Annotated in this window: 44 protein-coding genes, 2 tRNA genes and 1 pseudogene (1 of these 47 running past the window's edge); 16 read left to right on the top strand and 31 right to left on the bottom strand. The window is 36.4% G+C overall.

Annotation, left to right across the window (positions count from 1 at the left end; all coding sequences use genetic code 11):
• From BUC21_RS07755 to BUC21_RS07715, 9 genes are all read right to left on the bottom strand, one after another.
• The coding region (locus BUC21_RS07755) for a glycoside hydrolase family 3 protein (protein WP_139261330.1) at positions 1–1,232 on the bottom strand (1,232 nt) is incomplete at its 3' end.
• Positions 1,233–1,260: 28 nt separating this feature from the next.
• The gene (locus tag BUC21_RS07750; protein WP_073400927.1) at positions 1,261–2,502 is read right to left on the bottom strand and encodes a glycoside hydrolase family 5 protein; all 1,242 of its coding nucleotides are present in this window, start codon (positions 2,500–2,502) and stop codon (positions 1,261–1,263) included.
• A 1-nt stretch (position 2,503) separates the two neighbouring features.
• On the bottom strand, positions 2,504–4,750 hold the full coding sequence (gene bglX / locus BUC21_RS07745; RefSeq protein ID WP_073400926.1) for a beta-glucosidase BglX: 2,247 nt from the start codon (positions 4,748–4,750) through the stop codon (positions 2,504–2,506).
• An 11-nt stretch (positions 4,751–4,761) separates the two neighbouring features.
• Positions 4,762–5,841 (bottom strand): family 16 glycosylhydrolase, encoded by a 1,080-nt coding sequence (locus BUC21_RS07740; RefSeq protein WP_073400925.1) that lies wholly within the window; start codon positions 5,839–5,841, stop codon positions 4,762–4,764.
• A gap of 65 nt (positions 5,842–5,906) precedes the next feature.
• Complete coding sequence (locus tag BUC21_RS07735) at positions 5,907–7,358, bottom strand: PKD domain-containing protein (RefSeq protein WP_073400924.1); 1,452 nt, start codon at positions 7,356–7,358, stop codon at positions 5,907–5,909.
• A gap of 18 nt (positions 7,359–7,376) precedes the next feature.
• Positions 7,377–8,897 carry a RagB/SusD family nutrient uptake outer membrane protein gene (locus tag BUC21_RS07730; RefSeq protein ID WP_073400923.1) on the bottom strand — a complete coding sequence of 507 codons (1,521 nt, stop codon included), beginning with the start codon at positions 8,895–8,897 and terminating at the stop codon, positions 7,377–7,379.
• A gap of 23 nt (positions 8,898–8,920) precedes the next feature.
• Positions 8,921–12,130 (bottom strand): SusC/RagA family TonB-linked outer membrane protein, encoded by a 3,210-nt coding sequence (locus BUC21_RS07725; protein WP_073400922.1) that lies wholly within the window; start codon positions 12,128–12,130, stop codon positions 8,921–8,923.
• A 259-nt stretch (positions 12,131–12,389) separates the two neighbouring features.
• Complete coding sequence (locus tag BUC21_RS07720) at positions 12,390–15,290, bottom strand: ligand-binding sensor domain-containing protein (protein WP_073400921.1); 2,901 nt, start codon at positions 15,288–15,290, stop codon at positions 12,390–12,392.
• A gap of 96 nt (positions 15,291–15,386) precedes the next feature.
• The gene (locus tag BUC21_RS07715; protein ID WP_073400920.1) at positions 15,387–16,562 is read right to left on the bottom strand and encodes an MFS transporter; all 1,176 of its coding nucleotides are present in this window, start codon (positions 16,560–16,562) and stop codon (positions 15,387–15,389) included.
• 106 nt (positions 16,563–16,668) lie between these two features.
• Here BUC21_RS07715 and BUC21_RS07710 point away from each other — a divergent pair, with 106 nt between their 5' ends.
• Positions 16,669–17,250, top strand: a complete 582-nt coding sequence (locus BUC21_RS07710) for a sugar O-acetyltransferase (protein ID WP_073400919.1) — start codon at positions 16,669–16,671, stop codon at positions 17,248–17,250.
• Between the two features lie 21 nt (positions 17,251–17,271).
• On the opposite strand, the gene BUC21_RS07705 is transcribed toward BUC21_RS07710, so the two are convergent.
• Positions 17,272–17,344, bottom strand: a tRNA-Pro gene (locus tag BUC21_RS07705).
• Between the two features lie 123 nt (positions 17,345–17,467).
• On the opposite strand from BUC21_RS07705, the gene BUC21_RS07700 reads away from it, so the two are divergent.
• The 5 genes and pseudogenes from BUC21_RS07700 to BUC21_RS07680 all read left to right on the top strand — a co-directional run bounded on the left by BUC21_RS07700 (position 17,468) and on the right by BUC21_RS07680 (position 21,053).
• Positions 17,468–17,540, top strand: a tRNA-Phe gene (locus tag BUC21_RS07700).
• Between the two features lie 170 nt (positions 17,541–17,710).
• Positions 17,711–19,102 (top strand): annotated as a pseudogene (locus BUC21_RS07695) (RNA-binding domain-containing protein).
• A 158-nt stretch (positions 19,103–19,260) separates the two neighbouring features.
• Positions 19,261–19,839, top strand: a complete 579-nt coding sequence (locus BUC21_RS07690; protein WP_073400918.1) for a type 1 glutamine amidotransferase family protein — start codon at positions 19,261–19,263, stop codon at positions 19,837–19,839.
• Positions 19,840–20,264: 425 nt separating this feature from the next.
• On the top strand, positions 20,265–20,723 hold the full coding sequence (locus tag BUC21_RS07685) for a cold shock domain-containing protein (protein WP_073400917.1): 459 nt from the start codon (positions 20,265–20,267) through the stop codon (positions 20,721–20,723).
• A gap of 18 nt (positions 20,724–20,741) precedes the next feature.
• Positions 20,742–21,053, top strand: a complete 312-nt coding sequence (locus BUC21_RS07680) for an RNA recognition motif domain-containing protein (protein WP_073400916.1) — start codon at positions 20,742–20,744, stop codon at positions 21,051–21,053.
• A 366-nt stretch (positions 21,054–21,419) separates the two neighbouring features.
• Here BUC21_RS07680 and BUC21_RS07675 read toward each other — a convergent pair whose 3' ends face one another.
• From BUC21_RS07675 to BUC21_RS07655, 5 genes are all read right to left on the bottom strand, one after another.
• Positions 21,420–22,019, bottom strand: coding sequence for a hypothetical protein (locus tag BUC21_RS07675; RefSeq protein ID WP_073400915.1), 600 nt, complete (start codon positions 22,017–22,019; stop codon positions 21,420–21,422).
• 277 nt (positions 22,020–22,296) lie between these two features.
• Positions 22,297–22,773, bottom strand: coding sequence for a DinB family protein (locus BUC21_RS07670; RefSeq protein ID WP_073400914.1), 477 nt, complete (start codon positions 22,771–22,773; stop codon positions 22,297–22,299).
• A 129-nt stretch (positions 22,774–22,902) separates the two neighbouring features.
• Positions 22,903–23,727, bottom strand: coding sequence for a helix-turn-helix domain-containing protein (locus tag BUC21_RS07665; protein ID WP_073400911.1), 825 nt, complete (start codon positions 23,725–23,727; stop codon positions 22,903–22,905).
• A 16-nt stretch (positions 23,728–23,743) separates the two neighbouring features.
• Positions 23,744–24,040 carry a hypothetical protein gene (locus tag BUC21_RS07660; protein WP_175550495.1) on the bottom strand — a complete coding sequence of 99 codons (297 nt, stop codon included), beginning with the start codon at positions 24,038–24,040 and terminating at the stop codon, positions 23,744–23,746.
• 86 nt (positions 24,041–24,126) lie between these two features.
• A complete protein-coding gene (locus BUC21_RS07655) occupies positions 24,127–24,705 on the bottom strand; it encodes a DNA-3-methyladenine glycosylase I (RefSeq protein WP_073400907.1) in 579 nt (192 codons plus the stop codon).
• 167 nt (positions 24,706–24,872) lie between these two features.
• Between BUC21_RS07655 and BUC21_RS07650 the strand changes: the two genes are divergently transcribed.
• A complete protein-coding gene (locus BUC21_RS07650) occupies positions 24,873–25,679 on the top strand; it encodes a tRNA threonylcarbamoyladenosine dehydratase (RefSeq protein ID WP_073400905.1) in 807 nt (268 codons plus the stop codon).
• A gap of 336 nt (positions 25,680–26,015) precedes the next feature.
• Positions 26,016–27,392: a tryptophanase TnaA gene (locus BUC21_RS07645; RefSeq protein ID WP_073400872.1), complete on the top strand. Its 1,377-nt coding sequence runs from the start codon at positions 26,016–26,018 to the stop codon at positions 27,390–27,392.
• Positions 27,393–27,519: 127 nt separating this feature from the next.
• On the opposite strand, the gene BUC21_RS07640 is transcribed toward BUC21_RS07645, so the two are convergent.
• Positions 27,520–28,977 (bottom strand): glycoside hydrolase family 28 protein, encoded by a 1,458-nt coding sequence (locus tag BUC21_RS07640; protein ID WP_073400867.1) that lies wholly within the window; start codon positions 28,975–28,977, stop codon positions 27,520–27,522.
• Positions 28,978–29,234: 257 nt separating this feature from the next.
• Here BUC21_RS07640 and BUC21_RS07635 point away from each other — a divergent pair, with 257 nt between their 5' ends.
• The 7 genes from BUC21_RS07635 (at position 29,235) to BUC21_RS07605 (ending at position 37,044) form a co-directional block, all read left to right on the top strand.
• Positions 29,235–29,852 (top strand): Crp/Fnr family transcriptional regulator, encoded by a 618-nt coding sequence (locus BUC21_RS07635; RefSeq protein WP_073400865.1) that lies wholly within the window; start codon positions 29,235–29,237, stop codon positions 29,850–29,852.
• Between the two features lie 92 nt (positions 29,853–29,944).
• Positions 29,945–30,610, top strand: coding sequence for a hypothetical protein (locus BUC21_RS07630; protein ID WP_245797077.1), 666 nt, complete (start codon positions 29,945–29,947; stop codon positions 30,608–30,610).
• Positions 30,611–31,143: 533 nt separating this feature from the next.
• Positions 31,144–32,565: a Gfo/Idh/MocA family protein gene (locus BUC21_RS07625; protein ID WP_083547639.1), complete on the top strand. Its 1,422-nt coding sequence runs from the start codon at positions 31,144–31,146 to the stop codon at positions 32,563–32,565.
• Between the two features lie 420 nt (positions 32,566–32,985).
• Entirely contained in the window at positions 32,986–33,648 is a 663-nt protein-coding gene (locus tag BUC21_RS07620; RefSeq protein ID WP_073400864.1) for a DUF47 domain-containing protein, read from the top strand.
• Positions 33,649–33,663: 15 nt separating this feature from the next.
• Positions 33,664–34,668 (top strand): inorganic phosphate transporter, encoded by a 1,005-nt coding sequence (locus BUC21_RS07615; protein ID WP_073400861.1) that lies wholly within the window; start codon positions 33,664–33,666, stop codon positions 34,666–34,668.
• A 14-nt stretch (positions 34,669–34,682) separates the two neighbouring features.
• Positions 34,683–35,522 carry a CvfB family protein gene (locus tag BUC21_RS07610; protein ID WP_073400858.1) on the top strand — a complete coding sequence of 280 codons (840 nt, stop codon included), beginning with the start codon at positions 34,683–34,685 and terminating at the stop codon, positions 35,520–35,522.
• Between the two features lie 106 nt (positions 35,523–35,628).
• Positions 35,629–37,044 (top strand): hypothetical protein, encoded by a 1,416-nt coding sequence (locus tag BUC21_RS07605; RefSeq protein ID WP_073400856.1) that lies wholly within the window; start codon positions 35,629–35,631, stop codon positions 37,042–37,044.
• 132 nt (positions 37,045–37,176) lie between these two features.
• Here the strand turns inward: BUC21_RS07605 and BUC21_RS07600 are convergent, their stop codons facing one another.
• From BUC21_RS07600 to BUC21_RS07570, 7 genes are all read right to left on the bottom strand, one after another.
• Complete coding sequence (locus BUC21_RS07600; protein WP_073400854.1) at positions 37,177–39,123, bottom strand: biosynthetic peptidoglycan transglycosylase; 1,947 nt, start codon at positions 39,121–39,123, stop codon at positions 37,177–37,179.
• Positions 39,124–39,412: 289 nt separating this feature from the next.
• Positions 39,413–41,035 (bottom strand): ExeM/NucH family extracellular endonuclease, encoded by a 1,623-nt coding sequence (locus tag BUC21_RS16305; RefSeq protein ID WP_073400852.1) that lies wholly within the window; start codon positions 41,033–41,035, stop codon positions 39,413–39,415.
• A 49-nt stretch (positions 41,036–41,084) separates the two neighbouring features.
• Entirely contained in the window at positions 41,085–42,401 is a 1,317-nt protein-coding gene (locus BUC21_RS07590; RefSeq protein WP_073400946.1) for a TolC family protein, read from the bottom strand.
• 4 nt (positions 42,402–42,405) lie between these two features.
• The gene (locus tag BUC21_RS07585; RefSeq protein WP_073400849.1) at positions 42,406–43,533 is read right to left on the bottom strand and encodes an efflux RND transporter periplasmic adaptor subunit; all 1,128 of its coding nucleotides are present in this window, start codon (positions 43,531–43,533) and stop codon (positions 42,406–42,408) included.
• Positions 43,534–43,566: 33 nt separating this feature from the next.
• On the bottom strand, positions 43,567–44,811 hold the full coding sequence (locus tag BUC21_RS07580) for an ABC transporter permease (RefSeq protein WP_073400847.1): 1,245 nt from the start codon (positions 44,809–44,811) through the stop codon (positions 43,567–43,569).
• A gap of 2 nt (positions 44,812–44,813) precedes the next feature.
• Complete coding sequence (locus tag BUC21_RS07575; protein ID WP_073400845.1) at positions 44,814–46,082, bottom strand: ABC transporter permease; 1,269 nt, start codon at positions 46,080–46,082, stop codon at positions 44,814–44,816.
• A gap of 3 nt (positions 46,083–46,085) precedes the next feature.
• A complete protein-coding gene (locus BUC21_RS07570) occupies positions 46,086–46,802 on the bottom strand; it encodes an ABC transporter ATP-binding protein (protein ID WP_073400843.1) in 717 nt (238 codons plus the stop codon).
• 154 nt (positions 46,803–46,956) lie between these two features.
• Here BUC21_RS07570 and BUC21_RS07565 point away from each other — a divergent pair, with 154 nt between their 5' ends.
• A complete protein-coding gene (locus BUC21_RS07565; RefSeq protein WP_073400840.1) occupies positions 46,957–47,937 on the top strand; it encodes an ROK family protein in 981 nt (326 codons plus the stop codon).
• Positions 47,938–48,019: 82 nt separating this feature from the next.
• On the opposite strand, the gene BUC21_RS07560 is transcribed toward BUC21_RS07565, so the two are convergent.
• The 8 genes from BUC21_RS07560 to BUC21_RS07525 form a co-directional block, all read right to left on the bottom strand.
• Positions 48,020–49,222, bottom strand: coding sequence for an acetate kinase (locus BUC21_RS07560; protein ID WP_073400838.1), 1,203 nt, complete (start codon positions 49,220–49,222; stop codon positions 48,020–48,022).
• 11 nt (positions 49,223–49,233) lie between these two features.
• Entirely contained in the window at positions 49,234–50,199 is a 966-nt protein-coding gene (locus BUC21_RS07555; RefSeq protein ID WP_073400836.1) for a 3-hydroxyacyl-CoA dehydrogenase family protein, read from the bottom strand.
• A 12-nt stretch (positions 50,200–50,211) separates the two neighbouring features.
• Positions 50,212–51,225: a phosphate acetyltransferase gene (pta, locus tag BUC21_RS07550; protein ID WP_073400834.1), complete on the bottom strand. Its 1,014-nt coding sequence runs from the start codon at positions 51,223–51,225 to the stop codon at positions 50,212–50,214.
• A gap of 167 nt (positions 51,226–51,392) precedes the next feature.
• Positions 51,393–52,265: a VIT1/CCC1 transporter family protein gene (locus BUC21_RS07545; protein WP_073400832.1), complete on the bottom strand. Its 873-nt coding sequence runs from the start codon at positions 52,263–52,265 to the stop codon at positions 51,393–51,395.
• Between the two features lie 858 nt (positions 52,266–53,123).
• The gene (locus tag BUC21_RS07540) at positions 53,124–54,764 is read right to left on the bottom strand and encodes a tetratricopeptide repeat protein (RefSeq protein ID WP_073400830.1); all 1,641 of its coding nucleotides are present in this window, start codon (positions 54,762–54,764) and stop codon (positions 53,124–53,126) included.
• A gap of 81 nt (positions 54,765–54,845) precedes the next feature.
• Positions 54,846–55,316 carry a T9SS type A sorting domain-containing protein gene (locus BUC21_RS07535; RefSeq protein ID WP_175550494.1) on the bottom strand — a complete coding sequence of 157 codons (471 nt, stop codon included), beginning with the start codon at positions 55,314–55,316 and terminating at the stop codon, positions 54,846–54,848.
• A gap of 67 nt (positions 55,317–55,383) precedes the next feature.
• Positions 55,384–55,761 carry a DUF3244 domain-containing protein gene (locus BUC21_RS07530; protein WP_073400826.1) on the bottom strand — a complete coding sequence of 126 codons (378 nt, stop codon included), beginning with the start codon at positions 55,759–55,761 and terminating at the stop codon, positions 55,384–55,386.
• Positions 55,762–55,963: 202 nt separating this feature from the next.
• Positions 55,964–56,046 carry the final stretch of a tetratricopeptide repeat protein gene (locus tag BUC21_RS07525; RefSeq protein ID WP_139261326.1) on the bottom strand. It continues 1,474 nt past the right edge of the window, so the window shows 83 of its 1,557 coding nt (coding positions 1,475–1,557); its start codon lies beyond the right edge, outside the window — the gene reads right to left on this strand; it ends in the stop codon at positions 55,964–55,966.

Raw genomic sequence — 56,046 nt, 5'->3', positions numbered from 1 at the left:
TGCTCATATTTAACTTTCAGGGAAGAGCTTCCGCCGCCGATGGTCATTCTCTTAACGGCATTCTCACCAATAACGGCAATTCTCTTTACCTTTGCAAGGTCAACCGGCAAAACGTTCTTTTTGTTCTGCAGCAAAACAATGCCTTCCTGAGCAATTTTTCGTCCTGCCAAAGCATGTTCCTCTGTTCCAAACGATCCGAATGGACGGTTTCTATTCATGGTAGTACGGAAAATCATCCGAAGGATGTTCCGCACTTTCTTGTCCACCTCTTCTTCTTTGACTTCGCCCGAACGAAGCAACTTCAAGAACGGCATGGCAAGATAATAATTATCGTATGCATTGCTGGCACTCCAGGTCAGTCCGTTGGTCCAGCTTCCGAATTCCATATCCAATCCGTTGTAAATTGCCTGTTTCGTATCATGCACACCTCCCCAGTCGGAAACTACCACACCATCAAAGCCCCATTCCTTGCGAAGAATGTCATTGAGTAAATACTGATTGTGACAGCAATGTTCTCCTTTGTACTTATTGTATGAACCCATTATAGCCCATGCTCCACCTTTTTGAACAGCAGCTTTGAAAGCAGGAAGGTAGATTTCATAGAGTGCACGGTCGCTGACATTTACGTTGATATGGTCTCGGTCTACTTCTTGATTGTTTAATGCGAAGTGTTTTACACAAGCTGCCACTCCATTCTTCTGAACTTCCTGAATATAAGGCACTACCATGGTGGATGACAAATAGGGATCTTCTCCCATATACTCAAAATTTCTTCCATTCAGAGGAGTGCGATATATGTTTACTCCCGGTCCCAATAACACATTTTTATTGCGGTAACGAGCTTCTTCACCAATAGATTTGCCGTAAAGTGCAGACATTTCGGGATTCCAGGTAGCAGCCAGACAAGTAAGAGCCGGGAAAGCTATGCAGGAATCGTTTGTCCATCCTGCAGTATTCCACTCATCCCAGAACACTTCGGCACGAATACCGTGCGGACCATCACTGCACCACACCTCAGGTATTCCTAAACGTGGTACACCTGCCGAGCTAAACTTTGACTGTGCATGACACATAGCTACCTTCTCTTCCAGTGTCATGCGTGAAAGAGCATCCTCAATTCTTTCTTCTATCGGTTTTTTATCGTCTAAATAAACAGCCCCCTTAGGCTGTGCAAAAAGCGGAACTGATAAAAGAGTGAGACTTAAAACAACTAATTCCTTTATTTTATTCATGGCTAATGATATATAATCTATTTTATAATCATGGTTTCATTCCCAAAGCTTTAATATATCCTTCATTCTTTGTACAAGACTTGAACCTGCAGTTTTCAATAAATTGGGCTAAGGCTTTCTTTACTAATTCCTGATCAGGCCGGGCTTCTCTTATCTGTTTAAAGTTTCCACGAGGTTGTTCTGTATATTTAATAATCATATCCCAGTTTTCCGGTTCTTTAATCTTCACCATACAACTGCTGGTTTTTAGTTTTTTGTAAGGCCAGAAATGCCATCCCATGTTGTTTTTTTCCATCAAACTACGAAAAGCATTAACCCAAGCATCAGTATTTTCTCCAGTCTCTCCCATGTAAAGCGGAAGATTTACCTTATTGCGAAAGTCAATTAAATCCTGCAGATTCGTTTGAAGGGTATCACACCAGTAACGGTGACAGGTATACATCATATTCGAATCAAACTTTGAGTCATTAAATACTTTAAAGTTTCCGTTCCACTGTGCACCACCCAATAACACAACATGATTTTTATCAACTTCGCGTATTGCCTTTACTGCTAGTTTATAGAGAGGTTCTAGTTGCGCATTTAACTCGTCCATATTATTAAAATAAGGAGCAAGCGGTTCATTCAACAAATCATAGCCTAAGATTACCGGTTCATTTTTATATCTGGCAGCTATCTTTTTCCATATTTCACAAAACAGTTGCTGACTTTCTTTGCTGGAGAAAAGCCATGGATAGCCATAACTATCATCAATATTATCACCCGTTTGTCCGCCCGGAGCATCATGCATATCAAGAATAATATATAAACCGGCATCTCTACACCAACTTATCAAGGAATCTATTCTTGCAAATCCATCCTGATTCTTACTTAATCCCATATAATCTTCATCAGTAAACAACTTATAATGGAACGGTAAACGAATAGAATTTATCCCAGTTTCCTTGATATAATTAATATCCTCTCGGGTTACATAATTGTCTTTAAAATCTTTCCAAAATTGATTAACAACATCCGGCCCTACCATTTCACGAAGAGCCTGATCAATTAACCTTGCAGAGCTAACTTCTTTAAAGGAAAACATATATCCTTCGGGATTCAACCAATTACCAAGATTTATTCCCTTAATAAGAAATTTATCTCCATTTGGTTTCTTTAGATTCTGTCCATCAACTTTAATAAAAGAATTAGAAGAAAGATCATGCATTGTTTTGGGTTGACAACCAACCAATACAAACAACAAAAAGAAAAAAGAAACTATATTTTTCATTTTATTCTACTACTTTAAAATCGGCAGAAATACCTTCCTGACTATTTGTTCCCACCCAAAGAGTAAAATCACCGGGTTCAACTACCTTTTTCATATCTATATTCCAAAAAGCAAGTTCTTCAACAGGAAGCATAAAAGAGATATTCTTGGTCTCTCCTGGTTTAAGTGTAACACGGGTAAAACGCTTTAATTCCTTCACCGGACGAGTTACCGAACCCACTTTATCCCGAACATATAGCTGAGCCACTTCTGTTCCTTCATATTTCCCGGTATTCTTTAAATCGAAAGTGACCTCTATCTGACCTTTAGGAGTAAATTCCGTTGCAGAAAGTTTTAGATTATTATACTTATAAGTGGTATATGAAAGACCATATCCGAATGGAAATAAAGGATCGAAACCTGCATCCATGTAGAAAGATGTACAGCCCAAAGATGTCTGTCCGGCTCCAACTTCAATATTATCAAGTAATGTTTCTTTTTTTGTTGCAGGACGACCCGTATTGTTATGATTGTAATACAGCGGTATTTGTCCCACTTCTTTAGGGAAAGTTACAGGAGTTTTTCCACTAGGAACAGATTTACCGAAAAGAAGATCAGCAATAGCCGGTCCGCCCATTGTTCCCGGGTGAAAAGAATAAAGAACAGAATTAGACATTTCAACTTCTTTTCCAATAGTAAGAGGCCTTCCAGCCATTACAACAGTAACCAACGGTTTGCCTGTTTCAGCCAAAGCTTTAATCAAATCACTCTGAGCACCTAGAAGGTGAAGATCGGCCAAACAATGGGCCTCGCCGGAAAGTATTGCTTCTTCGCCAACAAAGGCCAGTACTATATCGGCTTTTTTAGCTGCATTGACCGCTTTTGAAATGTTTTCTGTATTTTTATCACGAGTATATGATAAAGCAGGTTCATAAATAATCTGCACTTTGTCTCCATACAACTGTTTCAAAGATTGAAGTGGAGTCTGCGTTTTTGCCTTTTCTCCATCAAAAGCCCATGTTCCCATCTGTTCGTAAGGAGCATCAGCCATAGGGCCTACAACAGCTATTGTTTTTACAGATGAATTAATTGGCAATGTATTATCATTTTTCAGTAATATAGCCGACTGAGTAGCGGCAGCTTTTGCTGCAGCCAAATTCTCTGGAGAATACATTACAGAAGGAGCTTTTCCATTAATATAAGGATTATCAAACAATCCCATACGAAATTTTATGCGGAGAATATTACGAACAGCGTCGTCAATTGTTTTTTCTGTCACTTTATTCTCTTTAATCAGTTCTTTCAGGTGATTCATATATGTATAGCTCACCATCTCCATGTCAACGCCAGCATTTACAGCTTTCATTGCAGACTCTTTATCGTTTGCACAAAATCCGTGATTTACCATTTCCTTAATGGAAGCCCAGTCAGAAACAACAAATCCATCAAAACCCCATTCATTTCGTAAAACAGTTTTCAGTATAAACGGATTTGCAGAAGAAGGAACGCCATCATTATCATTAAATGAACTCATAAATGTAGCAGCACCTTGCTTTGTTGCAGCCTCAAAAGGAGGTAAATAATCATTTCTGAGTTGACGTTCAGTAAGATGTGTCGAGTTGTAATCTCGTCCACCTTCAACAGCTCCATAACCTACAAAATGTTTTGCACAAGCAAGAATGGAAGTAGGATCATTTAAGGAATTTCCCTGAAAGCCTTTAACCATGGCAGCACCCATTACAGAAGTAAGATAAGTATCTTCTCCACAACTTTCGGCTATTCTCCCCCATCGTGCATCACGTGAAATATCAATCATTGGAGCAAATGTCCATCGGATACCCACTGATGAAGCTTCTTTAGCCGCAACCCGTGCACCATCTTCTACAATCTGTGGATTAAAAGAAGCTGCCTGTCCTAGAGGAATAGGGAAAATAGTCTTAAAACCATGAATCACATCGCGGGCTATCAGTAAAGGAATGCCCAATCTCGATTCCTCCACAGCCAACCGTTGCAATGCATTCACACGAACAGGATCTATTTCATTTAATATTGAGCCAACCTCTCCTTTCTTTATCAACCTACTCATTTCTTCAAGATTACCGGATGAACTGATTTGATTCATCTGCCCAATCTTTTCCTCAAGCGTCATTTTTGATAACAAATCTTCTACCTTTTTTTCTATTTGCCCGCCTTTCAGATTTTTCGCATCAGTACAACCTACTGAAGAGATAAAAAACAGGCAAATAGAAAACACTAATATTCTTTTCATAATGTCATGCTTTAATATTTTAGAAATTTCTGGGTAAACAAGCTTTTCCCACTGTTTGCAGAAACCAGATAGAAGCCTTTCGGCCAACCTGAACAATCAATTTCAGATACAAGATCTGTAGTTTCTATTTTCTTTATTATTCTGCCTTTTATATCAGTAACCGATAAACGATGAATACCTTCTTCTTTAAAGTTTACCTGCAGCAGGTTACTGACGTTATTAAAATTTGAATCGATTAATTTTTCTTCTTTGGTATCATTTATGGCTGTTGTGTTTTGGTATACCCTCACATAATCTATTTCGTAAGTTGCAGGAAATATATTAGTGTCAACCCCCATCAATCCACCCCAATTTCCACCTACGGCAAGATTAAGTTTTAGATAGAAAGGAACGTTAAACGGCCAGGTGTCTTTATTATTCGTACCATCATTACTAAATGTAAAATAGTTATAGCCATCTACATAAATGCGGATTTTTTCCTCAGTCCAAAGCAAAGCGTAGGTATGAAATTCCGTTTCTGCATTTTGAATTATTTTATTACTAGTGCGCTGTGTTCCAATACTATGATTATAGCTCATGGTATGTATAGAGCCGTGCACTCTGTTAGGATCATATCCCACATATTCCATGATGTCTATCTCTCCATCAAGAGGCCAGCTTTGAAAATTCTTGGGCAACATCCAGAAAGCAGGCCAAGTTCCTTTTCCTGAAGGCATTTTAGCTCGCATCTCAAAATAACCATATTTCCAGCTTTGTGCAGTATTCATACGAATAGATGCATATTGTGAGGTACCAATATTTTTTTGAATAGCTTTTATTTTTAGAGTTCCGTTACTAATAGCAGCTAATGTATCGCTGCCATTTATACCCGCAACATAATATTGCAATTCATTATTTCCCCAACCACCATTTCCGGTTTCGTACCACCACGAATCATTATTGGCCCTAACGATTGGTTTGCCATCAACCGCAGGATCATTAAATTCATCGGCCCATACAATATTGTATCCGCTAGGAACCTGAGCCAAAGTATTTAACAGGCAGAAACCGTAAAATAAGGAAAACAAATAATACTTTATTCTTTTATTCATAAATTGAAGAATTAAATAGGGGCAGCAATAAAGCTCGCCCCTATTCATACTAAAACAACGGATTATTATTCACTAAATGAAAAGTCATCAAAGAAGAATATACCAGGAGCAGCATGTCCTTCAGCGCCAAACTGGATTACAATCTTATCGTAATCAGTTCTGTCCTTCACTGTGCTAAAATCAAACTCAAGGCTCAGCCATTTATCTTTTGCCAGATTTGCTTTCACAATTTCTGTCTGAGTTGTATATGCATTACCTCCCAATCCATTATTCTGAAGTTTAACGGCAACCTGTGATTGCAACTGATTTATCGTCACCCAATCTCCGGCTGTAGCAAAAGTATCATCATAATTATTATAAGAAGGAATAAATACTTTCATTCGAACTTTATTAACCTTTGACAGATCAAATTTATATCCTGATACAGTATATGAAAGATTTGAGTAAAATGCACTACTCTTTTCGTACAAATATACTTTAGAAGATGTATTTAGTCCCATTGGTGAAGGATTTGAATAATTGGCAGAGGTATGTGTTCCCATATCCTGAGGTACAAAAGCAAGCGTATTTGTAGCTGATTCGAAATTATCGTTCAATGCTATTGCCTTTAATGGAACTACAGGTTTTACATTTTTTTCTTTAGGAACCAAACGATACCACCATCCATTGCCAGACTCAACAGTACTAACACATTTTATATACATCACATCATCTGTGAGAGTTATAATCTTATAAGTAGAAGTTCCGGCGTAATGGCCAAAGAAAGCACCATCACTCAATGTTATTGTTTTATCAGCTTCGTTCAAGTTAAATGTATAACTTGCTTTTGGCTGGTATACTACATCATAATCACCTACTGTTGGATTTAAAACAGCATTACCATATCCTAAAGCTTTCAGTCCGGCAGCACCATTAGCATTAGTATATACCGAGCCATTGTTTTTCCAGGTCATCTTAACGCCAACCTGAGTAAAAGTAAATTCCTGAGTATAAAGGCTTGAACCATCTTTTCCACCTGCAGGGCAACTCCACCAGGAAGGACTATCACCACCGGCGGGCCCTACACCAAAGTGTCCATCATTATATTGGTCAAAGACCCAGGTCTTTCCCTGAAGGTTACTTGCTCCACCTGTTAGCGCATTATACATTGGAGTATTTAATAATGAGAAATCATTTTTCGCAATTGTAATTGCTTTAGAAATCGTAGCCGACCCACCACTTGTATATAATGTCATTGTTACTGTATAAGTTCCGGCCATAGGATATTTAGAAGAAGCAGCTTCTCCCTTCGCGTTACTTCCGTTGCCTAAATTCCAGACTGCAACACCGTTGATTTCTGAAGTATTTGCAAAGTCTATTATATTAGAATTTGAAGTAGAAGGAGTTGCCGTAAATGACAGCTGATTTTCTGTAGGAGTTTCTCCCAAAGCATAATCGGTGCTTTCCTGAGGATCGCAAGAAGTAAGAGCAAAAACTGTCACTATTGCCCATAAACTATATTTAATTATATTTTTCATATCTCTAAATGATTAAAATTAATATCCGGGATTCTGTACCAAAGCAAAATCGCTTCCTGCAGTTTTATCCATTTCAGCTTGAGGAATAGGCAGGTATTTCTTGTTATCATTCCATGTACGTGTACTAAGCGCTGTTGATTCTGTCAGCAAGCTTGTATCGCCCCAACGAACAATATCCCAGAAACGAAGTCCTTCGCCCAAGAATTCACGACGACGTTCTAACTTAATATTTGCAGCTGTAGCAGGTATTGAACTATCTTTCCCAAATGCACGTTTTCTTATCTTATCAAGACAAGATTGAGCCGTAACTCCACCCACAGCAGCCTGGCCATTCATTACAATCATTTCCGCATAGTTTAGAAGTGCTTCTGAATAACGGAAAATGCGGAAGTTATTACAATAGTTCAAGTCAGTATCACCTTGTGGATTATATCCTACGCGAGCTGCATATTTTGCCTGGAATAGACCTGTATTTTGGAAACGAGCAGAATATTTATCAGATTCCCATTTATTAATAGAACCTTCGCGACGAGTATCGCCATCTTCATACATGTTCCATGCAGCCTGACGAACAGGACCAAATCCCCAACCACCTTTAAAATCACCAGTTTTTGAACCTGCAGATAAATTGTTAGGAGATATAAAAGCTGGTAGATTAGTTCCATAACCACTCCAGCCACTACTCCAGGTTTTACCTTCCGGCAACTGATTACTTTCAAAAATAGACTCTTTACAGAATTCATTTTCATCTAACCACATTGATGCAAAATCTGTCATCAAATCGTATTTACCACTATTGATAATCTCTGCCATATCTTTAGTTACATCTCCATAACGTGATGTATCCTTTTGATACATTACTACACGAGCTTTCAACATCATTGCAGCAGCCTTTGTAACACGTCCCAGATTTGCACCGGAAACAGCCATCGGAAGTTTATTATCAGCGATTGCAAAATCTAAATCAGCAATTATTTTATTGTAAATTTCATTTGCTGAATATTGCTTTGCCATATAAGGAGCTTCTAGCGGTTGTTCAAAATAAGGAATGTTTCCCCAGAACTTCCAAAGCCAATGCATATAATAAGCACGAAGGAAATGAGCTTCGGCTTTGTATTGATTCAAGTTGGCTTCAGGTACACTTACTGCATTTTCACATGCAATAATAGCATTATTACAACGGGCAAGACCGCTATAGAATATAGACCAAAGTCCATCAAGATCTTCTGCTGGAGTAGAAGTAAACAAAGAGAGCAAATACAATTGATGTTGATCACTTGCATCACCACCACCTTTATAAATATCGTCTGAGCGTAAATCAGACATTAATGGAATACTGTTATAATTGTTATTTGCATAACTATCAAACAATAGTATTTGGTAACAAGATGCCAGATTTGATTTTATAGCCCCTTCAGTAGCTGCACCACCAGCTTGTTGAGATTCTGTTGGATAAACAGTTAAGAAGTCATCACCACAAGAGGTTAGAATAAAAACTCCAAGGATGAGTAATAATGATGACAATTTATACTTTTTCATAATTATATATAGTTTTTCGAAGGTTAAAATGTAATATTAGCACCTAAAGAAATTGTTCTGGCTTGTGGATAAATACCACGATCCACACCAATATTGGTATAATTAGACGCAGCAACTTCAGGGTCAAAGCCATCATATCCTGTAAAGGTTAACAAATTCTCTGCAGATACATATAGTCTCAACATTTGAATAGATGCCTTTTTTGTAATCCGGCTAGGCAAAGTATAACCAAACTGAGCTGTTTTGAGACGAAGGTACGAACCATCTTTTATATAAAGATCTGAAGAACGCCAGTTTCCATTTGGGTTAGCAGCTGTTACGCGAGGTATTTTATTTGAAGTACCTTCACCAATCCAGCGACCAAGAATCCAGGATGGACGATTATTCTTTGGAATATCAGTACGTTGGGCAAAGTCAAAAATGTCATTACCAATAGTTCCCTGGAAGAATAGATTTATATCAAATCCTTTCCAATCGGCAGCAAGAGTAAAACCATAGGTCCAGTCGGGCATACCCTTACCTATTTTAGTTCTATCATCATCTGTAATTTTTCCATCACCAATAACATTTCCTTTTTCATCAACAGCACCTGCAATATCGCGGAAACGAACATCACCTGGTTGAGCAGCTTGTCCATACTGAGAATTGTAAGCATCAGCTTCAGCCTGATTCTGAATTATTCCATCTGTATGGAATCCATAAAAGTAAGGGAATACATCACCATTTTTACCTTTAACGAAAGAACCAACACCTGCGGTTGAATTAGATTGGTAGATTGCTTCTCCTGAAGCATTTCCTAATTTTATCAGCTTGTTTTTAAGATAAGAAGCATTAGCCGATATTGAATAATTAAAATCACCAACTTTATTTTTCCATCCAAGTTCAAACTCAAATCCACTATTTTCCATATCACCAACGTTACCAGTTGGAGCACTTTGACCAACATAAGAAGGAATTGGCAATTCCATCAACATACCATTGGTTTTCTTTTTGAAATAGTCAAAACTGAAAGTCAAAGCCTGGTTAAAGAAACGTGTATCAAAACCAAAATCAGTTTGTTCTGATTCTTCCCACTTGATATCAGGATTAGCGATTGCAGCTGGAGAGCTACCATACTGCATTGTTCCTGATGTTTCACCAACAGTAGTTGGATCTTGACTAACCTGGTAACTTCCTCCAAAATAATAGTTCTGACCACCATTCATTAATGAAGTATATTTAAAGTTTCCAATTCTTTCATTACCATTCTTACCCCAGCTGAAACGAAGTTTCAATGTATTAAACCATTCCGGACGATTCTCCATAAAAGCTTCATTACTTACATTCCATCCTAAAGAAAATGCAGGGAAAGTTGCCCACTTATTCCGGGCACCAAAGTTTGAAGAACCATCACGACGAATAGTTGCCTGAACCATATACTTTTCGTCATAGTTATAATCAAATCGTCCAAAGTAAGAAGCTAATGTATAAGCTGTATAACCACCTGTTCCACCCCATACTCTTCCTAACTTAGCATCTGCTATTGCAGAATTAATATTTGCTTTACTAGGATCTGTTTCAAGTAAGTCGCGGTCGTTACCACCTAAATTACGATAAGTATATTTCTGTGCAGACTGACCAAGAACTAAAGAAAGATTATGCTTTCCTGCAAATGTTTTCTTGTAAGATAAAACATTTTCAACCTGCCATCTATATCCACGATTCATTTCACTTTGAACAGTACTATAATCTAAAGATTTTCCCTGAACAGCGAGGAAATACGGATATGTATATGAATCATATCCCCAAAAAGCAAGATCGGCGCCATAACTACTCTTAAACTTCAGTCCCTTCATAATATCAATTTCGCCCCAGAATGTTGCAACGATCTTATCAGAATTATTAATTCCTGCAGTTGGTTGGTTGAGCATAGCTACAGGATTAGCAATTTCCTGGAAACCTGTAGGAGGAATAGAAAAGACATTGCCATTCTTGTCTTTTACTGCATTTGGATATTGTGCCAGGATTGCAGCAGCAGTAGTTTCATCTGCATAAACGGGAACTGTTGGATCAAACGTTAGAGCACTACCAAGAATAGATCCATATTCAGAGTTTGTTTCAATACCTGTGGATTTGCTTCTTGAATAACCTACGTTCATTCCAACTTTTACATTATTCAGGAAGCTACGACTTTTATCTTCAAAAACATTATATGTACCATTAGTACGTACGCTCCAACGGTTGTAGTTAGATTTATCGTAATTACCTCCAACAATACCAGCCTGATCATAATAACCTAATGAAAGGAAATATGAAGCCTTTTCAGTACCTCCACTAACATTTACCTGATGATTCTGTATCGGTGCATTTTTATAGAATGTTTCTTCTTGCCAATCAGTTCCTTTTCCTGCGGCATTGATTTCGTCCTGAGTATAATAAGGTGCATAGCCATCATTAATTTGTGACTCATTCATTATCACCATATATTCCTTTGCATTAAGCACTGACTTCTTTTTCCATGGATTCTGCCAGCCATAACTAACATTATAGTTTATTGTTGCTTTGCCAACACTACCATTCTTTGTGGTAACCAATACAACACCATTAGCAGCACGTGCACCATAAATTGCTGCTGATGCAGCATCTTTCAAAATTTCCACAGATTGAATATCAGCGGGGTTAAGGTAATTAATACCACCTTCAACTGCCATACCATCAACAATATAAAGAGGATTACTATTGTTAATAGTGCCAATACCACGAATACGAACATGAGAATCGGCACCTGGTTGACCTGATATTTGAGTAATTTGTACACCAGAAACCTTACCTTTCAATACATCTTCAACACGAGAAGGATTAGCTGTCTTCAGTTCTTCAGAGGTTACACGACTGATTGAAGCTGTTACCACACTTTTTTTCTGGACACCATATCCAACAACGACTACTTCATCCAGTGTTTTTGAATCTTCTGTCAAAATAATCCGTAAAGGTTTGGTATCAGAAACCACAACTTGCTGTGATTTATAACCAACATACGAAATAATTAAAGTACTTTTAAGAGGTACCGAAAGTGTAAACTGTCCGTCCAGATCTGTTATTACACCAATAGTGGTACCTTTTACCGCCACATTAACCCCTAGCAAGGGCGAATTATCTTCACCTGCCAGGACTACACCTTTAATCTGTACATTCTGGGAAAATACAGTAAGGGTAAAGCAAAATAAAAATAGAAATGATAATAACTTTTTCATAAGTATTATAATTAAGATTAACTATTTGAACGATGCAAACATAGTTAACAAGCGTTTATTTTATATTATTTTCACCTATTCACGATTACGTCAATTAAAAAAAATAAATACGTCATCAACTCGTCAAAAATAAATATTATATTGATAATCAACAACATAATTATACGCAGATATATTTCGTCAGGTATATTAAATAACGTAAAACAGCATCGGCCCGATTGTACAGTCGGGCCGATGCTGTGATTTTTAAAAAATCTAATCAGAGCTTGTTGGTTAAATAATCAATTAAACTTTCATCTCTTTCGAGTTCAAACTTCTTCCTTAAACGATAACGAATAGTCTCTACTCCTCTTAAAGAGATATTTAAAAGAGGAGCTATCTCTTTCGAGGAAAGATTCATTTTCAGGTACGCACACATCATTCTTTCGTTTGTAGAAAGGTCGGGATGCTTTTCACTCAACCGCTTCATAAAATTATTATGTATAAGGTCAAACTGTTCTTCAATACGTTTCAGCACTTCGTCCGATTGAATATTTGAATCAATTTTACTACTAACAACCATCAGCATCTGCTTTGGCTGTTTAGTGTTCTCTCCTTTCAGAGTAGATATTACTTTAAATAATTCATGTTTTATTTCAGTAAGCATCTCATTTTTTCTAACAAAGTTAATCATCAGATTTGCCATTTCCTGACTCTTATGCTGAAGGTCGTACTCCAGTTTTTCTTTTTCAAGTTCCATAATCTGGTGCTCTTTACGGGCATTTTCCTTTTCAAACTCTTTTTCTTTCTGGAATAACTCCCGATCTTTTTCAAGAACAGCCTGTTGTTTTTTACGTTTTACTCTTAAATCGTCCCATCTGTACAAATACCAAAGGAAGAACAAGAAAAGAATGAAATAGAACAAATAAGCTACTGACGATCTGTACCACGGAGGCAATATAACAAATTTAAATTCATCAATAGTGGAAGTTCCATCAGCGAAAACAGCCTCAACCTGAAATGTATATTCACCTTCAGCAAGATTACTAAATTCTTTGGTCAAAGAAGATGTATAATCTGACCAATCTTTCTGATCTTTAAATCTATAACGAAAACTTGCCTCTTCCCCATGTGTAAACGAAAACAGATTATAGTCAAATCGGATAGAATTACGGTAATAAGGGATTTCGGGCACATAATTCTTGCCAAGGAAATTATCAGAATAGATGAGACTATCGCTTGGATAAGTTAGATAAACTGCCCGAATATGAACTGCAGGACGAAGCAATGGAGTATTTTTTGATGGTACTTTTAAGAGAGCAAAACCGTAATCGTTAGGAATAATCACTTCTGACTCTGATAAAGGGACTAACTTTTCAAATCCACTAACCAGCTCAATAGAAGGATGTTCTATTGAAAAAAAAGTTTTCCCTTTGGGATGTTTATATTTATCCAGGCTAGCAATATCCACTTCACCTTTACTTAAGCTTAATATGGAATTTCCATACTGATATAGTTTTAAATAAGACTTCGTGCCAGGTAATAAATTACTCATTTCCGGAGATAATTCAACAACATCACTTGCAGCGTTATATTTATAAATTCCTTTTGGAGTGGTAAAGTATATCTTATTAGCAATCTTGTTTACATATACATTTTTATTAGAAGGTAAACCTTTTTCTTTACCGTAATATTTTATCTGCTTTACACGAAAGTTTGCTAAATCAAAATCTATTCGGAGCAATCCATTATCATTATTATGGAGCCATAAAACATGATCAGATTCAATTTCAAAGTTTTCTGCAGATTCATTCATTCCTTCAAGTTTCTTTTTTGGCTTCCATTCTCCCTGTTCTTTTTGCATCAGATAAATTCCGTCATACATACCCAGCAACACTTTTTCCGGATTGTTTATCATCGCCTTACAATTCCACACACCAGATATCGTTCCGATGCGTTCCATTGTTTCTCCCTTTACCAAAAAGATTCCTCTATCGTGCAAACAAAAAACATCATCCCCCACTTTCGAAAGATCCCATACTTGACCGCTCGATTGAGGAACCTGACTTATATTGATAACCTTATCACTTAACGATACCGGATAATGGGTATAATAAAGGCCGCGGTTTGTACCCAGATAAAGATAATTATTCGAAAGAATAGCCGAATATCCTGCACCATAAGAATATGGATAAGAATAAAGATTAGATAAAGGAGAATTCATACATATATAATCAATTCCATTATCAAGTCCTGCCCAAAGATTGTCACGACAATCAAAACCTAAAGATAAAACTGTATTATTCTGCAAGCCATTATTCTCATTGAAATACTTAACCTGCATTGTACTAGTGTTAATCATAATAAGCCCCATGTGCACAGTACCCAATGCAATTAAATTCTTTGAAGATGCAATGGAGAAAATCTCATTCTGTGACATAAACGCTTCTATTCCTGTAATAAATGGAACAAGAACTTTACCGTCCCAATAATACAAGCCATCATAAGCCGTAGCAATTATAACACCCTTTTTATAAGGAACAATTCCACGGATTCTTTTTGTATCAAGCGCTTTGGCACCAGGTAAAGGGAAAAACGTATTTCCAATAAGAATCCGTACTCCCTTATTAGTACCAATATATAGAATCCCATTAACCAGATTTGAACAATCTATCTTACTATCTGCAGATATTAATGTATACTTTCCATTCAAACATTTTAGTACAACTCCATCAGCCTGCCAATAAAGAATATTATCATTTTCATAAATTCGCCAGATGTTTCCAATAGATCGAATAGGCTTCTTTACCGAGTCGGACATACAATGATATACTAGTTTGCCTCGTTCATCAGGTTCTAAATAGCCAAATTCGTTAATTCCTCCAACATAGATTCGTTTTTTAGATGAAGAGGGTAAAACCGATCGTACATCAGAACCATTATTTAAAGGAAATATTCCCCAACTACTGCCATCAAATTGCAATAATCCATTTTTATTAGCAAAGTATACCCAGTTATTATTGTAAGATGCAATCTGCCAGGTTTGCGATCCTTTACCGTAAACCTCCTTTTTATAATTGATTATAAAATTATTCCAGCTCGCAGATAATCTTATTATAGGAGCCAAAGAGAGTATTAAGAACAAAAAATACCTATTGAGGCTTTGTGTGTTTACTTTCATGTATTATGATCTATTATAGGCTAACAAATAAATGCAATACTACAAATGTATTAATTAGGACTTAGAAATAAAACTATTTTATCTTTTTTGTACCGATTAAGATTTAAAACATTTATGGAAAGCAACCATCAATATAGCAGAAAGTATGGCGGTAACAGCTCCGAAATAAAAAGGAACGGACGAATTTATATGATCGTAAAGTAGACCGGCAATAATACTTGCCGGAAGCAGGGTTACACCTAACAGTGCGTTATAGATGCCCAAGCCGGTTCCTTTCTTATTTGCATCCAGCAAATCACTTATCAACGCTTTCTGAATACCATCCGTAGCTGCCGAGTATAAACCGTAAAGTGCAAATAAACACATAATTACAGAGATACTGTTTGTTGCCCCAAATCCGGCATAGGCAAGGGCATATATAAGATAGCCGAAAGCCAGCAGTTTCTCCTTCCCTATTTTGTCAGACAATGTACCTAAAGGAATAGCCAAGATTACCGAAACAGTATTCATTATTAAATAAACCAGCGGGATATAAACAACTTTTATTCCAACTTCGTTTGCCTTGACCAGTAGAAGAGCATCGGTTGAATTACCCAATGTAAAGAGGAAGATTATCCCCAGAAAAAGATAATACTTTTTGGAAAAATCCCGGAAACGGAATTTGCTTAGCAGCTGTTCTTTTGACTTTTTAGCTTCCCGAATACCGAATATCAACACCAATATACCTAGTATAGCCGGGATACCTGCTAACAAAAACACTCCGTGGAAATTTCCCGGAAAGGCAGAAAGAAGAGCAAACGCAATCAGTGGACCAACAATAGCTCCGGTATTATCCATTGCTTTCTGCAGACCGAAATTCCTCCCTGAATCGCCATTGGTAGCACATCCGGAAATCAAACTGTCGCGTGGAGCTGTACGAATTCCTTTGCCTATCCTTTCCACGAAACGGATATATAGAACCTGCAAGGGACTTGCAACAAATGCATAAATTGGCATAACAATAGCAGAAAGTCCGTAGCCTAGTATCATGAACGGTTTATTTTTCCCTATCTTGTCACTCCAAAACCCGGATGCAGCTTTCAGCAGAGTGGCAGTACTCTCGGCTATACCTTCAATAAGAGACAGAGTGGTTTTCGATGCTCCGATAGAAAGCAGGAACATGGGCATTATGGAGTAAACCATCTTGGTGGAAATATCTGTGAGCAGACTCGTCAATCCCGTATAGAAGATATTTCTATTAAATCCGAAAATCTTTGTGCTTTTAGGCTTCATTTCATAGTCAGATATTTTTTCATCTACATATCAAAGTTACAACTTAATTTGAAATAACAGATTCATTATAGTAAATTTGGCACTCATTTAGAAAAAGAAAAAAACAATGACAGACATGGAGAAAATGGCAGCCGGAGAAGTTTATTGGGGCTTCAACCCGGATTTTGGGCCATTATTAGACAAAGGTCAGGATTTTTGTTTCCAATACAACCAAACATCCCCATCGGATAGGGAACATAAGCACCACTTATTGGAAGGATTTCTACGGAAAGTAGGTCGCAATGTTCTTCCCAACAGTCCTATAAATATAGATCTTGGTAATATGGAAATTGGAGACGATACCATTATCAACTTCAATTTTGTAGCGTTGGACGAAGCACTGATCAAAATTGGTAATAACTGCTTCATTGGTCCCAATTGTTCAATCTACACAGTAGTGCACTCGCTTACAGTTGAAGAAAGAAATCAGGGATATATGTATGCCAAACCGGTTACAATAAACAATAATTGCTGGTTGGGCGGTAGCGTAACTGTACTTCCCGGAGTAACCATTGGCGAAGGGTCAGTAATTGGTGCAGGCAGTGTAGTTACAAAAGATATTCCTGCAGGTGTACTTGCATACGGCAATCCCTGCAAAGTAATAAGGCAGATTAAGGAGATGCCCAAAAATGACAAAAGCGACAAATAATTTACATTATTCGTCGCTTTGTCGGAGTGAGGCGACTCGAACGCCCGACCCCTACGTCCCGAACGTAGTACGCTACCAACTGCGCTACACTCCGTTTTCTTTAGTGACACAAAAGTAAAGCAAAAATTTGAATTATCTAATTATTTAAAGAAAAAATTCAAAAGATGTTGGTAATTCCAAAAATATATCTATCTTTGCACCCGCAATCACAAAAGAAGGTGCCATAGCTCAGTTGGTAGAGCAAAGGACTGAAAATCCTTGTGTCCCCGGTTCGATTCCTGGTGGCACCACCTTTTAAAAAGCACTTAAACTTCACGGTTTAAGTGCTTTTTTTGTTTTTATCTCCTTTTCTGGAACATTCTTCAGAACATATTCAAAGAAATAAAATTGTTATTTTTTCAAACAGAAGTCCTCTAGCATCGGTAAATTAATTATATATTTGTATTCTTATAATCTAAATATGTTGAATACAGAAAATATAAAATCACTCATTGATAACGGAGAAGGCTATAACGTAGAATTCAAGGTTTGAGTACCCTCGAAAGTTCGCGAGCTGACAGAAGAAATATGCGCTTTTGCAAATGCAGAAGGAGGATACCTATTTATAGGAGTTGATGATAACGGCAATATTGCAGGAATAAATATTGAAAATGATAAACGATCTGCTATTCAAGGTTCTATAAGTGAAATATCTCCATCTCTCCATTGTGAAATGTATGCTGTTGATATTGATAATAAGTCCGTTTGGGTAATTGAAGTACCATCAGGCAAAGACAAACCTTATATATTTTCGGGTTCAATCTTTGTTCGTGAAGGTGCAAATTCCCAAAAGCTACGTACAGTTGAAGATATGCGAAGTTTCTTTCAGGAATGTAACAAGATATTTTTTGATCACATCCCTTGCCCTAAATTCAACATTTATACAGAAGCCGACGAACAAAATATAAAGGACTTTCGTAGAGAATCCAAACTTAGTCCAGAAACACCAGATAAACAGATTTTCGAGAATCTAATGCTATTCAATGAAAAGGGTGTGACTAAGAACGCCGCAGCAATGTTCTTCGGCAAGCATCCCGAAAATATGTTTCCTCATGTTGTTGTGAGATGCGTTCTTTTCAAGGGAACAACAAAAGTCTATATAATAGATGATAAAACTTTTGGCGGCCCACTATACCAACAGTACTTGCAAGCAATGGCATGGTTGGAAAGTAAGCTCCAAGTGGCCTACAAAATAGAAGGTCCCGGACCAAGAGAAGAAATTTGGGAAATCCCTCTAACTGTATTCAAGGAAGCCATTATAAACGCCTTGTCTCACCGTGACTACTACGAGCAGGGTGCAACCATAATAATAGAAATGTTCGATGACCGGGTAGAAGTTTCCAACCCTGGAGGATTATTACCAATTGTAGCCAAAGATTTCGGCCACAAGAGTATGACACGCAATCCATTGATATTTGGTTTGTTTACTCGTATGCATCTAGTTGAAAAAGTTGCTTCCGGTATTCCTCGCATGAAGGAAGCGATGAAAGAGGCAGGCTTACCTGAACCTGAATTTAATACTAATGGGATTTTTACGGTTGTATTCAAAAGAAAATACAGCGTCATTGATGGCGGTACAAATGGCGGTGCAAATGGCGGTGCAATTTTGGTTACCTCTAATGAAGATACCATTAATCGAGTAAAACAGATCATTTACAACAATGCAGGTATTAATAGCAAGAAAATCAATCAATTGTTACCAGAAATAAGCAAACGAACCATAGAAAGATGTATACAGAAATTAAGAGAAGACAAAATTATAGAATTTAAGGGAGCATCAAAAATCGGAGGATATTATATAATTAAGCATTAATATTATCCCAACAGATTATTTTTATCAGAGATTAGAAACCTTGAATAAATAGTAAACGCAAATTTGAACTATATAACTACACTAGAAGTTTATTTCAAAAAAGTAATTGGACTATTGAATTTTATTTAAAGTATATTTAAGATAAAACAGAAAACAATATGAACAAAAAAGTACACATATTCCTATTCGATGGATTCTCCGACTGGGAAATATCTTATCTTACACCAGAGATTAACAAGAGCGAGAAGTTTGAAATAGTTTATTTCTCAAAAGACGGAAAGCCTGTGGTATCTATGGGCGGACTGAAAATTACACCAGACATTTCGTTTGCTGAAGTAGATGCTAATGATATTGATTTACTGATTCTACCCGGTGGTGTGGCATGGGAAAAGGGAGAAAACAATGAGTTGAACCAATTTACAAAGAATGTCTTTGAAAAGGGAAAACTGATTGCTGCTATTTGTGCGGCAACGTCATACTTAGGACAGCTGGGCATTCTAGACAAGGTAAAGCATACCAGCAATGATCTTAATTACTTAAAAGCAGTTGCTCCGCAATATTCCGGTGAGAGCAATTATGTAAATTCATCGGCTGTGAGCGATAAGAATATTATCACTGCTAATGGAATTGCTTCTATTGAATTTGCGAAAGAAATATTTGAGAGAATCTGTTTATTTGAAAAAAGTGATATTGAAAAATGGTTCCAACTGTTCAAAAACGGGATATGGAGCGAATAAAGCTAACTATCTAACTAAGCAAGGGTTACTTGCTACTCTGAATTTCGAGGAAATAAATGAGAACTAAAATATTTATTTTCAAACTATTTTTTCAATAGCCAAATTAATTTCATATATTTGTTACCTGAACAATAAAGTTTATATTGTATCCTTCTAAGCAATGCTTTGCTCCGCAATTATCTGGCGGGTCTTCTCATCGTCAAAATCGACATCAAAATCAACTTACTTGTTTAATGTATTAACAAGTTGCAAAAGTGTTCATCATCATCATTTGGCGTACTTTGGGGTATTTACTAATTTTTTATTAAGATATTGAGAGATAGAATCACCACTTTCTAAAGTTGAGAAGGGTATAACTATTTCGATTCCCCAAAAAGGCAAAAGATTAAAGGCTGCATAGTATTGGCATAAAAAAGATATAATTAATGGCAAAAGCGAATTCATTCAACAAAAGAGATTTAGAAAAGAAAAAAGAGTTAAAAAAACAAGAAAAGCTAAAACGCAAAGAAGAGCGCAAGGCTAATGCTGGTAGTGGATCATTTGAAGATATGATTGCTTACGTTGACGAGAATGGTGTTATTACCAGTACTCCTCCTGACCCTGAAAATAAACAGGAAATTAATATTGAAGACATTGCTGTTTCTACTCCAAAGAAAGAGGATGTTGTAGAAGAAACTGTATTTACAGGACAGGTAGAACACTTTAACCAGGAAAAAGGATTTGGTTTCATTAAACGAACAGGAAGTATGGAGAAGTATTTCTTCCATATAAGTAATGCCCCTGCTTCAATTGCAAAAGGAAATATGGTTACATTTGAGCTAGAACGTGATGTCAGAGGCACAAGTGCCGTGAAAATCGCTCTTGACAATAAGAATAACCAATAACAATAATAGTAAAAACAGATGAACATTTATGTATCAAATTTAAGCTACAACACTACAAGTGATAGCTTACAAGAATTATTTGCAGGATTTGGTGAAGTTACTTCAGCCAATATTATCAATGACAGAGAAACAGGAAGATCTCGCGGTTTTGGTTTTGTTGATATGCCTAACGACGAAGAAGGTCAAAAAGCAATCGATGAATTGAATGGAACAGATTTTGAAGGAAAAACAATCAACGTAACCGTTGCTCGCCCAAGAACTGAAAGAAGCAACAGTGGCTACAACAATCGTGGTGGAAACGGAGGCGGATATAATAGAAGACGCTATTAAGCCGAAACTTTTTTATACAAAACGGGAAGACAGTTATGTTTTCCCGTTTTTTGTTTGTTCATTCTTCTGTTTAACTGGGTATACAACCGCACATCTGTAAAACTCACACCTACTATTTTAATTACCTAGTTGAATAATTGATAGAACCCGGTCTGCTTTCAAAATTCCCTCTAGAGATATTTAACAACTCTTGTACAAAAGATTGCATTCTTCTGTACAAAAGAATTGATTGTTCTGTACAAAAGAAAACAATCTTTTGTACAAGCACGCATAAATGTGATTCCGGTAAAAATAAAAACACAACGGGAAGTTATAAAATATCCGTCCGGCTTTCAGATTAAAGCCTATTAAAGATTCACTCTATACTCACTTACAGGTACGCTCATAAAGGGCTTTAACAGAAGTTTCTTTCCATTCTTTGGATACAAAATCATAAATTCTGGCATTATAAATCACCTTAAAATGATCTTTATCCAATCGCTCCAGCCTTGTAACCTGCACTTCTGGTGTATCTCCAAGTTTTCCTTTCAATACTACATTGTCATTTTCATCCAGATCATAAAAATAGAACGATAAGTCGTGTGCATACATTGACAAATTAGAATAAGTGATGTATTGAAACGGCAAATTCAACGATAGCGATTTATTGCTTGCACTCTGACTCTCCGTAGGGCGCACTTCTGCACAACTGCTTATCTGATTAAATTCATACATTGGCAGGGGAGTATAATCAGGATCTCTTGGATTCACCAAATAATAAGGTTCAGTCATTTCATTATACAAATCGGATGATTGCAATCCATCGTTATTAAGATCTACCCTGATTTCAGCCTTCAAGGACGTAATTTTATAAGACCCAGTAAAATCGTTAACACAAATTACTTCCTCTTGTTTATCACCACAAGAATAAAAACCTATAACACAGATGACTAGCATAATCCATGCTCCATATCTTTTTCTCTTCATTATTAAATCAACTTTAGTTCTTCATATTCATAAATATATTGAATTGCAAAATTACAAATATTTTATAACAAAAGGCATCTAATTTACAAAAAAGATGACAGAATCATAGTGCTAGACTGCTAGATTACCGCTAGAACAAAATAATTTGATCTAGCACCTATACAGTATTAGTATACAAACACTTAAGGAGATTCTGCTAGATTGCTAGATCAATTCTGCATTTTTATTTTTCTGAGAGAAAATAGTGATGCATTTCATCTTGGAATTTATGTGGTACCTATTGATTGATCAATTCATGAATTTCATTGATATGAAGATATAAATGGTCTAAGTAACCTTCAATCATATCTTTTAAGGTGACCTTAGTTCCTTCAAAATCACACCAATAACTCTCTAATTTAGTTTGATCGACAGATTTAATAACTTGAATAATATGAAGATTAAAAAACTTCCATAATCCAATTAAGTTATTCCAGTCGGCATGCTGATATTTCTGAAGAGCAATCCATAAATCGTTATCCTGACGATAGTCGGGAAAGTATAGCAAATGCTGGCAATATTGCAATCTAATCATTCGTTGATGGTTATTTGATGCAGAATCTATTAAATGACCAAGAATCTGCTTTATTGTTCTATTTTGCTTGTTGCGTCGGGAAGTGATAACATCTTCTTGTAAACCTCTCAATAAGTTCTCTTCAGTCTCTATTACACTGGAAATACCATCTGTAATCTTTGAAAAATCGATAGTTGACATAACTTTTTAGTTTTTAGAATTTAAAATACACAGTAGTATAAGCATATCCCCAAAAGGAATATGCAAAAGTAGAGCTACGTTTCTTTTTACGCTTGTAAAAAAATGACTATTCTAAAGACTCTGCAATAATTATCTTTTCTTTATGAGGTTTAATTTGCAATCTTTTGAGAAGAATGTAGAATAAGGTATTCTTGTTGACAAATACTGAGTGGGCGAACAGTTGGAGAATGCTTTAAAATCCTTAACCAAATGAGAATGGTCGTAATACCCACAAGTATAAGCCAATTGGGTAAGTTCTATATGTGGATTATTTTGCAATGTGTATAATGCTCGCTGAAAGCGAATAATTCTATAATACTCCTTCGGACTCACTCCTACTAAATCAGTGAAAACTCTTTTAAAATGCCTGTATCCCAGACAAGCATTTTGGGCAAGAGATTCTACATCAATCTCAGGTTCGTTCACAATCAGCTGAATGGAACTGAATATTCTTTTGTAATTATAATCAATTGCAGATAGTCGTTTTAGCAAGAAAGATTCAATCTGCTGAATGCATACAGAAGTCTGTACTTCTTCGGAAATAAAGTTTTTCAGGTTATTCAATCCTGCATCTTCCAAATCTTCTACATCTATATACCGGTTATATAGTTCGTTCATTGAAGATGTAAAGAATGGAATCATTCCTAATGGCTGAAAAACGATTGCAATCATATCAATATCGCCCTGAGAAATCAAGGTTCCTGCCGTTGATAATTGTCCGCGAATAAAATTTTTCGGTTGAGATCCTTTGGAATCAAAGCTCAGATTATTACCTCGATGAAACACAAGGTGTATACAGCCAGATGGAATAGTTTGAATCTTAATTGGGTCTATTTCATCTGTCTTTAATATCCAATAGTATTTAATATATGGAGTTAGTGAGAATGAAGGATATATTATAGCACTACTTCTCATAATAATAGTTTGAATTCTATATCATAAATCTACCAATATTCAAAACAACGACAATAACTGAAAGTATCCCCAGGAGAAAAGCAATTAAACGGTATTTTCTCTCCTCCTCCTTTCTTAATGCAATAATAGCCAGCCCCATAGCAACCAAACTGACGGCTATTACAACATAAAATTTAAAATAAAAGCCTACAAATTCGGTTAGCCCCAACAAAAGTTGGGTCTTCCCATCTAATGCTAAATACCGGGCAGAGATATCTCTATTAATCTTTATTACAGCAATCAGTGAAATAACGCTTAATAGTATTGATAGCAAAGAGAATAGTCTGTTTTTAATAAATGATAGTTTCGTAAGATATTGCATATTCTAAATGATGTATCTATAATTCTAACGGCTGAAGATTAGTCTTTGATTTTGTAATGACAATCTTCTAAATGATCATTTACATACCCTACAGCTTGTAAATGCGCATAGCAAATTGTTGTTCCAAAGAATTTGAATCCACGCTTTTTCATATCCTTGCTGATAACATCTGATAATTCAGTGGAGGCAGGAATCTGATCTAATGAAGTCCAATGGTTCATAATCGGCTTTCCTTCCGGCAAGAAGTTCTTTAGATAGCTACAGAAACTACCAAACTCTTTTTGAACTTCAATAAAGCAGCGGGCATTGGATATGGTAGATGTAATCTTGAGTTTATTACGGATAATACCGGAATCCTGCATCAATCGTTCAACGTCCTCAGTTGTAAACTGAGCAACTTTCTGCACATCAAAATCGGCAAATGTTTTACGATAATTTTCGCGCTTTTTCAGGATAGTACTCCAGCTTAGTCCTGCCTGAGAGCTCTCTAAAACAAGAAACTCAAACATCTTATGGTCGTCAGTAACTTCACGTCCCCACTCTTCATCATGATACTGCACATATAAAGGATCTGTGCCACACCATCCACACCGTTGTATTTCAATGCTTTGTTCCATTATCTTTAAAATTGATTGATAAGCGCAAATATACAATTAATTATAAGAAAATGATTCTTTTGGAATAAATAGTCAGATAACCACATTTTGATAATGTTAGCATTTCACCTTATTATACCTTGAATATTTATTGTACTTTTGCACTCCAATTTATTGAATGTGAACAGATGGGATTAGAAAGAGGTATTTTCAAAAGAACTGAGCTATTGCTGGGTAATGATATTATGGACAGAATTGCCGGCGCTCGTGTTATCATTTTTGGTGTTGGTGGCGTAGGTAGTTGGTGTGCAGAGAGTCTGGTAAGATCGGGAATTAAGAATTTAACGATTGTTGATTCCGACCGTATTTGCGTAACGAACATCAATCGTCAGTTAATGGCTACAACGAAAACGGTGGGACAAGTTAAAGTTGAAGCTCTGAAATCACGCCTTCTGGAAATTAATCCTACTGCTGAGATAAATGCATTGCAGCAGATTTATAGTGCCGAAACATCCGACTCTTATCAATTGGAAAGCTATGACTACATTATAGATGCAATAGATAGCCTGGAAAATAAAGTCGACTTAATTCGTACGGCAACAAAAACAGATGCTACGTTCTTTTCATCAATGGGTGCCGCACTGAAAATGGATCCCCTAAAAATAAAAGTTGCCGAATTTTGGAAAGTGGCTGGTTGCCCTCTTGGTGCTGCTCTTCGCCGCAAAATTAAAAAAGGAGAAAAGCTCTCGAAGAAGTTTCAATGTGTTTATAGTGAAGAATTGCTGGAAAACAAAGGAGGCAACTCTGCATGTGGTACTGCAAATTGTCTTTGTCCTAAAGCTGAAAAAGGACCGGGAGATCCAAACTTAGTTAATCATGAATGGTGTAGTATGAAAGCACAGATAAACGGTACTTTAGCACATACTACTGCAATATTCGGATTTACACTTGCTGGATTAGTAATACAAGACATTTATAAAAAAGCAGAAGAGTAAAATCAATATCAGTCTTTTTATTGTTTCTATTATAGGGTAATATCCATTTCTGTTATAAAGAGGTTTCAAACCAATTTATTTTGCACTTTACTTATTGCGAAATAGCAATAAATAGTATATTTTTATACCCGAAACAGAACTAATTAAGACCTATGGATTCGAAAGATTCTTTTAGCTTCATCTACCAATTAGTATTCCTGAATGTAAAGGATAGAGATCACTTTATCCCAACTCTTTAATGCCTTATTTTAAAAATTGAATTGCCGGTTATCATAACTATTAATGATAGCTGGCTTGAGTTGCTATTATCTTTTCTAAAACAAAAAAAATACATTTATGGAATTACCATTTGCAGAATCATGGAAGATTAAAATGATTGAACCTATCAGAAAGAGTACCCGCGAAGAACGCGAACAATGGATGAAGGAGGCTCACTATAATGTTTTTCAACTTAACGCTGACCAGGTATATATTGATTTGCTCACCGATTCCGGCACCGGAGCGATGAGCGACAGACAATGGTCGGCAATGATGCTGGGCGATGAAAGTTATGCGGGAGCATCTTCTTTTTTCAATATGAAAGATGCCATTACCCGAATTACTGGATTTGAATATGTGCTGCCCACGCATCAGGGAAGAGCTGCAGAGAATGTTTTATTCTCCTGCCTGATAAAAGAGGGAGATGTTTGTCCGGGAAACTCACATTTTGATACCACCAAGGGGCACATTGAGATGAGGAAAGCTTTTGCAGTGGATTGTACGATTAATGAAGCAAAAGATACTCAGCTGGAAATACCTTTCAAAGGGAATGTAGATATCAACAAGTTGGAGGCTGTTCTTAAGAAGGATGGCTACAGGGTGCCGTTTATCATTATGACTTGTACAAATAACACTTCCGGTGGTCAACCGGTTTCTATGCAGAATCTTCGGGAAACAAAAGCATTGGCTGATAAATATGGCAAGAAGGTGATTATCGACTCGGCTCGTTTTGCCGAAAATGCTTATTTCATAAAAACCCGCGAAGAAGGATATGCCGAAAAAAGCATTAAGGAGATTTGCCTGGAGATGTTTTCTTATGCCGATGGAATGACAATGAGTGCCAAGAAGGATGCTATTGTTAATATGGGTGGTTTTATTGCCACGAATGTGCAGGAGTGGTACGATGCTGCCAAGGTTAAGAATATAATCTTTGAGGGATACATTACTTACGGTGGGATGAATGGACGAGACATGAATGCTCTGGCTGTGGGGCTGGATGAGAATACTGAGTTTGAGAATCTGGAAACTCGCATCAAGCAGGTGGAATATCTGGGTAAGAAGCTGGATGAATATGGCATTCCGTATCAACGTCCGGCTGGCGGACATGCAATTTTTGTAGATGCCCTCAAAGTACTGACTCATGTTCCGAAGGAGCAATTTCCTGCTCAGACATTAGCTGTGGAACTTTACTTGGAAGCAGGTATCCGTGGTTGCGAAATTGGTTATATCCTGGCAGACAGAGATCCGGTAACCAGGGAAAACCGATTCAACGGACTTGACTTACTGCGGCTGGCTATTCCCCGACGTGTTTATACGAATAATCACATGGATGTAGTAGCAGTGGCTCTTAAGAATGTTTTCGACCGCAGGGAATCAATCACCAAAGGAATGGAGATTGAATGGGAAGCAGAATTAATGAGACACTTTACCGTAAAGTTGAAAAGGGCTCAATAGAGAATATCTAACTTTATAATAAAAATAGCCGAGCGTATATTGAAATGAGCCCAAAAAGTTAGACAAGAACTTTTGAGGTCAGACCATATAAGCCGGCTATTTTTAAAATACAACTGTTAGTCTTTAACTAATCCTTAGTTGTAATCTTTACGTTATCCCAAATAATATTATTAGCACCTGCAATATTCATTGCACTGTTTTTTGTTTTGATCTGAGTATTCTTTACTATAAATCCATCAACATCGGAGATTTCGACAAGTGCTTTTGACGAAACATTGCAGTTTTCAATTACTACGTTAGAAATCTTTGTTTCAGGTATACCTATTGCACGAATAAACTTATCGCAATTCTCTATTATAATATCCTTCATAAAAATATTCTTGTATGATGGAGTCAATGGAGTTATACTACGAACAGGCAAACGATCGGCCAATTCTCCAACATACTCTCTTGAACCAAGCATATCCCATTTAATAGCCGGCCCCGGTATATTCAAACGAATACGTTCATAGTAAAGATTCTCTCCTCCTCCACCACGGTTGCGTCGTGTTTTAAAGAGAATTCCATTCTTGGTACCATCAAACACGCAGTCGTGTACATACATATTCCGAATCATACCAGCTGTTTCACTTCCGCAAGTTACTGATCCACCTCCCCGTTTAGCCAGGCAATAACGGATTATAATATTCTCGGATGGTTTATTAACCCGCAATCCATCTTCGCAACGGCCGGACTTTAGTGTAAAGCAATCATCGCCACAATCAAGTGTACAATATTCTATCAGAATATTCTTTGAAGAGTCTATATCTATACCATCACTTCTGAATATGCCTACACTGTTTACTGTAATGCCACGTATAATTACATTCTCGCAATACTGTGGTACTACGTTCCAGAAAAGTGTTTTCTCAAAGGTTACTCCTTCAACAAGAACGTTTTTACAATTCATCGGAGCAAAGAACATTGGAAGAAACACTAGTTTTCCATCCTTTCCATCGAAAATTCGCTTCTCAACCGGAGTTGATATGTATTTCTCGATTACCACACCTTCCATTTGTTTCTTAAAAATCTCACAATCACGTGAAGGACCTACTAATTTCCCTTGTCCGGTTAATGCAATATTTGTTGCTCCGTTGGCATAAATAAATGCTCCTAACGAATACAGCTCTATACCTTCATTTCTTGTAAACACAACCGGCAAACAGTCTTTTATATCACCACTAAAGTGAAGTTCGGCATCTTTCTCTAGATGCAGGTTTACATTACTCTTCAGAATTAAGCGTCCGGTAAGCCATTGGCCGGCAGGGACAACAACTGTGCCCCCACCTTTACTACTCAATCTATTTATTTCTTTCTGGATGATATTTGTGCAAAGCTTATTTTGTTTAGCCCCTACACTTTCTATATTAATTGTTCTATCAGGAAATTCAGGTTTTACCAACTTTGGCATTTCAAAAGGAGCTACAACTTGAGCAATTGTATCTGGTAGTTTTAATGCTCCAACCTGGCTGCTTGTAGGCACTTCCTGACTAAACGCAGTTAACAAACTGGATATTAAAAATGCAAATACAAATATTTTCTTCATAACACTATATATAATTTGATTAAACGTCTTGCTTATGAATAACTCCGGGTAAAGACTAAAGAGCTACCCATATTACTAAGATTACCGCAAAAATAGTTCATTAACAGATTGACCATTGGGAATAATTATTCAAATAGTGGGAATCTGACGTAAAAGATAGTGCATTCAGACATATTTAAAAGCAATTTCGTTTTGCCTTCTATAATTTGTTCTGTATAGAAATTAAAAGCCTTGTATTTATATCTGGCTCACTTAAAATGAGTACTTTTGTTGTTATTAGTAATAATTCATTTCGGAATTTGAAAGAGACTGATAAAATAAGGATGTTTATAGGTTCTGTCATTGAGCTCAATGATGAAGAATGGTCTTTGCTAAATAATTATATTGAGATCAGGCATTTAAAGAAAAATGAGTTTTTCCTTAAAGAAGGAAACGTGTGCGACTCAATAGCCTTTATAAACTATGGTTTATTTATCTATTACAAAATACTGGATAATGCAGATGAAAAGACCACAGACTTTGCCGTCGAAGGGGAATGGATTACTAATAACCATAGTCGGTTAAACAATTCCCCGTCTCATCTCTACATCAAAGCCATTGAAGATTCTGAAGTTTTGATAATTAAAAGCAAATATCTGGAATACCTATATAAAAGAATGCCTAAGCTTGAACGGTTCGGGAGGATTCTCATGGAGCAGGCATTCGTAAAGTTGGTTCAGCTTAGCATTGACTTGCAGATACTTCCTGCAAAAGAACGCTATGAAAAGCTACTAAAAAACTATCCTGCGATTTTTCAGAGGTTGCCTCTATATCACATAGCTAATTATCTGGGAATTGCTCCCAAATCGCTCAGCCGCATAAGAAATTCTTTTTGAGTAATAATGATTTGGTAACAAATGCGGAGTTATGGTTCTGTTATATCTCCTGATATTTGCATCAGAAAACAAAATCAGCAAATATCAAGATTATGAAAAGAATTACTTTATTACTGGCATGTTTATTATTTGTTGTCTCACAAATCTTTGCTCAAACCACTGCTGAGCAACAACCTGCCGAAACAAAACAAAAGAGTTTCGATGTAAACTATGAACGCCAAACTTTACAAATTGAGTGTTGTAAAGAAACAAAACAAAAAAGTTATGATGTAAACCAGGCATTTGAAGTTGAGAGTTTGTTCCCGATGTTTATAACTGGAGGATTTCATGTTGGAGTTGGTTACCGCTATAAAAAATTTCGTGTGAGAGCTAGTGTTATAAACGGAGGAAGTTACAACGCCGAAACTGCCGGAATAAATAATTCATCGTCAGAATTTAAAAGATACTACAAAACATCTCCGGGATTATTTTTAGGATACAATGTGTGGAAGAATCTCGAAATTTACACATACGCCGAACTGCATACTTTCGAAATTGAACAGAAAAGTACTGGCCTGAAACAGAATTTGCACAGTACCGATTTAGGAGCAGGTATAGGATATCAGTTCTTCATCGGTCGTTATTTATATATTCAGCCGGCAATGCATGTTTATCTGAGAAGCGACAAACAGCTAGATTTCAATGGAACAAAATACAATATTCCTAATATAGACTTATCTCCTGTGATCAGAATTGGAGCTAGACTTTGGAAAAAATAGTTTTTTAATTGAATCAAATATCGAGTAGGAAGAAAGCGAATATGTTTTCTTCCTACTTTTGTTTTCCAGTCCCTCACCCCACTACGCATTAGACTAGTTAAGTAGATCTCCACTTTAATCTTCATTTTACATATATACATCCCAGTTCTGCCATTGGTATAATCGTTAACTCTCACATTCACCAGGTCTATTTAGCAAGAGCAATGTGATATTAGATATTTCAATTTCATCCATTAATTAATTTAATTATTTTAATTCCTTTTATTTTATTCTTTCTAATTAAATTAATTATTTATTTTATTTGGCCATTATAAATTATGTTTTTATTTTTGTTTCCTAAACTTTTGCTCTTTAATTTATAAAGTATAAGTAACAAAAGAATATAGTTAGTAGGAATTTCTTTACCTTAATCTATAAAAAAAGAAGTTTATACTCACGAAGAAGTCTGATTATCGATTTACCGCATTCAAGATAATGCAAGGTCTAATAGTCAGAACTGAATTTAGATGATTACAAACAACTAATATATTATTATGAAAAAGCTAGTTTACTCACTATTCTTATTTTCTCTGATGTGCAATTTTACATTGCCATTAAATGCACAAAGAGCTAAAGTCAGGAAGACTGAAGCGAAAGTAAAAATGATAACTACGCCTGTTCCAGTCCGTCCAGCCGGACAAAAGGATGTTTTAGGCTTGGATACTCCTAAAATGGACGTGGTTCGTGTTGGATTCATTGGTCTGGGGATGCGTGGACCCGGAGCTGTTTCGCGATTTACTTACCTAAAAGGAGTGGAAATTAAAGGATTATGCGATCTTCATGCAGACAGAGTAGAAAAATGTCAGCAGATTTTAAAGAAAGCAGGATTACCAGAAGCTACAGGCTACAGCGGTAGCGAAGATGCGTGGAAAAAGATGTGCGACAGAAAGGACATAGATCTTATTTACATTGCAACAGACTGGAAACATCATGCGGAAATGATGATTTATGCCATGGAACATGGTAAGCATGTGGCTTGCGAGGTTCCTGCAGCAATGACTCTTAAAGAAATCTGGGATGTAATTAATACGGCAGAAAGAACTCAAAAGCACTGCATGCAATTGGAAAATTGCGTATACGACTTCTTTGAGCTGACTACTCTTAACATGGCACAGAAGGGTGTATTCGGAGATATTCTTTATACAGAAGGGTCATATATTCACAATCTGGAAGAATTTTGGCCATCGTATGAAGGAGACTGGCGATTAAAATATAACAAAGAACATCGTGGTGACGTTTATGCAACCCATGGTATGGGTCCGGCTTGCCAGCTACTAGATATTCACCGTGGTGATAAAATGAATTATCTTGTATCAATGGATAGTGATCCAGTAAGTATCCCTAATTATATAAAAAATGTGAGAAAAGAAGATCCTAACGGATTTAAGAATGGACAGCACACCATGACGATGATTCGTACAGAAAAAGGAAAGACCATTCACATTCAACACGATGTTGCTTCTCCACGTCCTTATAGTCGCATGTACCAATGTACGGGCACAAAAGGTTTTGCACAGAAATATCCAGTAGAAGGATACGCCCTTCAGAGTTCACAAGTTGATTCATCTATTACACCAAATCATGAAGATTTAAACTCACACTCTTTTGTTCCAACAGAAGTAAAAGATGCATTAATGAAAAAATATAAGCATCCTATCCATGTGGAATTAGAAGAAACAGCTAAGAAAGTGGGAGGACACGGCGGGATGGACTTTATTATGGATTACCGCTTAATCTACTGTTTACAAAATGGATTACCTCTAGACATGGATGTTTACGACTTGGCAGAATGGTGTTGCTTAGCTCCATTAACAGCAATCTCAATTGAAAATGGATCTGCACCAGTTGCAATACCAGACTTTACTCGTGGAAACTGGGATAAAATAAAAGGATTCCGCCACGCATTTGCAAAATAAAACAGACCAGAAAACGGAAAAATTAGAAAAGGTCGCTTTAAAATAGTACTATTGATAATCTATAGAACTATTTTAAAGCAACCTTTTTTATATCTCTTACAAATAGTAAAATCGCCAATTTATATGGTACTATTTTCAATGCGATAAGAAAGTATTTCTACACTCGAAAGAGATATTACAAGAGCAGAACTGTTTCATAAGTATTATTTAAGCATTATTTATAAAATTCAATATCTTTACTATTTATGATATACACATTTTTTAGAGACATATTCTGATAGGACATCCAGATAATAAATACAATAACATTTGTTTTACATGTTTTTTCTACTGCATTTATTTTGAATATAAATAGTTAAATACTATTGCATGAATAATTTGAATATTCTATATTTGCACTCGAAATAATATAGACTACCAATGAAAATTAATACTTTATTGAGCATGTTTGCTCCAAAAGATGTTAAGTTTTTCCCCATGTTGGAAGAAACAGCTAGTGTCCTCTCCCAGTCTTCAACCTATCTTCAGGAACTTTTTTCTTGCGAAAATGCAGAGCACAGAAATGAATTGTGCAAACTAATTAAAGCTGAAGAAGTTAAAGGTGACAAAGTTACCGGGAGCATTATCCACGAATTAAACAACACATTTATTACTCCGTTTGACAGGGAAGATGTTCATGCCCTTGCAGATGTTATGGATGATGTTATTGACACAATTAACCGTTGTGCTCAGAAAGTGCTACTTTATCAACCAACAAGTTTCCCTCAACACACTATTACTTTGGTTGAAATTATCAAAAAAGGTAGTGACGAAATTCTGAATGCTGCTAATGAATTATCAAACATTAAAAAGACAGATCTTCGTCTTCGCGCTCACTGCAAAGAAATTAAGAGATTAGAAGAAGAAGCAGACGTTGTATATGAAGAAGCTATTATGAGCCTTTTCAAGGGAGCAACAAACAACACTTATAGTGCTGTAGAACTTATAAAACTAAAAGAGATAATTCAGGAACTTGAAAAAGCTGTAAATAAGATCAATAGTACAGGAAAGGTAATTACTACAATTCTTGTAAAATACGCCTGATAAAATACAATTCATATGACATTACTTATTATTGTTATTGCATTAGGACTAATTTTTGACTTTATCAATGGTTTTCATGATGCAGCCAATTCTATTGCAACAATAGTTACCACCAGAGTTTTAACTCCTGTTCAGGCAGTTATATGGGCAGCAGTATTTAACTTTATCGCATTTTTTGTTGCCAGATATCTTATCGGAGAATTTGGTATTGCCAATACAGTTGCAAAAACTGTATTGGAAGAATATATAACTCTACCTATTATCCTTTCAGGACTTATTGCTGCAATTTCATGGAATCTGCTTACATGGTGGTTAGGTATTCCTTCTTCCTCCTCCCACACTCTGATCGGAGGATTTGCAGGTGCTGCTATCAGTGGAGCTGGATTTCAAGCCATTCACACAGCTACTATCGTAAAAATTGCTTCATTTATAGTGCTGGCTCCTGTTATTGGTATGGTAATCTCTTCAGTTATTACAATATTGGTTTTATGGATATTCAAAAATGTGAATGCCCGTACGGCTGAAAACTCATTCAGAAAGCTACAGTTATTTTCGTCCGGTTTGTTTAGTTTGGGACATGGTATGAACGATTCTCAGAAAGTTATGGGTATCATCGCTACAGCTATGATTGCATACTACCAAAAAGGATCTGTAGATACAATGCCTGACTGGATTCCATTATCTTGTTTCGCCGCAATTGGTTTAGGAACAATGGTAGGAGAATGGCGCATTGTAAAAACAATGGGAAGCAAAATTACTAAAGTTACTGCTTTAGAAGGTGTTTGTGCTGAAACTGCAGGTGCTATGACTCTGTTTATTACTGAAATCCTAAAAATTCCAGTAAGTACAACACATACCATCACAGGTTCTATCATGGGTGTAGGAGCTGTTAAAAGATTATCTGCGGTGCGTTGGGGAGTTACTATAAACCTTTTGTGGGCATGGATCCTGACAATTCCTGTTAGTGCGGTTCTAGGTGGAATCGTTTACTTAATTGTAAGTCTTTTCGGTTTAAAATAACATATACCATATAAATGAGCATAGAACTTGGGAAATTTAACGTACTTGAGGTCGTAAAAACAGTCGATTTCGGTGTTTACCTTGATGGTGGAGAAGAAGGAGAGATTTTACTTCCTACTCGTTACGTACCGGAAGAGTGCAATATTGGCGATTTCCTCAATGTTTTTCTTTATTTGGATAATGAAGAGCGACTAATAGCTACCACTTTAACTCCTTTGGTTCAGGTAGGAGAATTTGCTTGCCTGGAAGTTTCCTGGGTAAACCAATTCGGAGCTTTCCTTAACTGGGGATTAATGAAGGATCTTTTTGTTCCTTTCCGGGAGCAGAAAATGAAAATGCTAGTAGGCAAAAAATATGTAATTCATGCACATATTGACGAGGATAGCTATCGGATTGTTGCTTCGGCAAAAGTAGATAAATATCTGTCGAAAGAACTTCCTGCTTATCAGCCTAATGATGAAGTTTCCATTCTTATCTGGCAAAAAACGGATCTTGGCTTTAAGGCCATTGTAGAAAATAAGTTCAGTGGCTTACTGTATGACAGTGAAATTTTCCAGCATTTACAAACCGGAATGCAACTTAAAGCTTTTGTAAAGCAAGTAAGAGAAGATGGAAAAATAGATCTCATGCTTCAGAAACCAGGATTTGAAAAGATTGATGATTTCTCTGATAAATTATTATCTTATATCAAAGAAAACGGTGGAAGTATTCAGTTGAATGACAAAAGTCCGGCTGAAGATATATATGATACTTTCCAGGTAAGCAAAAAGACATTCAAGAAGGCTGTGGGAGATCTTTACAAGAAAAGATTAATTGTCATCGAAGCCAACGGAATCCGCTTAGCTAAAGACTAAAAAACAAATAGGGAAATCCCTAAATACATATCGGGAATATCATTAGGGCGAGGAGTTTCCTCGCCCTATTTTTGTTGCATTAAAAGAACCATAAAACTGTTGAGTTATGAAAAAGATTATATTTACCTTAATTGCCATCGGTATGGTTTCCATGAGTACCATGAGCATGGCTGCTATGAGTTTGAATAAGGTTCGACAAGAAACTCGCTTCCTGACAGATAAAATGGCTTATGAATTGGATCTTTCAACGGATCAATACAATGATACTTATGAAATCAATTATGATTTCATCTATAACGTCCGTTATATCATGGATGATGTTGTCTTTGGATACGACTGGGCTTTGGACAGATATTATGAATATCTTGATATCCGTAATGATGATCTTCGCTGGGTTCTTGAAGACTGGCAATACGAACAATTCCTTAATACAGAATATTTCTACAGTCCAATTATCTCTGAAGGAAATTCATGGAGACTCAGTATATATCTGACATATACAAATCCGTACTTGTTCTACTTTGGAAAGCCTTATCACTACTGGGACTATAGTGGTGGCCACTTCCGCAAGCACTTTAATAATCACAGCTTTTACTCAGACAGATATCACCACAATGTTTATAGAGGCGATTTCCGGGTTAAAGAAAGAAATGTATTCATTAACGACCGCCGTTCCGATTTTGGCAGAGATGATTCCAGAAACAGATCATCAGAAGACAGAAGTAGAAAATCTTCATCAAGAACATTTAATGACGATCTTTACAATACCGATCGTAGCTCTGGTTCATCCAGAAGCAGAACTCCATCAGGCGATATAAGACCTTCTGGCAGAAATAACAATAGAGTGATTGAAATCCCTTCTTCTGACAGAAATAAAGATAACTCCGGTAGCGATGTAAATAGAAGCAGAGATAATAATACTAACAGAGACAGAAACACTGTAAGACCTCCTAGAAACGAAGGCTATAACTCTGGTAGCAGTTCATCAGAATCCAGCCGAAGTTCATACGGTTCTTCTGATAGAAGCAACAACAGTTACAGAGAATCTGGCAATAATAACAGTAGCAACGAGGTTCGTTCTTCAGGTAACAGTGACAGAAGTTCATCATACAATCGTTCTTCTTCAAGCAACTCAGATAGAAGTTCATCTTACAGTCAACCAACAATCACTCCTTCAGATAGAAGCAGTAGCATTTCCAGAGGTTCTGTAACTCGCTCTTCTGATAACTCAGACAGAAGTTCATCTTACAGTCGGCCAACCATCACTCCATCTGACAGAAGCAGCAGCGTTTCAAGAAGTTCTGTGACACGTTCTTCTGATAATTCAGAAAGAAGTTCATCTTACAGCCGACCAACTATCACTCCTTCCGAAAGAAGCAGCAGTGTTTCCAGAGGCTCTAGCAGTAGCAGTAATAGTAGCAGCAGCGTCAGTGTAAGAAGTTCTTCTCCGGAAAGAAGCTCTGGTAGTAACAACGAAAGCCGTTCATCTGGTTCCTCCAGAAGCACCGGCAGAACAAGATAATAGTTTCAATAAATAGTTTAACTAAACATTTTCTTCATAAAAGGCAGTCACTGAGAAGTGGTTGCCTTTTATTCGTTATTAGTTTCCTTGAGCAGGACAGAACAGAATCTTATGGTTCTATTTGGGTTGCTTTTATTCGTTATTCACTTCTTCGGGAGGTAGAACCACTGCAACTGAATCTACGGGTGCAGGAAAGTTATTAACTGATGCACCGGTAAGCTTAACCACGGGAAGTATATTGGCAGCCTCTTCCTCTGTAATCAGTCCTTTTCGGCTCAAACGGTTGGCAATTAGTCGGAAGTAACTTCCCAGCCAAGGTTTAAGCTGCATATTCTCATCAAAAGAACTGCGGAAATGCTTGGGCTTCGGTATAATGGATGCCATAAAAATAGCTTCCTCAGGGGTAAGTTGTGACGGTTCCTTATCAAAATAGAAGTGAGATGCCTCACGCGCTCCATAAACAAGTGGTCCCCACTCTGCTATATTGAGGTAAACTTCATACATTCTATGTTTTGATGTAATACCTTTATTTTCAATAAGCCACACAATCATTGCCTCTTCCAGCTTTCTAAGAAGATTTTTATTCCTGTTCAGAAAAACATTCTTAACCAATTGCATGGAAATAGTACTTCCACCGCGGGCAAACTTCTTACGTTTAAGATCGTATATAAGTGCATTTCTCATTGCATCCAGCCGGAATCCCCGATGAGCAAAGAAAGATCCGTCTTCAGATTGCATAACGGCTGTCTGAAGAAGTGGTGAAATACTATCGAGCGGACAGAAGCCCGGATTCTCGGGACCGACTATGAAAGTACGGACTGGTACTCCGTTTTCGTAAGCGGTATAGAGAAAAGAGCCGTTCATTTTGGCCAGGTTTTCTTTTCCGTAACCAAGTATACTGAAGCCGTGACTTTTTAGATCTGATTCCAGTTTCAGCGCATTCAGATTATTAAAATCAATATCCAGCAAGAAGTGATAAGAGAGCTTTCCGCTTGTTCTTATTCCTTCCACACTACTGAACAATCCTTTAGGTAAAGAAGAGAATAGATCGTCGGCATCAAACGGAGGTTTATCAACAGACATAGTTATATGCCATTTTTCTTTCTTCTGAGCCTTTATATAGGGATGGAATTGCAGTTTATTAAACTGGATGACCGTAGCACTATCTAACTCAAAAAAATCTTTTCCTACATTGATTTTATAATTGAAACTTCCTTTATCCAGATTTACGACCTCAGGAGAAAGAGCTGCATGATAAAGCTGCAATCCGCAGACTTCGGCTTTACCAGATAAAGCAATCTCGCCTCCTCTTAGTTCTGTTTCCGTTAACCGGTAAGCCAATGTATCAAACGCCACTTCGGCACCGTAATATTTATTAAGATAAGGTAGTAACACTTTTCCTCTTTTCTTTGAATAAAGCTCGGCCTCAACGGTTTTCTCATTATTATTGAGGCGTCCCCTACTCATCCAATGGTGTTCAGCATTATCCGCTTTTACTATAATCTCAGTTACAAAACGATTGTCGGAGATATGAAGCGTTGGAATCTGTACTTCTGTATAGTCGCTGTCACGCCGATAACTCATAACCAAATCCCTCATATCACCATTTTCGGGCAACATACCAAAAGACATATCTAAAATATCAGAAACTTTACGGGCATAGTCCCTTTTATCTTCCTTCTTTTCATTCTTTTTATCTTTCTTAAAAAGGAAATCATAATTGGAGATAGAGTCTTTCTTTATAAAGCTAATGTGAAGTCTGTCTGTTATAACTTTTTTTACCTCAGCATTTAAAGTAAGCATTTTCCAAAGACTAAGGTCTATTTTTGCCGAATGGAGAGTTAAGAGTGTATCTCTTTCATTAGGAACCACAGAGAATTTCTCGATCTCTATTTCATTGATTCCGGGCATGTGAAGGCGGGCATAACTGATGTTTAGTCCGTATTTCTTTTCTAATTTGTCAAATTTCCCTTTTGCATAGTAATTCAAAAGAGCGTCTCTACCGATGTATGTAGCTATCAGTGCCACAACAATCAAGGCTAGTGAAGACAGAATCACTATTTTTGTTTTATGTCCCATACTAAATACAATTCATTTGTATAGTTTGCTTTTGCGGTGCAAAATTAGATATTTCTATTGTAACTTGTTCATTTTTTTAAAAGAAATAGAGAATCAGTTAAAGGATAAACCGGAGTTAAGTAAAAAGATGCTGAGAGTTTAGCAAATAGCAGGCGGGGCTTTTAAGAAATAGGCTACCTATTATACAGAAAAGGTCTACACCTTTACCATACAAAGAGTAGACCTTGATTATATTTAGCGTAGTCCTTTTTATAAATATCTAACGGGACATTACCTTAACAGAGGCGGGCTATTGGATTAATAGTTTAGAGACCAGAGCTTGCTTCCCATTGAAAGCCCGAACTAGATAAAATCCTTTCCGTAATGATACGGTAGGAAGCAAGAAATATTGACCGGAATTAGGGTTTACAGACGAGAATACAAGCTGACCACTTACAGTGAGCAACTCTACCCTATCTATTTGGGCTGCATAAAGCGTTATGTATCCTTGAGAAGGATCGCCATATATATGAAGTTTTTCAGTTTTATCAACTTCAGAGTCCTTGATACCAGTACTATAAGTGCCCAGACTAACTCCGGTTAGTATTGGGTCATGATCGGAACAACGGTAAGGATCGGCTGAATAATAGGTACTATAGTTATAATCAAAATAACTGGGTTCGTCGGCATTAATGTGCCATGGACGAGCTCCGGTTACCTGCTGACTAAGAGTGGCGGTAGCCAGTGAATGATCAAGGTATCCCACTGCCCCGTTATATACATAACTGTAATCTGATGGAGAATAACGCTTCAACTGATTAACCAGTCCACTATTGGTATATACTTTTATGGGATCTTCCATGGAATAGGCATTCATATCTCCCACTACCAATACGTCAGGATCGGCATAATAGCTTGTAAGCGTATTTAGTGTATTTACAACATTCTGCGCCTGACTAACCCGCAATGCGTTATAGCCTCCTTGCCCATCGCCGGAATCAGCATCACCTCCGGTGCCTCCGCTGCCTTTTGCTTTCAAATGATTCACAGCTATAATCAAACGTTCTCCATTACTCTTCAGATCAAAAGCCTGTGCAACCTGACGTAATCGATACCCTCCGCTTCCAAACAATTTGATTGACAGGTATGGAGTTACTTTTGTCTTATTATAAATGAAAACATTCTTGGTATATGTACTTTCAGAGTAATCATTATCTGCCACATAAGCGTAGTTATTTGATGAAGTAACTTCGTTTAAGCCATTCACCAAATCGGTTACTGATATATTTCCCTGTCCCACTTCGCAAAGAGCATAAATGTCGGCATCCAATCCTTTGAGGGCTGCCAGAATCTTTGCTCGTTGTCGAGTAAACTCTTCCTGGTTAACAGCCCCATACTTGTTATTCCATAAATCTTTGTTGGCGATATAATATTCCACATTAAAACTTGCAACTTTTAAATTGCAAACGCCAACATTGCTGGGAGAAGAAGTTCGTTCATTTCCTGAAAACAGGGGTCGTACAGTAGGAGTTATTGAATAAATTCCATTGCTATAATACAAAGTACCTTGTAATCCGGTGACTTTACTTCCTGTTCGTAACGTATTGTTGCTATCGGTATATTTAAAAGAGGTAGTATCTTTCAGGATAAGTTTATTCTGTTCATTCAAGGCAGCAATATTATTTGCATCTACACCCGGAAGAGCCACCTCGGTAGGAGAATAAAGCACATCGGGAGAAAGAGTAATATTTCCCGATGTGCTAGTATAATATGTTTTTGTAACCGTGAGCGGAAAGGTAAAAACCACCTCTTGTCCGTTCAACGTTGGTTTCAAACCAGTTGTAAATGACTTAATCTCTTTCTGAGAGTATGCGGACAAACAAATTGAAAGTCCACAGCATATTCCCAGGAATAATAATACTTTTCTTTTCATAACTATCTTTCGCTCAATTATAAGAGGGCAACAAAGATAGCAAATCTATTTACTGAGTAAGCGAAAGTCCTTTATAAAAATCCAATATTTTTGCACGGAATATATAATCATATTTTGCCTGTATCTGATCTGATGAAGCCTTCATTAAATTAACTTTCACCTGACTAAATTCTACAGAAGTTGCTTTTCCGTTTTCGTATTTCTCACGCATCAGTTTAAAAGAAGCCTCGCTAGCCTCAACAGCAGTCTTGCCTGAATTAAATTTAGCCAATGCAGCTACAGCACTATAATACGCCTGTTGAATCTCTTTATAAAGGCTTTTCTTTGATTCTTCCACCTGAAGTGCCTGAGTACTATAATTTAAACGGGCAGTTTTAACCTTGTTGCGTGTTTCATATCGGTTAAAAATTGGAATACTAAGCGATAGACCAAAATATTTATTAAAGTTGTCATTCAACTGATTACCAAAACTTCGGCCCGTAATTCCTGACATAGTATAATATCCGGTACTTAATCCTCCATTAAAAGAAAGAGTCGGATAATAAGCACCCTTAGCAATTTTAATACTTTTATCCATTCCTTCCAAACGGTATTGCTCTGCTAGCACAGCCGGTTTATTTACCATTGCCAATGAATAAATTTCCTCAGGAGTACTTAAAGCCTGAAAATCAGGTTCGATATCTGGCGAAACAATGGAGAATCCCTCAGGCGAAGAAAGCTCCAGTAGCTGTGTTAGATCGAGAATTGCCAGTTTACGATTATTCTCAGCCTGAACAGAAGCAAGTTCATCCTGAGCCAAAGTTGCTTTAGCCTCATAAACCTGAGCAGTAGATGCTTTACCTACTTCTTCCAAACGTGTCATCCGGTCTAACTGTTCCTTACTCAGATTAATCTGTTCCTTAGCCACTTTACATAACTCTTCATTAAATAAAACCTGAAGGAATGCAGAAGTTACATTTACACTAATATCTTCTTTCGCTTTGTTCAAATCCTCAGTAGCCGCTTTTAGATTGAGTTTATTTAATTCAATATTATTGGGTATCTGAAAACCAGTAAAAATAGGAATACTTGTACTTATGCCAAAACTACTATTGCTACTGTTATTGTTTACATAAGAATTATCGACAGGAGAAGCTGCACGGCCAAAACTAAAAGACTGGGAAGCACTTCCGTTTAAATTAGGAAGTCTCTGGTTTTTAGCTGAATTAAGGGCAACCTTCTGTTGCTCGTTTGCTATTTCTTGCTTTTGAATCCGGATATTATGCTTCAATGCATATTCAACACAATCCTTAAGCGACCAGCTCTGTTGCGCAAAGCTGCCACCTGAAATAAGCAATACAGCAATTAGAATTATATACTTTTTCATAGACTTACTTTTTGTTTTCTTCAGCATCTGGCTTCTTATCTTCAATAACTGCACCACGTACTTTATCCTTAGCTGTAATTCCACTCTTTATCTCAATTTTTATACCGTCGCTAACGCCTAGTTTTATCTGACGTCTTTCAAATGTTTGTTTTGGTTTCTCTGTTTTCAGAACATAGACAAAAGTTGAATCGCCAGAGAACTCAACTGTACTTTCGGGAACAGATAATACCTTTGATACTCTATCAAGAACAATTTCTGCATTCGCGCTATATCCCGAACGTATATTCACATTAGATGGAGCATTAATCGCTGCTTTAATTTCAAACAGATTTGCACCGTTTTCAGTAACACCTTTTGGAGATATATATTCAAGCTTAGCATCAAACTTCAGATTCTGCAATGCGCCGATTGTTAACTTGATAGGCATGCCTTCTCTGATACGACCTACTTCTGTTTCGTCAATCTTTCCTTTGAATATAAGATCTTTCATATTGGCAACAGTAGCTATTGTTGTTCCGTCGTTAAATGTATTACTCATAATAACTGAGTTACCTTTCTTGATTGGAACATCAAGAATCAATCCATCAATTGTAGAACGTATCATAGTGTTACTGTAAGTAGCAGAATTCTTAGTAATACCTTCTTTCACAATATCAAGATTATCTTTTGATGAAGAGAGTTCTTCTTTTGCTGTTTTCATAGATACTTCGCTCTTTTCGAACTCTTCTTTACTTATAAGCTTATCCTTATATAACTTTTTCTGGCGATCGAATTCCTGCAAAGATTGTTTGTAGTTAATGTCTGCAACACGAACACGGCTTTCTGCAGAGTTCAATTGTCCCAATTCCGGGATTACTTTTACCTTAGCAATCACTTCGCCTTTCTTAACCATTTCGCCGGCTTCTTTATAAACTTCTTCAACAATACCTGAGATTTGAGGTTTAATAAGAATTTCGTCGCGAGGCTCTACTTTACCTGTAGCCACGGTACTTTTTTCAATATCTGCTACCTTTGGAGTTATTACTTCATAAACAATTTCCTTTGGTTGAGATTTAACATAAAGGAAAGCGAAAGTGGCAATAAATATAGCAGCAATAACTACTATCATAAAGATTCTTAAGTACTTTTTCATATACGTATTATTTGTATTGTTATTATCATTTTATTATTCATCACGCATTGCATCTACAGGTTTTATAGACATTGCCCTGTAGGCCGGCGCCATACCCGCCATTATTCCCAAAGAGAGTAGCAGCAATGCCATACCAATAGCAGTCCAGAAAGAAACCTGGAAGTGAGCTTCAGTGCCACTGGCGGTAACACCAACCTCGGCAACCTGAAGAATAAGCACTGCAAAAGATATTCCGGTTAATCCGGCTATACTAGTCAACACCATACTTTCTGAAAGTATCTGTCTCATAATATCTTGCGGACGTGCACCAATTGCACGACGAATACCTATTTCAACTGTTCTTTCACGAACTGTAACCATCATAATGTTACTTACACCAATAGCTCCGGCCAATAATGTTCCCAATCCAACAAGCCATACAAGCGTACGAATACCGGTAAATAAGCTATCTATCATCTTAAACATTTCTTCCATATTCAGCACCATTACAGCCTGAGGATCGGAAGGTGAAATTAAGTGGTTATACTTTATCAGTTCCTGAATTTTAGGTTCCAAAGCACTTACAGCAGTTCCATGCTTAGCAGTCAAACAAATAATGTGAACTGTCTTTCCGTAATTATAAGCTTGCTGCATTGTAGTAAACGGAATATTTATCATTTCCTCACTGGAACCACCAATATTTATATTACTAACTCCGGAACAAACACCCACAACCTGATAATAGATTCCATCCACACGAATATATTCTCCACAAGGATTTTCTCCTTTCTTGAAAAGAGTTTCATAAATACGTTTTCCGATGGTACAAATTTTACGTTGTTCGCTCATATCAACATCGTTTATGAAACGCCCATACATCATCGTCTGTTTTTCTATTTTATCATAATCCGGACGTGTCCCTCTGGCTGTAAATGTTCCTTTTTTATCTCCACGTACTACGGCAGATCCCCATTTGAAAAGACACGGAGAAATATCTTCTATCTCATGAATACGAGTTCTGAGCACTTCTACATCATGGTTTTCCAAGTCCCATTTACGTCCTTTACGGAAACCTTTATAGGGTTCACTCGTTTGCTGACTAATTATAAAGCAGGAGTTTGTAGCAAATCCGGCAAAGTTTCTGCTCATCATTTGCTGTAGCCCATTTCCTCCGCCAATAAGAGCCACCAACATAAATATTCCCCAAAATATACCGAAAGCAGTTAATACACTGCGAGTTTTGTTTCGGGTAATGGTTATCAGGATTTCCTCCCAGCGATCTATATCTATTATACTCATAATTATTCTGCTCTTAATGCTTCAATTGGTCTTATCTTAACAGCCTTACGTGCCGGGAAGAATCCCGCAAAAGTTCCGGCAATAATCAAAGTTAATGTAGCTTTTATTGCTACACTAAGATCTACAGTAGGATCTTTATACACAGTCATTTGCATATCTCCCATGCCAAAGGTTTTTGCCCCTTCTACGGCATTCATGTATTCCGTAACTCCAATTCCTGCAACCATCCCGATATATCCGAAAATCGTTGTTATTAATATACTTTCAAGAATAATCAGCCATAATACCGATGCAGGAGAAGCACCTAACGCCTTTCGTATTCCAATTTCACGGGTACGTTCTTTAACTGTGATAAGCATGATATTACTTACACCAACAATACCACTAAGCAAAGTAAATATACCAATTATCCAGACAGCCGTCGTTAGAATATTCTTCGCAGTCATCTGTTGTAAGTATTGCGTAAAACGGTTCCAGATATACATTGCATTCATATCTGTAGGATCAAAACGATGCGAAGCTCCAAGTGCTTTACGGTATTCCAATTCAAAATCCTTGTTCGCTTTTTCAGTATTCAGTCCACGAGTAGTAAATATGATATTATTTAATGTATCCGCTTTATTATATATTGTCTGTGCAGCAGTAAAAGGAATATATGCCGCCCGGGAATCTTGATTTCCTTTGTCCCTGTACACTCCCACAACCCGATAAATTACTCCATCTGCATTTACAAACTTACCTATAGCATTTTCCTTACGAAAAAGAACATCCCTTGTTTTATAATGAATCACAATAACCTTTCTGCTTTGTTCTATGTCCATATCATTAATAAAACGACCACCGTTCTGGTCAAGTTTACAAGGTTCTATCTCTGTATAAGAAGGGTGCACTCCGGTTAGATCTAAGGATACATACTGATCTTTATAAGAAAGATTAACGCCTTCTTTTTTAACTGTAGCACCTGCAGTAATAACATTATCACTGAATTTATTTTTAGTGATATTTATGTCCTTATTATTAAAGCTAATCCTTCTATTAGATTCAAGACCATCGTAAGTTTTATTAGTCCATCCCGGAAATATCTTAATGGAGTTCTTTGCCATATCCGAAGATGATTCTTCAAAAGCATGTATTATACCATTACCCCAGCCTAGAAGAACAATCAACATAAAGATTCCCCATGAAACGGAGAATCCGGTAAGCACTGTCCGCAATTTATTTTGCTTAATTGTGCTCAATATTTCCTGCCATATATCAAGTCCTATTCTCATGGTTTATTTCATCATTATACCTTTTCCAAATGGAGATAAATTGTGATTCGAGTTATCTTCTACAGACTCAATAAGGCCATCTTTTATATGGATAATCTTATTCGTCCTATTTGCCACACCCGATTCGTGAGTTACCACAACAAGCGTCATTCCAAGATCATTTACTTCTTTCAATATCTGCATTACCTCATCAGATGTTTTACTATCCAAAGCACCAGTGGGCTCATCTGCCAAAATAATCTGTGGTTGAGATATTAATGCACGTGCTATTGCCACACGTTGCTTTTGGCCACCGGATAATTCATTAGGCATATGATGTGCCCAATCTTTCAAGCCCAGTTTATCCAGATATTCCATTGCAAGAATATTTCTCTTCTTACGGCTCACATTCTGATAAAAAAGTGGCAATGCAACATTCTCCATTGCATTTTTAAAAGAAATCAGATTAAAAGACTGAAAAATAAAACCAATCATCCGGTTACGATACTCTGCAGCACGGGTTTCACTCAGTTTTTTCATCAGAACATCATTGAGATAATAATTCCCCGTATCGTAATTATCCAAAATACCGAGAATATTAAGCAGGGTTGATTTACCGGAACCAGAAGCTCCCATAATGGAAACAAACTCCCCACGATCTATATCCAGATTAATACCTTTAAGAACGTGAAGAGGAGCTCCGTTGTGATAAGTCTTGTTAATGTCTTCTAAATGTATCATTATTTAAGATGTTTAATCAACGTTTTTTGTATTAGACGCAAGAGTAGTACTAAAAGTTGCAGTTGAACAAAAGAAAATTAAAAAAAGATTTTGTAAAATCAATCAACTTTGCGTAATTTGTAGTTTAGTTATTAACCCTTTAAACAAAAAAATAATGATCTCAGGTATGGAAAAGCCCTACGTTGTAGGCATTGATATAGGTGGAACTAATTCCGTTTTTGGCATTGTAGATGCACGTGGTACTATCTTGTGCAGCGACTCTGTAAAGACTCAGGCCTATGATAAAGTTGAAGATTACGTTGATGCTGTTTGTGCAAAACTGCTTCCTCTTATTGAATCAGAAGGTGGAGCTGAAAAAATAAAAGGTATCGGAGTTGGAGCTCCAAATGGAAACTATTATAGCGGAACTATTGAGTTTGCTCCTAATCTTCCTTGGAAAGGTGTTATTCATTTAGCAGAATTGTTTGAACAAAGAATTGGTATTCCTACAGCTTTAACAAACGATGCTAATGCAGCTGCTATTGGCGAAATGACTTATGGTGCAGCTCGCGGTATGAAAGACTTTATCATGATTACTCTTGGAACCGGAGTTGGTAGCGGAATTGTTATTAACGGACAGATGGTTTATGGACATGATGGCTTTGCCGGTGAACTTGGACACACTATCATTCGCCGTGAAAATGGAAGAATGTGTGGTTGCGGACGTAAAGGATGTTTGGAAACTTATTGCTCAGCAACAGGTGTAGCACGTACAGCTCGTGAATTTTTAATTGCTCGTTCAGACGAAAGTTTATTGCGTAATATCCCTGCTGAAGAAATTTCATCAAAAGATGTATTTGATGCTGCAGAAAAAGGTGATAAATTAGCTCAGGAAATTTTCGAATTTACTGGTCATCTATTAGGTGAAGCATTAGCTGATTTTGTTGCTTTCTCAAGCCCTGAGGCTATCGTTTTATTTGGTGGGTTAGCTAAATCAGGCGATTACATCATGAAACCTGTTGAAAAAGCTCTTAATGATAATGTTTTGAACATTTTCAAAGGAAAAGCAAAACTTCTTGTTTCAGAACTTAAAGATTCAGACGCAGCTGTTCTTGGAGCAAGTGCTCTTGGTTGGGAAGTTAAGGATTTAAAATAATAAAGAATTATCTTTCATAGAAAAAGAGGTATAGTTCATTAAAGACTATACCTCTTTTCTTTTATATCTAGAGCACTTATTACTATTCGCCTTTCAAAATTTCCATAGTATCTGAAGCAATCATAAACTCTTCATCAGTAGGAATTATAAGAACCTTCACTTTTGAATCAGGTTTGCTGATAATCACTTCTTCACCACGAACTTTATTGTTTAATTCTTCATTCAAAGAAATTCCCATAAATTCAAGTCCACGGCAAGCACCTGAACGACATGATGCCTGATTTTCACCAACACCACCTGTAAATACAATGATGTCAACACCACCTAAAGCAGCTGCATAAGCACCAATGTACTTCTTAATGCGGTAAAAATACATCTCTTCAGCTAGAATTGCACGTTCATTGCCTGCTTCATAAGCAGCCTCTAGCTCGCGCATATCACTAGAAATTCCTGACACTCCTAAAACACCACTATGTTTGTTAAGTAAGGTTGAAATAGAAGAAGTACCAATCATCTCTTTGTCCATGATATAAGAAACAACTCCGGCATCAATATCTCCGGCACGAGTTCCCATCAATAAACCTTCTACAGGAGTAAATCCCATAGAAGTATCCATAGATTTACCATCTTTAATAGCAGCTACAGATCCACCGTTACCTATGTGACAAGTAATGATACGTTGTCCTTCCTGAGAAATACCAAGGAAGTCACATACACGTTTTGAAACATAACGGTGACTAGTTCCATGGAAACCATAACGACGGATACCATATTTCTTATAAAGCTGATAAGGAATACCATACATATAAGCATAATCTGGCATAGTCTGGTGGAAAGCTGTATCAAAGACAGCAATCTGAGGTGCATTTGGCATTAATTCCGAAACAGCACGGATACCTTTCAAGTTAGGTGGATTGTGAAGTGGAGCAATATCTATACACTCTACAATCTTTTCAATAACCTGATCAGTAATTAAAACTGATTTATTAAACTTTTCACCTCCGTGAACTACTCTGTGACCTACGGCATTGATCTCATCCAATGACTTGATACAACCATATTTTTCACTGACTAAAACGCCGAGAATATATTCAATACCTGCTGTATGTTCCAATATTTCTCCTTCTAACATAACCTTATCTCCATTAGGAAGGGTAAGTTTAAGGAAGGAACCTTTTAATCCAATTTTTTCTATTCCACCCTGCGCCATCACTTCTTTAGTGTCCATATTGAACAACTTATACTTGATGGATGAACTACCGCAGTTGAGTACTAATATCTTCATAGTTTTTACTTTTACTCGTTCTCACTAATAATACGGTTCCCTTCTTGGTCGTAAGCATAGAAACCCATGCCTGTACTTACTCCCCAGCGTTTAGCACGATTTAATCGAAGCAATAATGGAGATGGTTTATATTTCAAAGAACCAAATTCTTTGTAAAGATCTTCCATCTGAGGAACTATTTTCTCAATCCCCATTTGGTCGGCCATGCAAAATACACCTTGTCTTTGTCCCAAACCAAACTTAATGATTGAATCAATCTCAATAGGAGTTGTTAAACCTTCCTGAAGAATAGCGCAAGCTTCATTCAACAATATGAAGAATAATCGGTTGCAAACTAATCCTGCAGATTCTTCAACTGTTACATAATCATAGCTAATCAGTTTTGCAAACTGGCATACCTTATTATAACAATCATCCGAAGTATAAAGTCCGCGAACTATTTCCATAACACGGCTCTGTGGCTGCATCATAACAAAATGTAAACATACACAACGCTCTTTATGTTCAAGTTCAGAGGCCAATTCTGTGATAACCACAGAAGAAGCATTCGATGCTATAATAGCATCTTCACTTAGTACTGCTTCCAGATTTTTAAAGATCTCCTTACGGTGATTAAGGCTTCTTTCGCCATTTTCATCATAGCGTACTGCTTCTATCACGAAATCACAACCTTTGAACGCATCAAAAGTCAATGAGCTCTTAACACGTCCAAGAATAGATTTCTTTTCAGACTGAGTAAGTCCCCATGTAGCAATACGCATATCAAGTTCGCCGGCAATTCTGTCAAATGCCTTTTGAATCTTATCATCGTTTACTTCCAGGAATACAACTTCAATACCTGCAGTAGCAGCTATAGTAGCTATTTTAGAGCCTTCTTTTCCACATCCTACAATACCAATCTTTGAAAACAACGTTTTCTTACGATCTTTGGAACTTAGTCCATAGCTCTCAATTGGTTCTTTTATCATTTCTGCCATAACTGAATTCTTTTATTTTTTCTTTGCTCCAATAGCTTGGTTAGCAGTAATCGCAATCATTCTATAAATATCCTGAACTGAGCAACCACGAGAAAGGTCGTTTACCGGAGCAGCCATACCCTGAAGAACTGGACCTACGGCTTCTGCACCACCTAAACGTTGAACAAGTTTATAAGCAATATTTCCAACTTCAAGAGATGGGAAAACTAATGTATTAGCTTGTCCTGCAATTGCACTTCCCGGAGCTTTGCTACTACCTACAGAAGGTACTAGAGCTGCATCGGCCTGAAGTTCACCATCAATTTGCATTTCTGGATCTAATTCTTTTGCTAAACGAGTAGCTTCAGCAACTTTATCAACCATTTCATGTTTTGCACTTCCTTTAGTTGAGAAGCTCAACATTGCAACTTTTGGTTCTACGTTTGCAAGCACACGAGCAGTTCTGCCTGTAGCTACCGCAATTTGTGCAAGTTCTTCAGCTGTTGGATTTGGTAAAACAGCAACATCGGCAATCACTAAAAGACCATCTTTACCGTATTCTTTAGCTTTAGTAATCAACAACATGCCACCAGAAACTACACTGATACCAGGAGCTGTCTTAATAATCTGCAAAGCAGGACGAAGTACATTACCAGTTGTATTCTGAGCACCAGCCAACTGACCGTCTGCATCACCATTCTTAATAATAAGGCATCCCAAATACAATGGATCAAGAACCAACTTACGAGCCTCTTCAATTGTCATTCCTTTCTTCTTACGAAGTTCGCAAAGCAATTCTGCATATTGCTCTTTCTTTGAATGACTTGCCGGATCAATAATTGTTGCTTTGTCAATGTTCTTAAGACCCCATTGAGCAGCCAGACCATTAATTTCTTCTGGGTTACCAATAAGAATAATGTCTGCTACCCCATCAGCCAAAACCTGATCAGCAGCTTTCAAAGTGCGTTCTTCTGTTCCTTCCGGAAGAACAATACGCTGACGATCAGCTTTCGCCCGCGCAATAATTTCATTAATTAAATCCATGATTGAATAATATATTTATATGTTCTGATATCGAAGTAATTGACTTTCACTCTGCAAAATTACACATAATTGCAATATCAACATTACAAAATAGGATATAAATTAATCAATCAAGGCACTAAAGTTGCATACTTTAACATTAAAAAGAATAAAAAAGGCATTTAAGACGATTAAACTTCAATGCCTGTAAACTTTTTCAATAAATAGCCAATTAAGAAACTAATTGTTGCAACCCCAAAACTCAATATCGCCATTTCCATAAATCGCTTTTTAAAGCTTTCACTTTTGGCTACAGAATAATAATAATTAAATATAGCAATTATAATTAATGCAGCAACAAGCATAATTCCAAGTGCAACTAAAACATTGGAACATATAATAAAAGGTAGAACCAAAGCAACTACTGTAACAACATATGCAAAGCCTGTATAGATAGCAGCCTTAACAGGATGCTTGTCATTGCTATCTTCTGATTTTGTAGAAAGATATTCTGATGAAGCCATAGAAAGAGCGGCAGCAATACCCGTAATACTTCCGGTTAAGGCTATAAGCTTTGAATCACTTAAAGCAAGAGTAAATCCGGCTAAAGCACCAGTAAACTCTACCAAGGCATCATTTAATCCAAGTACAACCGAGCCCATATATTCCAGCCGTTCTTCATTGATAAGACCAATAAGTTTCTTTTCATGCTCTTCTTCCTCACGACCTAGACGAAGTAATTCCGGAAAGCTTGCATACCGGTCATAGTTTTTGTGAGCATTTGATTCACTAGACTCCATCAATTTTAAAGCAAATGTTAATCCAAAGAAACGAGCTAACCAATAGTATTTGAATATCTTCCATCTGTTAGGGATTGGACTTTCTTTTGTATATTTCTGAAAGACTTTTCCGTGAGCAACCTCATCTGCAGCTATATTCAAAAGAATTTCCTTGTTTGAACTATCTTTTTCAATAGAAGCCAGACGGGAATAAACCAGGCTCTCAGTTATTTCATTTCGTTGAAAACGAATAAACTCTTTTTTTATTTTTCCATCAATATCCATTGTATACGAGTTAAGTTTTATAGTATAAACAAAAATACAAATTAAATCTGCATATCAGCACAATAAATAAACTAAAAAACAGATAAAAGACGCTCTTGTTCAATTACCATGTGAGAATAAAATAGACCTTCTAAACATAAAACTTACTTTCAAGAATCCTGGTTATTTTAAAAATAAGTCTCCTCAAAAAACTTTTTTTGCAAATTGATCTAGCAATCTAGCAGTAGGCATATAACTATCTGATAATAAATGCAAAAATGGTGCTAGATCAATTTAATTTAATCTAGCGGTGATCTAGCGATTTAGCGCTAATTCACAACTCTAACTTTTTATCTAAGCCATGGCGAAGTTTCTTTTCTTCTAGTTGTTTTTAATTAATTGGTATAATCTTTTAGTATTCTTGTACAAAAGAATAGATTCTCTTGTACAAAACAATTAATTCATTTGTACAGAAGAAAAAATTCTTTTGTACAAGAATACAAATTAGATTCTAGTGACTTTAAAAAGAATAATCGAAGATCTGTTTTAGCTTGATATCTCTGATTAGTATTAATGCAGTAGTAAGATTCAATCAAAGATTTATACATCTAAAAAAAAATAGAACCCCGGGAGAGTGAAATTCATTGCTCGCTTAACAACCACTACTTTATAAAATCCCTAACCATTGCTCATTTATAGTATTCCCGGGGAGTTCTATATTTTGAAGTACGAAACAAATTTCGGGAATAAAATGAGAAATTGATAAAAAATAGGGTAACAAAATAAAAATTACAATTTACTAATAATGAGCACATTAACAAAAAAGCAATAGCTTTTACGGTAACAATTGAAGTTAAGCAATGCTCAATAAAGTAATATTTAGAACTTTTCCAGAAAAAGATCAAGGGAGATATCTCTATCAAGGATTCCCATTTTTTCTTTTTTAATTCTGTACTTAGTTGTTTTTACACTCTGAGGGGTAATACAAAAAATATTTGCTAAGTCATTACGTGCAACTTTAATTTTAACTAAACAGCAAAGATGAATTTCCTGGAGTGTTAAATTAGGATATTCTCTTTTTAATCGATCGGTAAAATGATCATAAGCCACATCAATATTTCTTATAAGCTCATCCCAGTCACGGTCTGTTAGGGAGATTCTTACTACATCATCAGACAACGACTCTTTATTTTTGGCATTATTCAGCCCTAATGAAGGTATTTTATTTAGTTTATTAAGCTTCTTAAAAAAGTCTTCTCTAAGTTGAGACTCTTTCTCTCTCATCCTAATCAACTTATTTTCTTGTTCCAGCAACATCCTGCTTTTTTCTAATAACTCTTTCTTATTTCGGCTTCTATAAATAAAGAAGGAACCAGACAATAGAAGCAATAGAATAAAGGATAAAAGTCCCCAATGGTAAAAAGCGATCGTTTGCTCTTTCTTCTCCAAGAGTAATCTTTGAATCTGTTCCTTAGCTTTTCCATGCTGATATATATTCTGAACTTCAACAACAGCAGCTGTCTTAGTTTGATTTTCTATTGTATCTCTATACTTATTAAAAGTATTCATTAGCAGAAAAGCCTTTTTGGAATTCCCTTTAGCATAATATGCTTCAGCTAGTCCATTATAACAGGATGCACGGGTATACAAATTTGTACTATATATTGTTTTATTATAATAATAAATTGCAGAATCATATTTTTCCATTTTTAGATAAGTATGTGCTTTAGTCACATAACTATAACAAGGATCTTCAGTAGAAGTATCTAATGCTAAAGCCTTATTTACAGATTCAATAGCTAGCGTATAGTTACCCAAATTTTCATAAACACCTCCCATTTCATTATATAAGGCTATAAGAGTTGCAGTGTCCGATTTAGGGATAACCTTCAATGCTAAATAATAATTAATTAAAGCACTATCCTTTTTATTATCACCAGCATACGAAATGGCAAGGTTCCTTAGAGCATGAGTAATGTATGAACTATCATTCAACAATTTAGAATAAGAAAGAGCCTTTTGGTGCATTTTAATAGCTGGACCATACAAAAATTCATTTAAATGGAGATCTCCCAAATAATAATATATGAGGTATAATAATTTATAGTTTCTAGTATAAGAAGCAAAATCAGCCGCTTTTAATAAAGATTCCATTGCAAGTTTCGAATTTTTCATATCAGCATTCACTTGCCCAAAATAAAAGTAAGTCTCTGCTTTTTTAAGAGAATCTCCACTATTATTATAATAATCTAATGCAATGCTAATAAGTGAATCCGAAACAATAGGAATAGAATTTTTAAAAAGCGCTTTTGTCATAAGCAGACAATATCGTGCATTATCTGATTTATCCAAAGCACCAGAATTAACTTTGCGTAATAAGATTAAAGTACTATCTGGATATTTATCAATAAGGGTTTCAGCCCGCATCAACAGATCATAGGAAGAGCGATTAGGACGGCATGAGAAAAGCGTACTAAACAAAAGTAACAAAAAACAGAAAAACAGGATTGGATGTTTCATTATCATATTTCATAATAAACAATCCGCAAATTTAAAAAAATTATCCAAAATACATCCTAAATCCCATTTTATATAAAATAACTATTGCTTAGTTATTTTCCAGGTAAGAATATCCTTTCCTATTTGAATATTCATAAGATATCTGCCATTTGGCATAGAAGGTACATCAATAATAGTTTTAGTCTGTGAAACGTTGTTCATTTGCAACAAAGTTCCTTCTAAAGAAAATAGATAAACAGTAGCTTTTATATTTTTAGACATTCCGGTTATTTCAATCAGCAATGAATTATCCTCAGAACGAGGATATACTTTAACATCGTGCCCTTGAAACAAAGTAGCATTTGGTTTTATTTCATTGATTATAATCGAATCTTTTCGCATCCCTTCATTAACAAGATGAACCGTATCCATGCAGATCATAGCAGGCTTACAGTTTATATGGTTCCCTAAATTACGGTAATAACTATACATATTATTTATATTATATTTCATGTTAGTCATATTCATATCCAAACTAAAACTAATATTTATAAAAGCCGCTGACTTTTTCACAAAAGTCAGCGCTTAAAACTGAGTGTCAATAACTATCTAATTAATCAATCGATTAAATTGATTTTTATTATAAATCAAATTCTCCAAACCATTTCTTGCTACCACTATTAATCTCAATATAGTATGTATCAGATTCTGATCCAGCTAAAGAGATTGGAAGAATTGTTCCGGCTTGAGCATTCAATGTATTTTCATACACAACTTCGCCCAAAGAGTTCTCAATAGTGACAGTTGCATTTCCTAAATTTGAAGTAAAACTTAGAGTTACCAAATCTACATCAATGGTTGCAGTTATAGGAATTGCAGTTTCTACAACAGATGTTGGTCTAAAACTCTTATCACGACCTGCTTGTAAATTGATTAAATTTGAGTCATAAGTTTCCGCATACAAAGATGACACAAAAAAGAGCGAGCAACACATTGCAATGAATAATGACTTTTTCATAATGCTTATTTTTAATATTTTTTAAATTCGATTTCAAAAATTGCTTGATACAAAAATAATGGATAAAGGCTGATTAATCAAAAAAAACGTTGGACATCTCAATCATCAGCTAATCACCTATAATACAATATCTTAAACTCAAATTAAACAATAATTTGAGACTGTAATATTGGACAAATTAAAAAAATAGAGATTAAAAACACTAAAAATCGGCAAGGAATTGATCTAACGACCGCCCATCTTCTATTCTCATTTTATTCTTCTTAATACGTTCTTTTCTTTTTG

Source organism: Bacteroides luti (assembly GCF_900128905.1).
Classification (GTDB): Bacteria; Bacteroidota; Bacteroidia; order Bacteroidales; family Bacteroidaceae; genus Bacteroides; species Bacteroides luti.
This window is presented reverse-complemented; position numbering and strand designations above follow the sequence as displayed.

Bases quoted from the DNA above. Each gene is read 5' to 3' on its own strand.
- BUC21_RS07750 (WP_073400927.1), bottom strand. From the start codon at position 2,502: ATGAAAAATATAGTTTCTTTTTTCTTTTTGTTGTTTGTATTGGTTGGT.
- bglX (WP_073400926.1), bottom strand. From the start codon at position 4,750: ATGAAAAGAATATTAGTGTTTTCTATTTGCCTGTTTTTTATCTCTTCA.
- BUC21_RS07740 (WP_073400925.1), bottom strand. From the start codon at position 5,841: ATGAATAAAAGAATAAAGTATTATTTGTTTTCCTTATTTTACGGTTTC.
- BUC21_RS07735 (WP_073400924.1), bottom strand. From the start codon at position 7,358: ATGAAAAATATAATTAAATATAGTTTATGGGCAATAGTGACAGTTTTT.
- BUC21_RS07730 (WP_073400923.1), bottom strand. From the start codon at position 8,897: ATGAAAAAGTATAAATTGTCATCATTATTACTCATCCTTGGAGTTTTT.
- BUC21_RS07725 (WP_073400922.1), bottom strand. From the start codon at position 12,130: ATGAAAAAGTTATTATCATTTCTATTTTTATTTTGCTTTACCCTTACT.
- BUC21_RS07720 (WP_073400921.1), bottom strand. From the start codon at position 15,290: ATGAAAGTAAACACACAAAGCCTCAATAGGTATTTTTTGTTCTTAATA.
- BUC21_RS07715 (WP_073400920.1), bottom strand. From the start codon at position 16,562: ATGAAGCCTAAAAGCACAAAGATTTTCGGATTTAATAGAAATATCTTC.
- BUC21_RS07710 (WP_073400919.1), top strand. From the start codon at position 16,669: ATGACAGACATGGAGAAAATGGCAGCCGGAGAAGTTTATTGGGGCTTC.
- BUC21_RS07690 (WP_073400918.1), top strand. From the start codon at position 19,261: ATGAACAAAAAAGTACACATATTCCTATTCGATGGATTCTCCGACTGG.
- BUC21_RS07685 (WP_073400917.1), top strand. From the start codon at position 20,265: ATGGCAAAAGCGAATTCATTCAACAAAAGAGATTTAGAAAAGAAAAAA.
- BUC21_RS07680 (WP_073400916.1), top strand. From the start codon at position 20,742: ATGAACATTTATGTATCAAATTTAAGCTACAACACTACAAGTGATAGC.
- BUC21_RS07675 (WP_073400915.1), bottom strand. From the start codon at position 22,019: ATGAAGAGAAAAAGATATGGAGCATGGATTATGCTAGTCATCTGTGTT.
- BUC21_RS07670 (WP_073400914.1), bottom strand. From the start codon at position 22,773: ATGTCAACTATCGATTTTTCAAAGATTACAGATGGTATTTCCAGTGTA.
- BUC21_RS07665 (WP_073400911.1), bottom strand. From the start codon at position 23,727: ATGAGAAGTAGTGCTATAATATATCCTTCATTCTCACTAACTCCATAT.
- BUC21_RS07655 (WP_073400907.1), bottom strand. From the start codon at position 24,705: ATGGAACAAAGCATTGAAATACAACGGTGTGGATGGTGTGGCACAGAT.
- BUC21_RS07650 (WP_073400905.1), top strand. From the start codon at position 24,873: ATGGGATTAGAAAGAGGTATTTTCAAAAGAACTGAGCTATTGCTGGGT.
- BUC21_RS07645 (WP_073400872.1), top strand. From the start codon at position 26,016: ATGGAATTACCATTTGCAGAATCATGGAAGATTAAAATGATTGAACCT.
- BUC21_RS07640 (WP_073400867.1), bottom strand. From the start codon at position 28,977: ATGAAGAAAATATTTGTATTTGCATTTTTAATATCCAGTTTGTTAACT.
- BUC21_RS07635 (WP_073400865.1), top strand. From the start codon at position 29,235: ATGAGTACTTTTGTTGTTATTAGTAATAATTCATTTCGGAATTTGAAA.
- BUC21_RS07630 (WP_245797077.1), top strand. From the start codon at position 29,945: ATGAAAAGAATTACTTTATTACTGGCATGTTTATTATTTGTTGTCTCA.
- BUC21_RS07625 (WP_083547639.1), top strand. From the start codon at position 31,144: ATGAAAAAGCTAGTTTACTCACTATTCTTATTTTCTCTGATGTGCAAT.
- BUC21_RS07620 (WP_073400864.1), top strand. From the start codon at position 32,986: ATGAAAATTAATACTTTATTGAGCATGTTTGCTCCAAAAGATGTTAAG.
- BUC21_RS07615 (WP_073400861.1), top strand. From the start codon at position 33,664: ATGACATTACTTATTATTGTTATTGCATTAGGACTAATTTTTGACTTT.
- BUC21_RS07610 (WP_073400858.1), top strand. From the start codon at position 34,683: ATGAGCATAGAACTTGGGAAATTTAACGTACTTGAGGTCGTAAAAACA.
- BUC21_RS07605 (WP_073400856.1), top strand. From the start codon at position 35,629: ATGAAAAAGATTATATTTACCTTAATTGCCATCGGTATGGTTTCCATG.
- BUC21_RS07600 (WP_073400854.1), bottom strand. From the start codon at position 39,123: ATGGGACATAAAACAAAAATAGTGATTCTGTCTTCACTAGCCTTGATT.
- BUC21_RS16305 (WP_073400852.1), bottom strand. From the start codon at position 41,035: ATGAAAAGAAAAGTATTATTATTCCTGGGAATATGCTGTGGACTTTCA.
- BUC21_RS07590 (WP_073400946.1), bottom strand. From the start codon at position 42,401: ATGAAAAAGTATATAATTCTAATTGCTGTATTGCTTATTTCAGGTGGC.
- BUC21_RS07585 (WP_073400849.1), bottom strand. From the start codon at position 43,533: ATGAAAAAGTACTTAAGAATCTTTATGATAGTAGTTATTGCTGCTATA.
- BUC21_RS07580 (WP_073400847.1), bottom strand. From the start codon at position 44,811: ATGAGTATAATAGATATAGATCGCTGGGAGGAAATCCTGATAACCATT.
- BUC21_RS07575 (WP_073400845.1), bottom strand. From the start codon at position 46,082: ATGAGAATAGGACTTGATATATGGCAGGAAATATTGAGCACAATTAAG.
- BUC21_RS07570 (WP_073400843.1), bottom strand. From the start codon at position 46,802: ATGATACATTTAGAAGACATTAACAAGACTTATCACAACGGAGCTCCT.
- BUC21_RS07565 (WP_073400840.1), top strand. From the start codon at position 46,957: ATGATCTCAGGTATGGAAAAGCCCTACGTTGTAGGCATTGATATAGGT.
- BUC21_RS07560 (WP_073400838.1), bottom strand. From the start codon at position 49,222: ATGAAGATATTAGTACTCAACTGCGGTAGTTCATCCATCAAGTATAAG.
- BUC21_RS07555 (WP_073400836.1), bottom strand. From the start codon at position 50,199: ATGGCAGAAATGATAAAAGAACCAATTGAGAGCTATGGACTAAGTTCC.
- BUC21_RS07545 (WP_073400832.1), bottom strand. From the start codon at position 52,265: ATGGATATTGATGGAAAAATAAAAAAAGAGTTTATTCGTTTTCAACGA.
- BUC21_RS07540 (WP_073400830.1), bottom strand. From the start codon at position 54,764: ATGAAACATCCAATCCTGTTTTTCTGTTTTTTGTTACTTTTGTTTAGT.
- BUC21_RS07530 (WP_073400826.1), bottom strand. From the start codon at position 55,761: ATGAAAAAGTCATTATTCATTGCAATGTGTTGCTCGCTCTTTTTTGTG.